Consider the following 57,671-nt stretch of genomic DNA (forward strand, 5'->3'; position numbering starts at 1 on the left):
CTGAGCTGTTGGCTCATCTCATTGACAAACCCTTAACAAGGATTGAATTAGAGGGTTCTCATCTTAGCACTGATATGGTGGGTATTATTTCTAGCTCAAAGACTATCACTCATCTAAGTGTAGCGAGTACGGGATTGACAGGTAAAGGATTAGCGCAAATCACCAAAATGTCACAATTAGAGTGGTTGGATATTTGGAATACTAAAGTTCGAGCCGATGATTTGGAAATCTTAACTAAATTACAAAATCTAAGCTACTTATCCATTGGCGGTTATCTTGGACAAAGATACTTAGATATAGAAAAAGCAATTTCAAAGCTAATAAAAATACCAAATTTAACATCTTTATGGATTGATAATATTTTACTAACGGATGAGCAGCTTTCTAGCTTAAAAAAGCATATTAAGCTTGTTTTATATAATTATGAAGATAATTACGTTGAATAGATTATACAAAATGGTAAAGACTAGCAACGGAGTTTTTGAGCAAGTTTTCCATATTTAGGTTTTTAAAAGAACCTCATAAAAAATCAGGAGAGTGAACATGTCAGAAACCAATGTAACAAACAATTTACACAAATTGCAACTTATAATCAGTGAACCAGCATTAAAGAAAATGGCTCACTGCTGACACAAATAATGAGAAAAAATAATGAGTTTAAAACAAACCTTAAAAAAGGCCAAACAGATTGAACGGCAGCTAGAACAAAAAGCTGAAACAGGTACACAGCAATCGCTAGGCACTGTCAAACCACGTAATTATTTAGCACTAGATCCACTGTTAAGAAAAGGCGGCATTCACGAAAAGGAGGATATCGATATCGTCCGAAAAAAACGTCGCCGTGAGACTAAGCAGCAGTTGCGGAAGACAGATTGGTTATCAGAATAATTATGATTAATATTCACGCATAAAAAAGCCGTTCGCTATAATAGCGAACGGCTTTTTTTTATTCTTACTCAAGCTTATAACGTAACGGTTACGCCAATATTTCGATTAGCTCACCTTTCACCATGTGCGGGCTGACAAAATCAGTAATACGCACGCTCACGAGTTTACCCAACATCTCATCCATTTTCTCAACATCATGAGGGAACATAACCGTACGGGTATTATCCGCCGTGCCGATTAAGCAATCAGGATGACGGTTGGCAACTTGCTCCACCAACACACGTGTCGTGGTGCCGACCATCTCATGCGTTTTGGCAAGCGTTGAGTCAATGATGACTTTTTGGAATTCAGCCAAGCGTTCTTTTTTAGTTTTAAAACTTACATCATCTGGCAACTCAGCGGCTGGTGTGCCCGGGCGCTTAGAGTAAATAAAGCTGTAAGAATGATCGAAATTCAGTTCTTTTGCCAAGTTCAATGTATCTTGGAAGTCTTGATCGGTCTCACCTGGGAAGCCAATGATAAAGTCACTCGACAAGTGAATATCAGGACGAATGGCTTTTAGCTTATTAATCTGATTGATATACACATCAATCGTGTGATTGCGTTTCATCGCTGCCAAGATAGCGTTTGAGCCACTTTGAACCGGTAGATGTAAGTGTGATACCAGCTCTGGCAATTGTGCATAGGCATCAATGATGTCATCAGTGAACTCTAGCGGATGGCTAGTTGTATAGCGAATACGCTCGACACCATCGACATGCGAGACATAATGCAACAGCTCAGCGAAACGGCAAATGCTGCCATCGTCTTTTTCGCCGCGATAGCCGTTGACGTTTTGACCCAAGAGATTGATTTCACGCACGCCTTGCGCTGCTAAGCTATCAATCTCAGCCAATACGTCATCGAGTGGGCGAGATAATTCTTCACCGCGAGTATAAGGCACCACGCAAAACGAGCAATATTTTGAACAACCTTCCATGATAGAGACAAACGCTTTAAAGCCTTCTACTCTTGGCTCAGGCAAAAAGTCGAACTTTTCGATACTTGGGAAGGATACGTCAACTGTGCCGATACGGTTTTTAGGCGCAATCTCACGCTGTTCATGTGATTGATCATATAGCTCTGGCAGACGGTGTAATGTCTGCGGGCCAAACACCATGTCGACGTAAGGCGCACGTTTTTGAATGTTGTCGCCTTCTTGTGAGGCCACGCAACCACCGACGCCAATGACGAGGTCAGGGCGTTTTTCTTTTAGTTTGCGCCAGCGACCCAATTCTGAAAATACTTTCTCTTGCGCTTTTTCGCGGATAGAGCAGGTATTCATTAACAATACATCGGCTTCGTCGATATCATACGTGACTTCCATACCGTGAGAATCACCGAGCACGTCGAGCATTTTGCCAGAGTCATAGACATTCATCTGGCAGCCTTGAGTGGTGACAAAGACTTTTTTGGTGGCTGGTTTGTTTACAGGAGATTGGGCTGAACTTGCTTCATTGAGTGCAGTGACAGCAGGCGCGGCAGCAGTTGCTTCAGTAACAGCAGCGTCTTTGATGCGGGGGTTGAATACAGTAACACTCATAAGGATAAGTCCATGATTGACTAAAAATATAGCGGGGTAGACGATTAACAGGTGGCGTATTTTATCACAACCCTCTAACAATGTGAAAAATTAGCGTGGGTGATCGTTGGTCATTATTATAAATTATTCATAACGGTATCAATTGTTTACTAGAGTTAGCAGCGCTTTTGATAAAAAATACGACTCGACATCATTTCTATGTTACACCGTACTGTCCTATTTATTAACAAAAGGTAAAGGCTATGGTTGAAAGTGCAGCGAGTATAGTATGATGAATAAAACCACCTTAGCGGTACATTATAAATCGCTGTTTAATTACTTGTAGAGACATAATAAAGAGAGTCAATATGACAGAGTTGCGCGTTGCTCATAGCATCAAGGATAGAGAGTTGGCCAGTCAAAAGCGTAGTTCTGAGCGATCTAGAGCAGGCAGGCTGCGGGTGAGTGCTCTGAGTTTGGCGACGGCAGCGAGTGCGTTAGGGCTATCGCAAGTTGCTTGTGCAGAGCTGACATGGGGTGATAGCGAGAGCTACCAGCAAGAAAATAACTATCAGCAAGACAGCAGTATTGACTCATTTATGTCAGCAGCAAGCGCCGCGGACCGAGGTGATGTCAGTGCCCTTTATGGTTATGAGCAAGCGATGAGTGGTGGTTTGTTTGCGATGTATCCAACGTATTGGCGAATGAATCTAGATCTCAATTCACAAAGTGCAGCTGCGGTGTCACAGTTCGTGCGTCAGTATCCTAATACTGTGATGGCTGAAAAACTGGTTGCGGATTTTGCGGAGACCAAAGCAGGGTCAAATGATTATGCATCAGTACGCCAAGTCGCGAATTTAATTACCAATGCTGATGCCAGTGAGCGCTGTGCGGTTGCGCTTGGTTTTAATAACGGTGGCGACACCATGCGTGCTATGGCAGCGAAGTCTGATGTCTGGCTGAATACCCAAAAGCAGCCAGCACTGTGTGATCAGTTAGCGATGGAAATGAACAATAACGCATTGATTAGTGATCAGGATCGTACCGCTCGTCTTAAGCGCATGCTCCGCAAAGGTAAGACAGGCGATATCATGGCGTTGTCCTCACGCTTAGGCACGCCCATTGCTTATTCAGCATTGAGTGAGATTCAGCTGAGTCCGTCTTCATTCTTTACCAGTTTTGGTAGACAGTCTGCCAGTCAGACCAATCAATATCTCTACCTGTATGCGTTAGGCCGTGTCGCTGACAAGTCTTATCGTGAGGCTGCGCTACAGTTAGATTTTGATATCAAACAAGACAATCAGCGTTCAGTGAAGTTGTTGAATGATGACACCCGTCGCTATGCCTATCGTATCCTCGGCGTACAGCGTATGAACCACAATACTGATGATGGCTTTAATGCTGAGGCCGTTGAATGGTTCCGTAACAGCTTAGATAACGACTTTAATTTTGAAGAAGCCGAAGATTATGCCATGGCAGCCATTCGCTTTAGCCAATGGGATGATGTGGTTGAAGCTATCTCTAGAATGGAGAGCGAAACTCAAAAGAGCAGCCAGTGGCAATATTGGCTAGCACGCGCATATGAGCAATCGAGCGATTCAAACAAACGTAACACTGCTAAAAAAATGTATAAGAATATCGCAAAAAGTAATGAGTATTACGGTTTGATGGCAAAAGATAAAATTGGTCAACGTTTCGATGCTAGCCAGTTCGGTGGTAATAATCTGCCCAACGTGAGTACCTCGGATCGCGCACGTGTTATGCAAGATGGTAACTTTGCTCGTGCTTTTGCCTTATATAACTCTGATGCTAGCCGTGGTTATGCCAACCGTGAGTGGAACTGGGCGGTGAAGCAGGCGCGTGACAAGCGTGATGACAATCTAATCATTGCTGCTGCCCGTCAAGCACATGATATGGGCTGGCTCGATCGTGCGATTTACGCGGTTGATAATACAGATAGAGTTGATAGTCTGGCACTGTCCCATCCAATGCCGCACCAAGATGCCGTTGTTCGCTACAGCCAATCTGCTGGCATCGATCCAGAGTGGGCTTATGGCATTATGCGTCAAGAGAGTCGCTTTGTGACTTCTGCCCGCTCAAACGTTGGGGCAAGTGGACTGATGCAAGTTATGCCTGATACGGCAAAATATATCGCTCGTAATCTAGGTGAAACCTATAGTGCTAGCCGTGCTAATAGTGGTGATACCAATATTCGTTATGGTACGTGGTATATGGGTGATATCTTGAGCAAGTTGAACCGTCAGCCAGTCGTCGCTACAGCAGGTTACAACGCTGGACCTAACAATGCCAAACGCTGGCAGCCAGTGTATGGCTCACTTGCAGCAGATCAATATGTTGAGTCTATCGCATTTCCTGAAACGCGCAATTACGTCAAGCACGTAATGGAGAACGCCACTATCTATAGCAGCTTATTGGGTCGTAGTCAGCCTATTAGCCAGCGCATGGGTACCGTGCCTTCTTCTTTTTAGAGCGCTCATTTACGATTCAAATAAGCCACTGACGAGCAATCGTTAGTGGCTTATTTTTATACATTGATTTTAGTCGTCCTAATCTCATGTTTACGTTTCTGCTATAGATTAAAAAAAACGATTTGTTACCATTGCATTAATCATTGTCTTTAATTGATGTTTATAAATCGCTGTTCATATTTTTTAGCTCTATGTTTAGTGGTATGCGTGTTTGTATGTCAAACGCCATAATCTAAGCGATAGCCTATATTTTATCACTGCTAGATGCCTCCAGCCCTTATGATCAAAAAATACTTTACTCTATGTATGTTATCGAAAGTTAGACGTCAGTCATCTATGCAGGTGTACTCGCCATCTAACCTGACGGCGACCCCGAGTCATTCGAATGTTCATTCAGCGATCAAACCAATCAAAATTTTTAATAAAAGTCACGCAAGTCTAATCAACAAGCATTTCATGAGTAAAATAAATACCACGGTGGGGATTGGTGCATTACTAATATTGCAAGGTATGGTTCTAATGCCAGCACATGCTGCCAGTACCGCGAGGAGTGGCCAACGTGTGTTGATGATCGAAATGACACCTGCCTTATGTAGTATGCAGCCAACCCGTGCCCGTATGCGTCAATGTCTAGAAGGCTATTCGCTCACTGTATCGGGTTTAGATATGGGCTATGGTGAGCGTTGCGGTCGTGGTAGTGAGCCACGTTTAACACCGCTTCAGCTAAAAGTCGTCAACCGTATCATGCCTGATACCACAGTACGCAGCCAAACATGGCAACGTTATGGTGCCTGTAGTCCGTTTAGTGCCAGTAGTTACTTTCGCCAGATTACCAATTACGCTGGCGCATTGAAATTGCCGAAGGAGCTAAATACGGGTAATAGCTATACGGTTTCTAAGTCACGATTTATCAGTCAGATGACTCGCCTTAATAAAGGTATGTCATCGGCTAGTGTCGACCTAATTTGCCAAGCGGGCAGCCGAAAGCAGTCTATCTTGACGGATATTCATGTTTGTTATGAAGGTTCTGAATTTGGCAGTTGTCCTAATGTTGTGGACAGTTGTGGTAGTCGCTTTATCATTTCAGGTGGTGAGTAACTTTCCTCAATGCTATTTGAAAGTCATCATTTAGCATCCTTTTTGATACCCTCTTTGACAGTTTTTAGTCCTAAATTATAGCCTTGTCCTTTTATAATAAGCGTTATATCAAGCGATATAGTGCTAATCCACGTTATCGTCAGCTCCTTTTAGATCTGTCTTAGTGCTTGATTCATAAGCGCTTTACTTGCTTAAAGCCCCTCTCGTATAAAATGTAACAATATAATAGGTCGTAGGCCTCTTATTGTCTCTAGACGATTCGCCGAACGAAGTGCTACACTAACCCTCGGTTTATGGCTGCTGCTATGCAGCAAACAAGTCGATATCTAAAATGATAATCATTCATTAGAGTCATCAATTAGAATCATGAATTATCTAATAATTAATTAGGGAGTATTCAATGTCAATGAAACAGCCTTTACGTGTTGCCGTCACTGGTGCCGCTGGTAATATCAGCTATGCTATGCTATTTCGTATTGCATCTGGCGAGATGTTAGGTAAAGATCAGCCAGTTATTCTACAATTGCTTGAAATCACGCCAGCACTTGACGCCCTAAAGGGTGTGGTCATGGAATTGGAAGATTGTGCATTCCCATTATTGGCTGGCATCGTCCAAACTGATGATGCTAATGTTGCATTCAAAGACATTGATTATGCTTTACTTGTTGGTGCTCGTCCTCGTGGCCCAGGTATGGAACGCAAAGATTTGCTAGAAGCCAATGCTGCGATTTTCTCAGCACAAGGTAAAGCATTGAATGACGTAGCAAGCCGTGACGTAAAAGTATTGGTAGTGGGTAACCCTGCGAACACCAATGCGCTTATCGCTCAACGCAATGCACCAGATCTTGATCCACGTAACTTCACAGCTATGACTCGTTTGGATCACAACCGTGCCATGGCTCAGTTGGCTGGTAAAACTGACAGCACTGTAAATGACGTGAAAAAAATGATCATCTGGGGTAACCACTCATCAACTCAGTATCCAGATCTAACGGCTTGTACTGTAAACGGTAAGCCAGCGCTAGATCTAGTTGATCGTACTTGGTACGAAGGCACTTATATCCCAGAAGTACAACAACGCGGCGCAGCAATTATTAAAGCTCGCGGTGCTTCATCTGCCGCTTCTGCTGCCAATGCTGCCATTGCACATATGCGCACTTGGGCACTTGGTACTGATGAGAACGACTGGGTATCAATGGGCGTTTACTCAAACGGCGAATACGGTATCGCGGAAGGTTTGATCTACTCATTCCCATGCACGTGTACCAACGGCGACTGGTCTATCGTAGACGGCGTTGATGTATCATCTGATTTCTCAAAAGAGAAAATGGCTGCGACTGAGCAAGAGCTTAGCGAAGAGCGTGATGCAGTAGCACATTTACTACCATAAGCAGATATTTTGCTTAAGTGGTAAGACTAAAAGCAGCACACAAAAAGGCCCTCTGAAATATGAGGGCTTTTTTGTGTCTTGGAAAAATAAGCAATGGTTTTAGCTAATTCAAGACACTTAGAGGTAAGTAAGGCAAGCAAAGAAAAATAAGCAAGATACCAAAAATAATAGCCTAACGTCGTATTTGATTTATATAAAATTGGACCGCTGCCATTAATACAATTGATAACGTTAGATAAACGTTGGTTAACAGCTATTAAAATAGAGCCTGCTACAATAAAGTGGTAAACATAAATAATAATCACAGCTAAACCTGCATTATCTAGGGAGAAAAATATGTTGAATGAACCTGAATATAATATAAACGAATTATTTGCGCAGCTAGGACTTGATAGCTCAGATGAGGCAATTGATAGCTTTATTGAAACACATAAACTGGCCAAAGAAGAGAAGCTGATAGAGTCGAGTGTTTGGACTGACAATCAGCGTATGTTTTTGCAAGAGGAATGGGAAAAAGATGCGGAATGGGTAGAAGTTATTGATGATTTGAACGTACGTATGCACCCAGATGCCTAGTTGTAAAAGCAAATTTATAAAAAAGCTGTCTCATAAAAAAACCCACGAACATTCATGCTGTGGGTTTTTTTATGATTTATATATCTGTTCTAACGGATTTGTTGTTTTGCTCGCCACTCAATCAACTCTTTTACATCGTTATGAATGCCAGTCTTTAATGCCTCTAAGCCATCGTAACGTCGTTCACCATGCAGATAATGCAAAAATCGAACCTGTAGAGTCAGGCCATATAAATCAGCTTGCAGCTCTGGGAAATGAACTTCTAGACGCCAATTATGCGCTTTGTCTACCGAAGGTCTAGTACCGACATTGGCTGTACCAAACAAGCTATCAGCACGTAATCCTGCTATACCAGTTTGTCCGTTGACCGCATTTACAGTTAGGCCATTAGGAATTATTTGTCCATTATCATCGAGACTGACCACATCGACACCGAAGATGCCATGCAACGCAGGCTTTAAGCGTTTTAGATCAATATTGGCAGTAGGGAAGTCTATCGTGCGGCCAATTTGATCACCACGGACGACCAGTCCTGTAATGGCATAGTCGCGACCTAGTAAGGTATTGGCGGCATCAATATCACCAGCCAACAGCATATCACGCACACGAGTAGAGCTGATACGTGCCGCATTATCACTACTGTCAGTGACAGTATGTAAGTTGGTCACATCCAGACCATAATCACGCAAAAACTGACTGTCACCAGTACGGTCATGACCAAACTTAAAGTCATCGCCTAGTACTAGAGCTTGTACATTCAAACGCTTGGCCAAAATATCTGCAAATGCTTGTGCGGATAGCGACCGGAAATCTGTATCAAATCCCGCCACAATCAAAGTTTCAACACCATACTCTGCTAGCAAGGCTTGTTTTTCAGCGAGATTGGTTAAGCGAGCAGGCGCAGTGGCTGTCGCAAAAAACTCACGAGGCTGTGGCTCAAATATCATGACAGCAGAGCCAAGATTTTGCGCCTGTGCAATTTCTCTGACTTGTGTAAGCATCGCTTGATGCCCCAAATGTACGCCGTCAAAATTGCCTATAGTGAGCACACAGGGCGCTAAATCTACATGGCTAATATTGGCAGGCAGTGTACTTGGTGACGCAATCAGTTGCTCAAGAAAATAGGTGTTCATAAATTTTCAGCTATGATAGATAAGACCAGATAAAAAAAGAAAAACACACCATACCAAAAATCGATGTGTCTAAAATCAGCCATTATAAAGTAAAATGGCTATACTAACATCCTATAGTCTACTCATTATATAAGTAGGGCGCTGTCAGTTCCGCTATTTTAAAAGAACAGAACCACTTCGCTTATCTTCCTTTGACGACTATCGTTAGCAATCAGCTGTATTTAAAAATTCCTGCGAATCATACGACCAACTAACTATGGAGCTCCTATGTCCGATGTTGCCTTGAATGCTGTGCCATCTACCTTACCCCAACACAATCTCAATGACGATTTTATCGTACAGCGCGCAAGTGAGAGAGACCTGCCAGAGATATTAGCGATTTATAACCAAAGCATTGCAGGTAAGCAAGCAACAGCCAACCTTGTTCCAGTGACCTGTGAAGAGCGTGCAGATTGGTTTGATGAGCATTTAAATAGTGCCACGCGACCTATTTATGTTGTTCGCTCAGTGACAGAAACTACCGAAAGTGGTGAGCAAGCAGAGTCATCATCGATAGTGGCATGGGGCAGTTTTAGTGATCTTTATGCGCGTATGGCATACCATATCAGCACCGAGATTAGTATTTATTTGCACGAAGGGCATCAAGGAAAAGGGCTAGGTAGCTTGCTGACACGCTGGATGCTTACTCAAGCATCAAGCTTAGGGATTCAAAACATCATCGCGCTTATCTTCGCGCACAACCAACCAAGCTTAGGGTTGTTCCGTAAACTTGATTTTGAGCAATGGGGTTATATGCCAAAGGTTTGTGATATGGAGGGTTTTATGGCCGATGTCGTCATGCTTGGAAAAGCGGTGACAGTAGACTAAGGCGTTTCTTCAATTCACGCGATAGTCATCTAAATGGGCTAAAAATGGCTAAATCTTGCCAAACATCGTCAAATAGCTGGTTAATATCCCGATATTATCTGCGCTATTTTTCTTGTTTGACGGCAATTTATCTCATTTTTATCACCATTTTTGAAATGAAGACACGCCCTAGAGCCTGTTAGATAAAAAAAGAATCAAACAGCATCATGCTTGATAGTGTGATGCTTTAGCCTAAGATTTTCCATTGACCGTCTATTTCTTGTAGCTCATAAGTCAAGGGTGCAGGCTCACTCTGTCCTTTTAACATCAGTTCACCAGTGATGGTGGCACGAGTTTTGTCATCGTTGTATTGAGTGTCAGTAATAGTGACACCCTCCACGGTTTGCTGAAAGGCAGACTGAGTTTTCGCTAGCTCTTCTTCAAAGTTTGCCATATCTACTTCATAGTATCCAGTGGCTTGTTTCACATCACCGTAGTACAGGCTATCCAATGCTTTCTTGACCGTATCTTCTGGTGTGCCAACTTCAGTAGGATTGGTGACTAGACTTTTTTGCTGAGCAGCCTCTTTATTACTATCAGCTACTTTGTCATCATCAGCTGTTTTTTCATCATCAGTTGCGCTATGAGAATCGGCCACTTCTACTTTGTGTACCGTTTCTTCTGTATCGACATCATTGCTACAACCACTCAGAAGCAATCCAGTACTCAGTAGACCAGTCGCAAATAAGATTGGCAAGCGTGGAAGTATCAGCTGTTTAGTCATCATAAGACCTCAAAATTTATTTATTAATGCATAAGCTATTATGACAAATATTCGTACCGAACACTGTCAGTTCTCAGGCCAAGCTTGTTTTGGTTTCGTAAGTTAAGGCCTTGTTTGGTATGTTTAGCCATGCTTTAGTTGGCGGGGGCGGAAGCCTGTAGCGAGTAATACCACACCATAAACCAAAGCACCCACGGCACACATAATAATAAGAGCAGCAATACGTCGCCACTGAGCATCATCGGCAGGGAAATAGGGCAACATGAAATACAGCACTGCAATCATCGCGGTTGTAGAAATGGCAAACTGGGCAAATAGTTTTTTCCAATGAGGGCCAAAACGGAAAATATCGCGCTTATGCAAGAAATAATACAATAGCCCTGCGTTTACAAATGCCGCACCTGTAGTTGCCAACGCCAAACCACCGTGTAGTGGAATCTCCAAGAAGTAGAAAATACCAATAAAAATAACACTAAAGACCATATTGGCTATGACGGAGATGATGCCGATTTTTACAGGGGTTCGAGTGTCTTGACGTGCAAAAAATGCAGGGGCAAATATCTTAATCAACATGAATCCTAAAATGCCACCAGCCATACTACGCAATGCCAGCGAGCTCATTTGTGCATCACGTAAGGTAAATTCACCACGTAAAAACAGCGCTTGCATTAATACATCTGCAAGTATAAATAGTGCTGCTGATGCCGGAACACCCACCAATATAATTAAGCGTGCCGCCCAATCAATCGTCTTTTTGAAGCTGACGTCATCTTGCTTTGCTTCACTTTTAGACAAACTTGGCAAAATAACTGTACCAATTGCGACGCCAATCAATCCTAGTGGGAGCTCGCTCATACGCTCAGCCGCATAGAGCCAAGAAACCGACCCACCAATCATTAATGATGCAAAGATGGTGTTTAATAGTAAATTAATCTGAGTGACAGAAACACCAAAAATGGCAGGGAGCATGAGTTTTAAAATACGGCGAACGCCTTCATGCTGAAAGTCAATCTTTGGAGCGACCAGCAGTTTTTGTTGCCATAGCTGTGGCAGCTGTAGCAAAAACTGTAGCAAACCTGCGATAGCGACGGCATAGCCAAGTGCCATGATAGGGGTATCGAACATTGGGGCGAAAATCAGTGCACCACCAATCATGCATAAGTTTAATAACACTGGTGCAAACGCTGGTGCAGCAAATCGTCCGTAGCTTTGCAAAATACCACTGGCAAAAGCCGTCATGGAAATGAATAGCAAATACGGAAAGGTTAGGCGTAGTAATTCAGCAGTGATGGCAAATTTATCGGGTTGATCGGCAAAGCCGGGTGCAAACAACGTCACGACCCAAGGCGCGATTAAGATAACCACGACTGTCAGCATGGATAGAACCATCAACAGAGCACCTGAAGTGCGACTGACTAAAATCTGTACTTGCTGTAGGCTGTACTTTTCTTTGTATTCGGATAGAACAGGTACGAACGCTTGGCTAAAAGCGCCTTCTGCAAATAGACGTCGCAAAAAGTTGGGTATCTTAAAGGCGACCAAAAAGGCATCCATCAGACCACCAGCGCCAAAAACACCTAACAATACGACATCGCGTACTAGGCCTAAAATACGAGACAGCATGGTCATACTGCTGACCACCATGGTTGAACGAAATAACCGACTTTTTGCCATGAGAACCTATCTTGCTAAGTTGTATTGGGTTGTGTGCTGATTTTCTGTGTTGAAAAACTGACGAATTATATCACTTTCATAATCGAGATAAATGGATTGAATGTGGAATATGACATGTGGACAAAATAGGGTGTTTTATTTTAATAGAACGGCAACGTTTTCACGCAGTTTTGTCCATTCAAAATAATCACCAGGATCTGTCTTACGTCCTGGCGCGATATCGCTATGACCTGTCAAGTGACGACGAGTTTTAGGATAAGCTTCATAGATAGCACTGACGACCTGTGCGAGCCTGTCATATTGCATGTCAGTGAAAGGCGTAAAATCTGACCCTTCGAGTTCGATACCAATGCTATAATTGTTACATTCAGGTCGTCCCAAATAGCTTGATCGACCGGCATGCCAAGCACGCTCGTTAAAGTTTACAAACTGAGTGATCGACCCATCACGCTCGATAAATAGATGCGCAGAAACTTCGGCCCCTTCTATGGTTTTAAAGTAGGAATGGGCATTCCAATCTATTTGATTGGTAAACAGCGCCTTAACATAGTGAGTGCCATCAGTGTCGCAAGCGCCGAATTCGTTGGGTGGCAAGCTGATATTATGAATGACGATAGTGTCGATATTCATATCTGCTGGTCGCATATTTTTGTTAGGCGATGCGAGCCATGTGGCTGCAGATAATAAGCCATCTTTAATAGTCATTGAGGATGATTTGGACATAATATTCTCTTTTACTAAAATTTATCAAACACGGCCCAGAGATTTAAACAATCTAGGTCGAAAACGGGTTTTGGATTGTTTTATTTAACATTACATTAGGTATTATTAGTCAGCCCCTAATCACGCTATCAGCGTATGAATAATAACGTGCGAGGTTTTATCTCATGGCTACAAAGCCTATGTCTCTATCAGTCGATAGTACCGTAACAATAACTTGCCAACGAGCCTGTTTGCCACTTGCTATCGCTGGGTTACTACTCTCTGGCCAAGCACAGGCTTTTTTGCCAACGCCAGACTCGCTAGTAACCACAGGTGAATTGGCTAGTGAGCCACAAGCGACGATAGATAGTAATACGGCACATACGGTGGCATATAATATGCCACATGATGGCGTTGCAGAAGAAACTAATAGCACGCAAAGTATGCGAGGCGTACAAGACAGTAGTGCTCAATCGTTATTAGCCACGTGGCGCACACAAGCAAAAACAGAAAATCTGGCACAGCATACAACATGGCGACGATTACTGTATTTCTTTGATGATCAAAAAAACTTAATTGGTAAGAAAAAAAACACCAGTATGGTTGATGACGCTGGCTTCTTTTTAAGTGAAAACGGTCGGAGTGATTCAGGTGCAGAGCTTGATACGCTGCTTGTTGCTCTGGCTGACGAAATAGGTGCCACTACTAACCAAGAAACTGCTAATAAAAATTCTGCCCAAACAAGCGACGGTCATTCTGTCAGTAGTCGTGCTGTCGATAGCAACTCTGTACTATGCCGTTTTCCAGCGCGAGTACAATGGCTGACTGATACGTTGAATATTGACGACACAGCGCTACAAGTCGACTGTCCAAAGCTGGATGAGTGGATGCAAACGATTGCACCTGAGCAGCTGTCTCTCATGTTTGCACAAGAGTATTTGGACAATCCTCTCTCAGCGTTTGCTCATACTCTTCTGCGTATCGACTCAAAAGTAAGTGTCGCTGATCCTAGCCAAATCCATCACGCTCATGCGCTGAATTATACGGTAGATGGCAATCCTGAGGATAGCTTTCCGGTATATTCCGTCAAGTCAATGATTGGTGCTTATGATAGCCTTATTGAGATTGATCCTTATCCTGAAAAGCTCGTTAATTACCTACAGGGAGATGAGCGCGATACCTGGACCTATCAATTGGATCTGACGCCAAGCGAAGTTCAGCAAATCATGTTGCATGTCTGGGAAACCAAGGATTTGAAGTTACCATATTACTTCACCACAGATAACTGCGCATCTGAAGTGTTGCGTCTAATTGATGTGGTGCGCCCGCAGCAGTATTTATTGAGCAGATTGCCTTATGCGGTCATTCCCTCAGATGTCGTGCAATTACTCAATAGTGAAGGTTTGCTTGCCAGCAGTATTTACACCCCAGCTGATAGCACCTTACGCCAATCTCAGTTAAATAAAGTGAAGCAGCAGCGTGAGCAACTTGGCTATCACAACAGCGCCACACAGACGATTGACGAGATTAAATCTGCTCAGCTCAATGCTGTCTCGAGCATGTCAGCTGATAAGCAAACATTATTGCCGACTAGTATCGTTGTATCAGATAACAATCCTGTTGACAGACATCCGCTGACATTGGGGAGCATTGGAATAGGGCAGCGTGGTGACAATAACTATATCGATTTGGGCTTGCGGGCAGGCTTTCATGATACGCTTGACCGCTCTTCAGGATATCCACAGTTTTTTAATTTAGAAGGCATTGCGGCGACCTTACGCTTATATGACACGGATAATGATAAAGGCAATCAGCCAAAAAATGTGGTCTTGCAAAATGCCACGTTAATTCGCGGTCGCTCTTTTAATCCTGTTAATTCTGCAAAAAAAGGTAAAACGTGGGGCGCAAGTATCGAAGCGACGCGCGTGAATGACGGCTCGCAGAAAGACGGTACAGACCATTTAGTGGGGAGCGTGGGCTACGAGACAGGATGGTCTTGGGCATTTGGAACGCCTAATACAGATACTGGCGAGATGCCGCCGCAGTTATGCTACACCTTGTTGTCCGGCACGACCCAAGCAGGTCGCGGTATCAATAAAGGCTTTCGTGTTGGTGCAGGCGTGAATGCGGGCTGTCGTTATCAGATTAACAATCAGTTACGCGCGCAGGCTGAATTGCAACTGCCATATTGGTATCATGGCAGCAGCGATGAGTCGAACATCCGTGGTCACTATTGGCAACCGATATCGACACTAGGTCTGCAATACGATATTGATAAAAAACAAGCACTACGTATCAATGCTAACTATGATTGGCAAGATCGTGTTGATAGCAATGAAGATGTACAGCTGTCATACAGACGCTATTTTTAATTTAATACCTTTTAAACTGAGCACCTTCTAAGTTGGCAGTTTGATACTAGTGTTTTTATATTAGTATTTTTATATCAGTGTCTTGATAGAGTTTTCTTAGAAATTGCTTTTGAGTACGACTGTTGAAGTTGTCTCCGGATATTGTGCTAAATGAAGGATATGTGATGAGTAAGCAAAATTTACTGATTATTGGGCAAGGTGATATTGGATTACCAGTGACCAATAAGCTTGCGCAGGATGGCTTGAATGTCACGGGTCTGGCTCGTGGTGAGCGGTATGATTATGCGTTGGATGATAAAGCCATATTCAAACAAGCCGATGCATTAACGCTGACTGCTCAAGTCTTGCAAGGTTTTACGCACATTGCCATTATCGTGACCCCTGACGAGTATTCAGCCAGCGGCTATCACAACAGTTATCTAGCGATCTGTCAGCACTTGGCAAATCTTGCAGAAAATTTGACCAACCTTGAGCGTATTGTCTTTATCTCATCCACGGGTGTATATGGCCAAGACAATGGCGAGTGGATTGACAAAGATACAACGCCGGCGACTCCCGTACGCGCTGCGTCAAAGGTTATATTGCAGGCGGAACAGTCTTTGCAGCAGGGTTTCAATGATAAAGCCGTGGTCATTCGTCCCAGCGGTATCTATGGGCGTACGCGTCTAATGCGCCTACGTAAAGCCCGCGAGCCGCATAAAGAGCCAGTGGCCGCTAGCCATTGGAGCAATCGAATTATGGATCGTGATTTGGTCAATATTATTGTCAATGTATTGACTATGGAGTCGCCAGAGCCAATATATCTGGCGACTGACTATGCACCAGTGACAACATTGGAGTTGAGTGTTTGGTTAAGTGAGCAAATAGGCGAGATGCCTCCTACTATTGATGACAAAAAAACATTAGTGACAGGAAAATGCTTGCACAGCAATATTCCATTAGCTTGGCTAGATTATCCTGATTGGCAAACAGGTTACCGTGATATTTTGCGCCATCAAAAATAGTACTAGGGCATGTCCTCAATCTGAACATTAAGCTTTAAATGGGCTAAAAATGGTTAAATATTTGCTAAACTGCGTCAAGTAGCTTGCTAATATCTCGATATTATCTGCACTACTTTCCTTATTTGGCTGCCATTTATCTCATTTTTATCACCATTTTCAAAATGAGGACACGCCCTACATCAAAAAAGTAAGTCTAGTCGTGGTTAAACTCATCCAGTGGGTAATGTATAGTACTGGCGTTCGTGTTCCTCGCTACTCTAATTTTTGTGAATGGTATAAGATGACCGTTCGACCTGATTTACCTTATTCGTTTTATATTTTATAGTCTATGGAGCTCTCATGACCCAGCCTTCTACTTCTGATAACCGCTTATCCAGTGCTGACATCACAGCAGCAGGTGGCAAGCGTACAGAAGGCAGTGCTGAGCAGTCGCCTGTTTTTGCTGATAGTACACAACCTGCCATCGTGCATCCTAACTTTGACCCAAAGCAATCTCCACTTGACCCTGCAAGGCCTTTGACTGATATTCCAGAGCCTGCTCGTCGTCTAAATACTCAACTACGTCGTTTATATGGTAACGCTGCCCGTTTTTATCAGCCTAACAAAGACAGCCTATCGAAATGGGCATTGATTGCTTCAGAAGTTTTGGGTGAGCATCTGTCGTTACTGAGTGCGGCAGAGCTTGCTGAGTTTCCAGACAGCTTTTATCATAATAATAGCGAGCAACCATTATTATCAGCATTAACGAATATGACGTTATTAGATATGTCAGACATTCAGCAAGCGCTTCAGGCTTATCCAAAATTACAGCGCTATGGTTTTACGCTTGCTGGCAGTTCGTTAAGCACTGATCTGAATGGTGCTGATGTCGGTAACCGCAATGCCAGTAACAGTAAAGTTGGAGATGCTTCAGCCTCGCTGCGTGCATTGACCAAACGTTATAATCCTGATGAGTTACTCAGCAGTATCTATGCCGATGATTGGCAAGTGATTTTGCAGCCGCAGCAGTTTGAGACGGGCGAGGGTAGTCTGGCCACTGATATCATGGCGTGTAGTGTTGCCGTCCATGCGTTGCAGCAGTGCAGTACGCGCAAAAGTATCAATCATAGCTATAGCGCGGCGCAAATTTGTCAGCATGTACGCAGTTATTTGCTCAGTCAGATCATTTGCGAGCCATCACAGCGTCATGCATACCGTCAGGTGCGTCTATTTACCGGACATATTATTGTTGCTGCTTATCACTTGGGTTGGGAGATACAAGTGAGTCATGACGGTCAGTGCTATTTCAATCTCTCATCACGCAGTGGTCTGTTGACCCGTTATCCTAATATGCAGGATTACGACATCAATGGTTGGTCAAGCTGATCAATAATGCGTACAATAATGCCAATTTTTTGCCCTCATTTTTGTTAATAGGAATGCCTTAATGTCCAATGCTCGTGTACCTAATAATTCAGTACCTAATGCTCAGCCTACTTTCTCATCGCATCAATTCATTCAATTGGCTTTAGATAATCAAGTCCTTAAGTTCGGTGAGTTTGTCCTTAAGTCTGGTCGTATTAGTCCATACTTTTTTAATGCAGGTTTGCTGGCGACAGGTGAGATGTTATCGTTGTTAGCACGTGGTTATGCCGACGCCTTAGCTGAACAGATGGCAGCGACCAATAACGGTACAGATGAGCAAGAGCTGGTCATTTTTGGTGCCGCTTATAAAGGCATTCCATTCGTTGCTGCCACCGCACAAGCATTATGGAACCATCATGGTATCAATGCTAAATGGGGTTACAATCGCAAAGAAGCCAAAACCCATGGTGAAGGTGGTAACTTGGTGGGTGCTGATGTCAATGGCAAAGCGGTTTGGGTATTAGATGATGTCATTACAGCTGGTACAGCCATGCGTGAAGTGGTCGAGATTTTAGAGCAAGCGGGCGCAAGCGTTGCCGGTATTATTGTCGCTCTTGATCGTAAAGAAAAAGGTCAAGCTGAGCATTCTGCTATTCAAGAACTGGCTTCGACCTTAGAGGTCCCTGTGCGCGCACTCATCGATATTGATGATTTAATCAGCTATCTAGCAGATGACAATAGCCAATACAAAGATGCGACTCAGCTTGCAAAAATGCAGCATTATCGCACGCAGTACGGCGTATAATTTGTCGTAGATGGTTTTATGAGCGAGCATCTTTTATGCTGAATAGATGGTATTTACCTATTTAACCGCTCATATCTGCCTATTAACAATATAGTCGAACCACTCTTAAAGTGTTATGGCGTTAGACTCGCTTAGCCTACTACTGTAGTACTTGCGCTCGTCTGCCTTACACCATTTTTAAGATTGATTGACTATACAACGTAAGTGAGTTTTGTTATGAGTCTAGAAAATCAAAAAAAATCGTTAAACATACTCGTTATTATGGATCCTATCGAGCAGGTTAATTATAAAAAAGACACTACCTTAGCCATGATGTGGTCCGCTCAAGACCGTGGGCATCGTCTAGGCTACTGTCAGATTCATGACCTTTGGTTGGATCGTGGGCAATTGATGGTCGATACGCAGCCAGTAACGGTAAAGCGTGATCCTAAAGACTTCTATACATTGGGTGATAAAAGCACTGCGCCGGTTAGTGATTATGACGTGATTTTGATGCGTAAAGATCCACCGTTTGATATGCGTTTTATCTATACGACCTATATGCTCGATCATGCAAAAGCGGCAGGCGTACTCGTGGTCAACGATCCGCAAGCCATCCGTGATTGTAATGAGAAATTGTTTGCCACTTGGTTTAGTGATTATATGAGCCCAACGATTGTGACCAGTAAACAGGCGCACATTCGCAAGTTCATTACTGAGCAGCAAGATGTTATTGTCAAACCCCTAGATGGTATGGGTGGTACAGGTATCTTCCGTCTGACTGCTGATAGCCCAAACATTGGTGTCACACTAGAAGTATTGACAGAGCTAGAGACGCTGCCAATTATGGCACAGCGTTATTTACCAGAGATTGTCGAGGGCGATAAACGCGTATTAATCGTCGATGGTGTGGTGGTAGGTTATAGCTTGGCTCGTATTCCAACCAAAGGCGAGACCCGTGGTAATCTTGCCGCAGGTGGTAGTGGTGTTGCTATGCCGTTGACTGATATCGAACGTCAAGTGGCAGAAGTAGTGGCACCTATTGTGAAAGAAAAAGGTCTCATGTTCGTTGGCTTAGATCTCATCGGCGGTCGTATTACTGAGATTAACGTTACCAGTCCGACTTGTGTACGCGAGATTGACGATCAGTGTGGTACAGACATTGCGACGGACTTTATTATCGCCATTGAAAATAAATTCACGATTTGAGCATCGTAGTAATGATAGAGTGATTTATCATTAAGGTATGTGCACAATGATAAAAAAATAGTTGTGCTAAGCTATAGTCATTCCACTATAAAAGTATGACAGCGTTAACCTTGCTTGAAGTATCACATATACATCTACACTCGGTTGCCTTGTACTACCTTTAAATTGAATCGACTATACCTTGTCGAAACGTGATTGAAAATGTCGATTTTATCGATGTTACAGCGTATTTATTAAAGCCAAGCCGAGGTTGTTCACGGCTTGGATTTTTATTATTAACGACGCATAAAATGCTATATATAAGTCAACGATTTACACTATACTATGCGAGATTTTATAGGGTCGTTATTTGTCGATAACTAAAATCCTGATAGGATGATAGGTCCTTCATATAAATAAAAAGATAGGCAGGCGTTCATGAAAAAACCGCATATATTAATGATGGCTGCTGGTACTGGCGGGCATGTGTTTCCAGCATTGGCAGTGGCTGAGGAATTGACTCAGCGCGGTGCGGTTATTCATTGGTTAGGAACGCCAAATGGCATGGAAAACGGTTTGGTTAAACCAACTGGTTATAGTTTTCATGCCATTGATATGCAAGGGCTGCGTGGTAAAGGAGTAGGGCGCTTGTTAAAGCTACCTGTAACTTTGCTATCAGCGACGATGGCTGCTATAAAAGTCATTCGCAACAATCAGATTGATATTGTCGTAGGCTTCGGTGGTTATGTGACCGCACCGGGCGGCATTGCAGCACGTATGACTAGTACGCCGCTTATTATTCATGAGCAAAATGCAATTGCTGGTATGAGTAATCGCTATCTGTCTAAAATTGCGACCAAGGTATTACAGGCCTTTGAGCACACTTTTGCAAATAGTGAGCTTGATGCAAAGCTAGAGACGGTCGGTAATCCGGTACGTAACGCCATCACTGGTGTCGTGGAGCCGACTGTACGTTACGATTTGAATGATACGTCACCACTTAAGTTACTGGTGGTTGGTGGCTCGCTTGGTGCACAAGTATTAAATGATACCGTGCCAAAAGCGCTGGCGTTGATAGACCGTCCTTTTGAAGTGCGTCATCAATGTGGACGAAACGATGAGGCTGCCACGCAAACTGCTTATGATGGGCAAGATTTGAGCATTCATAAATTTGTGGTACAGCCATTTATTGATGATATGGCCGCTGCTTATAATTGGGCAGACATCATTGTTTGCCGAGCAGGCGCATTGACTGTTACCGAAATTCAAAACGTCGGTATTGCTGCTATTTTTGTACCGCTGCCACATGCAGTTGATGATCATCAAACTGCCAATGCTCGTACGTTAACCTCATATGATGCAGCAATTTTATTACCTCAATCTGAGCTGACGCCGCAGCATTTGAGCAATGAGCTGGCAGCGCTTGATCGAAGTGCTTGCTTAACCATGGCCAAGAAAGGCCATGCACTTGCCAACCGTAGTGCTAGCAAGCAGGTCGCTGATATTATTTGGCAAACCCTGTAGCTTATATTTCTATCAGCTGCTATTTTTATAACTGATTATTCTGATTCACCACATTTTATTCGCCTTTAACCAAGAGAATTGATTATGCCTACCTCTGCGAAAGCGCTACCTAAACGTTTGATTGAAATACCAGAAATGCGTCGTATCCAGCATTTGCATTTTGTGGGTATTGGCGGCTCAGGGATGTGTGGTATCGCTGAGGTGATGAGCAATCAAGGTTATGAGGTAAGTGGTTCTGATATCGCTGAAAGCTTGGTCACTCGACGTTTACAGCAGATTGGTATTGAGATATCGATTGGTCATGACTCTAAAAACATTGCCAATGCAGATGTTATCGTCGTATCGTCAGCGATTGATCGTAGTAATCCTGAGATTAAAGCAGCACTCGAAGCGCGCTTGCCAGTGGTACGCCGTGCAGATATGCTAGGTGAGTTGATGCGTTATCGTCATAGTATCGCTGTTGCGGGTGCTCATGGTAAGACCACAACGACTAGCTTGCTCACTACGATGATGGCAGAAGGTCAGCTCGACCCTACATATGTGATTGGCGGTAAGCTTAATGCCTCTGGGAAAAATGCCGCGCTTGGTAGTAGTCGCTTTTTAGTCGCTGAAGCTGATGAGTCTGATGCATCGTTTTTATCCTTGCATCCGATGGCTGCAATTGTGACGAATATCGATCAAGACCATATGGAAACTTATGAGAACAGCTTCGATAAATTAAAAGCAGCTTATATCCAGTTCTTGCAAAACATGCCATTTTATGGCTTGGCCGTGGTATGCGGTGATGATCCAGAATTGTATGCGATGATTGATGATATTGGTCGCCCTGTACTGACTTTTGGTCTTGAGCCTTTTAATGATGTGCAAGGTGTTGACTTGGTGACTGAAGGCACTAAAACCCACTTTACTGTATTGCGCCGTGACCGTGAACCTTTACGTTTGACGCTCAATATTCCTGGTACTCATAACGTTTATAATGCGCTTGCTGCTATCACGATGGCGACCGATGAAGGCGTGGATGACGAAGCCATTAAGCGTGCCCTGCAAAAATTCGAAGGTGTTGGCCGTCGTTTTGAGCAGCATGCCTCTGTAGATATCGATGATGGCAACGTCCTATTGATTGATGATTATGGTCATCATCCAAAGGAAGTTGATGCAACTATTAAAGCTGCTCGTCAAAGTTTTCCTGATCGCCGTTTAGTCATGCTGTTTCAGCCGCATCGTTATAGCCGTACGCGTGACTGCTATGACGATTTTGTTGAAGTACTGTCAAGCGTAGATGAGCTATTATTATTAGACGTATATTCAGCGGGTGAAACCCCAATTACAGGTGCGGATACCAAGTCATTAGCGCGTAGTATTCGTTTGCGTGGTGAAGTTGAACCTACGATTGTTGATAAAGACAATCTAGCGCCTGTGATGCAGCGTCTATTGAAAGCCAATGACATGCTGATTACTCAAGGCGCTGGTAATGTGGGGCAAATATCCGTTGATTTGGCTGCAAACAACCTTTACATCAAGTAAGCTAAAAGAACTCTAGGAGTTATCCTCATGACGACGAAGAATGATCAAAAACATGCAAAAAATACAGCCATGGATGCCGCTGAGGATAAGACAGCTATTATTAATCCAGAGCCAGCCCTAGCAGCAGTTGCACAAGCAGAGAAAAACAGTATGGAAAATAACCAGTCAGGCCAAGAAGTATCATCAAATGTGGTGCCTAGCAAAGTAAAAGATGCGAGTGAGTTCGGCAAAGTTGCAGTCGTTTATGGCGGTAGTAGCAATGAGCGCAGCGTATCTTTAGACAGTGGCGCGGCTGTATTGCAAGCACTCCAAAACCAAGGCGTTGATGCCACTCATTTCGATCCTAAGCATCAAGACATCACTGAGCTACGCGCGTATGATCGCGTGTTCAATGTGTTGCATGGTCGCGGCGGCGAAGATGGCTTGCTACAAGGCGTATTGCAATGGTTTGATATTCCTCAGACAGGCTCAGGGATTTTGGCATCGGCACTGGGCATGGACAAAGTGCGCACCAAGCAATTATGGCAAGGCTGCGGTGTGGCGACAGCCCCGTTTTCATTGTTGACAGCAGATACCGACTGGCAGCAAGTGGTCAACATGTTAGGTTTGCCACTTATCATCAAACCTGTTCATGAAGGTTCAAGTATTGGCATGACGAAAGTCAACAATCTTGATGAGCTTCCATCTGCCTATGCGACAGCGGTACAGTGTGGCGATGTAGTGATGGCAGAGCGCTGGATTACTGGTCGCGAGTTTACGATTGTTATTATCGATGACGAGGCTTATCCGGTCATTCGTCTTGAGCCTGCAGATATCACCAACTTCTATGATTTTGAAGCCAAGTACAATCGTAATGATACTAGCTACTATATTCCGTGTGGCTTGAGCGATGCTGATGAAAAGCACTTGCAAGATTTAAGTCTGGCAGCATTCCGTGCTGTTGATGCAAAAGGTTGGGGGCGTATCGATGCCATGCAAGATGAAGCAGGCAATTTCTGGTTGCTTGAAATCAATACTGTACCTGGTATGACCAGTCATAGTTTGGTTCCGATGGCTGCCAAGGCTCGAGGCATGGATTTTGATACCTTATGTTGGCATATTTTAGCGCAGACAGTATAGTTAGCTTTAAGTATTGTTATACCTATCCATTCACGCAGCGTCATTCAGAGAACGAGCTGCGTAAGTGAATTGAAAATGTTATCAATGATACTGGTTGCTTCTCATTCATAATGAATAGTTTTTCTTGAAAATAATCGAGTTAATGTATCACTAGAGATGCTATATCACAACTTCATGTAAACTTGTGTAAATTCGCTGTTGCCAGTAAGGGTTAGGCTATTGTTTAACTATGAAATACGTTAATATTACATATTGTGGTTATATCTTGATGATGTTTAAGTTTTTATAAGAAAAAACCATAAGTTATCTATGAATTAAGAAAAATGTTACGTTTGAATAAGCGTAATAGCATCATATAAATTGTTTTAGCCAAAGACTTTGATAATATATCGACTTAATAGACCTCTGCATAATATATGTAGACTGACATCAATGAATAGCATAAGCCGTTTTATGCAAATATAGGGACACAGGTCGTTATGGCTCAAACTGTCAACGAGGTAACTGACTTGATGAGTGATACAGCCCGTCGCCCAAAATCTAAGCTACAAGTACCAAATTCAGTCAAATACTTGTTTATGGCAATGGTATTGGGATTGCTAGTACTGATATTGATTATGGGTGGCAAGGCTCTGCGTGATGCGCCGCCAGCTGCCATCCATGTCAATCATCAAGGTTTGACAGGCGTTCAATATCAGTCATTACAACAAGTCATGGATCAGCAGAAGGTAAGCAGTTTTTTTACCTCTGATTTGCAAGCGTTAAGAGACATTACGATAGGTCTGGCTTGGGTGGATCAAGTAAGTGTTTCTCGTGATTGGCAGCGTGGCATTGTGGTGACTGCACTACCTAAACAGGCCGTTGCCAATTTTGGGACAGAACGTTTGGTTGATGCAAAAGGGACGGTTTTTGTTCCTGCTGATACTAAAGATCTGACGCAAGAAAAATTTGCTACTTTGCAAGGTGAGATAACCCAAGCGCCAGTCATCATGCAACAGATGCAGCAAGTCAACGATTGGTACGCACCATTAGGTATACAGGTTGAAGATATTATCTTGTCACCCAGAATGACATGGTTGATTCGCTTTAATAATGGATTACGCGTCATCGTTGATAACGAAAATACTGCGCAAAAGCTACTGAATCTGAGTCAACTGCTTGGTAATCAACTAAGTGATCGTCGAGACCAGATACAATCGGTAGATTTGCGTTATAAAAATGGCTTTACCATTTCTGGAGATATGGTACAGCCAAAGAATGATGAAGCACCATCATCATAGATAGACAGAAGCAAAAACTGGTTAACATTTTGGCTTTTAGTATGAGCTGTTTTGTTCGAACGGTTTTAATAGTATTTAGCATTGAATACACAATTTTGTAGTGTATTGATAGCGATTTTTTTAATGATCTAATGGAGACGTCATTTGGTCTCCTGTTTAGCGATAATTTGTCTGGTACCATGAAAAATACTGAAAATCTGGTTGTTGTCCATTTAAGTGCCACGGCAGTTTATGTCGTCATTGGCAATGTTGTCTCTGCAAAAGACATTCGCATTTTGGGCGTTGGGCAAGTTAAAAATAGCGATTTTTATCAAGGTCAAATAAAGCATCGTGAGCGTCTGCAAGGTGCTATCAAGCAAGCCATTCAAGAAGCAGAAGATACTGCCAATTGCCGTGTGCATAGTGTGTGGTTGACGTTGGCAACGCCTGAACTGTCTAGCAAAAACAGTACAGGTGATGTGCAAGTGGAAGAGGAGGCTGTACGTGCCAAAGATATGGTACAAGCACTATCTAATGCCAAGTCACGCGATTTGCCACCGGACTATTATTTGATGCATTGCTGTCAGCAAGGTATTTACGTCAACGACCAAGACTTTATGGTTGATGATGCTATCGAAACAATGGCGCATAATATCTCTGTGATGTACCACATGATGATGATGCCAGTGTCTAGCCGCCAAAATATCCAAAAATTACTGCAAAGCTGTGACGTTGGTATTGACCATATTGTCTTCGATGCAGTGACAAGCGCTGAATATAGCTTGATGAGTGATGAGCGTCAACAAGGAGTGTGCTTGGTAGATATTGGTGCGAGTACCACCAGTATTTGTGTTTATAAAGAAAACAAATTGATATTTACCCATTGTATCGCAACGGGAAGCCATGAAGTCACGATGGATATCTCAGCTGACTTTGGCATATCAATGATTGAAGCTGAAAAGCTCAAAAAGACTCACGGTACTGTTGATGTTAATAGTGTCGATCCTAGCTCTTTCTTTATCTTTAAGCCGCAAGGGACAGGCGATGAGATCAATATTGGCATTTATAATCTAGCCCGTATTATTGAAGCTCGCTATGTCCAGATATTTACGGAAGTGGCTCGTCAATTACATGACGCAGACTTGATTGGTTATATAGACAAAGGTATTGTTCTCACTGGTGGTGGCAGCTCGGTTAAAGGTATGATACCTTTTGCAAAAAAATTGCTCAAAATGCCGGTGGTGCTGACCAATATACATCCTGCTATCAGTGCTTATAATCATTTTGATAATGATGAATCGTTCAAGCAACTAAATATCCAGGTAAATGACCGTGCTTATCAAACGGCATTTGGTACATTACTCTACAGTCAGAGTGAACAGTTCCGTCGTAGTGAAAAGAGTGAGCCTGAAGCGATTCAAAAGAATCGAGTCACTGGTGTTTTTCAAAGTGCAGGGCAACGTTTTGCTAGTGTACTGAAAAAGATATTGTAGATTTTTTGGTAAAATATTGAGAATGCTAATATTCTTGTAGAGTTTACCTAAATTATTCAAGCAGAAAACGAAGTAATATAAAAAGTAATACCCTTTGCGATGATGACCTATTGTTATCTATGCTGAAAGATTTAAGCCATAACCCTATTTTATTTAAATACATTTATATATAGTATGTCGATAGTGCGCCATATGAGTGCGTTACCACGTATCAATCATCACGCTATCTGCAACTGGAGAATCCTTTTTATGTCAAAATACACCATGCCAGATGATAACCAGCTTCAAAACAACGGCCAAGCGAGCTTCACTGTATTCGGTGTGGGCGGCGGTGGCGGTAATGCAGTTGAACATATGGTACAACAAGGGATTAGAGGTGTGACATTTGTTTGTGCTAATACAGATAAACAAGCACTTGATCGTCTAACAGCGCCGCATAAACTACAACTGGGTGCAAAGACGAACCGTGGTCTAGGTGCTGGTGCCAATCCAGAAGTCGGACGTGAAGCAGCAGAAAGCGAAGAAGAAGCTATCCGTGCGTTACTTGAACATGCAGATATGGTATTTATTACTGCGGGTATGGGTGGCGGTACAGGTACTGGCGCAGCACCTGTAGTTGCTCGTATTGCTAAAGAAATGGAAGTGTTGACAGTTGCCGTAGTGACCACACCATTTAAGTTTGAAGGTGGCAAACGTATCAAAGCAGCTAAAGCCGGTATTGAGCAGCTAACCAATTTCGTTGACTCTATCATCACTATTCCAAACGACAAGCTGATGAGTGTTTACGGCAATATCTCTATGCAAGATGCTTTCAAAAAAGCAGATGATGTATTGTTACATGCTGTTCAAGGTATTGCTGAAACCATCGCTAGCGAAGGTATGATCAACATCGATTTCAACGATATCCGTACTGCTATGACTGCTAAAGGTCATGCGATGATGGGTATTGGCCGTGCAAGTGGTGATGATCGTGCACGTCAAGCGACTGAAAAAGCCATTAGATCGCCATTACTTGATGATCTACGTTTAGAAAATGCTAAAGGTCTACTGGTCAATGTGATTTCTTCTGAATCACTGTCATTAGATGAGATGAGCAAGATTAGTGTCATCGTTGAAGAAATCACTGATATTGATGATGCTCATATTTTCTATGGTTCAGTTATCGATGAAAAAATGGGTGATGATTTGCATGTGACAGTCATTGCAACGGGTTTGACTCTAGATGAAAATGCTGGCCAAGAACCTGAAGTAGTGGAGCAGCCAGTACCTTCTGTGAACAGCACTCAGCCTGTTGATCCTAATGTACATACCAGTGCTTTGAACAGCCAAAAGCAGTCACAAGCTCAAATGTATCAAGATACCTCTGCCACTGTACGTTCTAATGCGCCTCAAGAACAAGCAAAGACCAAAACCAACAGTATTCAAGACTATCTAAAACGCCAACAAAACAAATAGTGTTTTGAGATATTTTTAAATAGAGTGAAAAAGCCAGCGTTAAATCGCTGGCTTTTTTGTGGCCGTAGATAAAATATATCTGTTTGCAAAGAGGTGATTCTATAATTTTTGATCGATATAAGTAGCACATTAAGAAGAGCTAATCATTAATAAATAGTAGTGTGAGACATTTTTTGATAATAAATATAGACTTCAATATATAGTTGATTCAGTTTAAAAGAGATACAAGGCAACTGAGTGCAGATGTATATGTGATACTTCAAGCGAGGTTAACGCTGTAACTCTTTTATAGAGGATTGACTATAGCTATTTATACAGAGATAGTTATGTCAATAGAGCATAGAAATAGTTTCGGTTTGGTGCGATAAGTGTTATCAATCAAGGAGATAAGGAAAATAGCGAGTTTTAACTGTGGCGAACTAGGGGCCTGTAATGGTACACTATGGCAATTGTAACAAAATATGTGAGAAGACAGTCATGAACCAAAGAACCATAAAAACTGCGATAGCTATTACAGGTACTGGTCTTCATAGTGGTCAGCCTGTTGACTTAGAATTTCATCCGCAACCTGTAAATACAGGTATTGTTTTCGAGCGCTCTGATATCGAAGGCAGTCAGCCAATTCCAGCCAGTGCCTTTTTAGTACAAGACACCATGATGTCATCAAACCTAGTATTCGGTGGTACACGAGTGGGTACAGTTGAGCATCTATTGAGTGCAATTGCTGGACTTGGTGTAGATAACCTTTTAATCCGTGTCTCTGCTTCAGAGATTCCGATTATGGATGGTAGTGCTGCACCTTTTGTTGCATTGCTACTTGATGCAGGGTTTTGTGAACAAGACGCTTTGAAAAAGTTTATTAAGATAATAAGACCTGTACGTGTAAAGGTCGACGATAAATGGGCAGAGCTACGCCCGTATGAAGGATTTGAGTTAAATTTCGAAATTGATTTTGATCACCCTGCTATTGATAAGAATTTTCAGCATGCACAACTGCAGTTTTCAACTCAAAATTTCATTGAGCAATTAAGCTCAGCACGTACTTTCGGATTTTTACGTGATATTGAGGCATTACGCCAGAATAATTTGGCGTTAGGTGGCAGTATGGACAATGCTATCGTCATAGATGAAGCCAATATTCTTAACGAAGAAGGCTTACGTTTCAATGATGAGTTTGTTCGTCATAAAATTTTAGATGCGCTAGGTGATCTATATCTGATTGGTTATCCAATTTTAGGTCGTTTTAACGCTTATAAGTCTGGTCATGCATTAAATAACTTGTTAGTGCGTGAAATACTATCTGATCATGATAACTTTGAAATTGTAACTTTTGATGACAATGTAACCTGTCCTATCGAGTATCTTCCTCTGAAAGGGATGGCTGTTGAAGGGTGAAGAGAGGGATATACACGAAGTATCGAAACATTGACGCAATATTACATAGCTCTACGATAATTACATTCCTATAATATTCTATAATTTAAATATAGGGTCACGATTATTTTGATAATTTCTCTTTAGAGTAGAGAATACAAAAGCTGTAGGTAGTTTTCCAATCATCTGTCGGTGATATTCATATTATGAATAGCGCTGGTAGGTGATTTTTTTTGTTGGCTTCATTACAAAATCTCAGCGTTGTTGGCCAGTTTTTACGTTTTCATTTACATAACTTTACATGTAAGGGTCGGGTTTTTTAAGAATTTATCAAGCGCAAAAGTGCTTTTTTGAGTTTTTCATCAGTGGTGACATGCTCTGCAGCCTGTGATATAGTCCGCTTTATGTTTTGGCTAAGGGCCTGATTTTCATTGGCTTTCTGAGTCTTTGACAAGACTGCAGATGATGTTGACGATTGTTTAGATGAATAATTATCAGCCGATTTGCTAGCTACTACGACGCGGATTTGCTTGAGTTGTCTAAATGTAATGGACTGCTCTGTCAGTACCTGCAAATAAGAACTTTGTAAATACCGTATGTGATTAGCAGCAGTCATCGAGCCAACGCTAAGAATTAGTTGCTCAGAAGTAAAGCCTACGACCCAACAGGTATTGAGGATTTCCTCAGGTAGACAGTCTACCAATAGCTCTTTTACCTCATTGGTCGTTTCTATATATAGTCTCATGTTGTCAGCAAGTGTTTGGGGTAGTGCGCTACCAGCAAAAGCTTGATGATCAATAAGTTGGGCAAGCCGGTTAGGCTGTTTTTTTGACATCGTAATGACTCATCTAATAGGTGACAAAATCGATATTCATAACAGACATGCTAAAGCGATATATGGCAAACGATTTACATGAGAGTTGACTAAATGAATGCTGATAGCAGCATTAGTCACTACAGAAGAAAGAGCAGGCTGTTGTCATAAGGATTTTATCATGTTTGTTTAATGATAATGTCCACTAAATTAATTGATGCTTCGTCAAGGATGACGAGCTGTCTTGCATTAACAATAGGTAGTAAATTTATGAAACAAGCTTTATTAATTTTGTCAGTATTGGGAATGGGTATAGCACAGGCAAGTGGTGCTGTCGAAACAACCTTTCAACCAAATAATACCTTGAGTCATACCACCACAAATATCTCTACTTCTGCAACCTATGGTTCTAGTCGTAATATCTATAGCACGAACAGTGGTGCTCATGTATATAGTAACGATGAGATCAGCCAAGCCATTGATAATCTAAGCGCACATGCTAAGCAAAAAGAATATCAGCTTGCTTCGCTAACCAGTCGCCTATCTTATGAGCAGCGTCAGCAACAAGCAAAATCAATTCCAGATCGTTTTTCTGCCCCTGCTATTGCAGCAGCAAACGCATCACGTGTTGCTTTGTCTAGAAGCTCTGGCTACTGTGCTCGTTATGTACGTAAAGCACTACAATCAGCTGGTTACGAATTCACGCCGAACCCTTCAGCTTATCAATATGCCTCTCGTGGCACGCTAGCCAAAGCAGGCTTTACCAAAATCAGTAATGATATGCAGCCACAAGTTGGTGATGTCGTGGTTTATAACCGTACTTCAAGTCGTCCACATGGTCACATTCAGATCTTTGATGGCAATGACTGGGTATCTGATTTCCGTCAAAACAGCATCAGCCCATATAGTGGTAACTATAGCTACACCACATGGCGCGATTCGCAGTATGTTGATGATGCATCAGACCGTGGCATCTATCTTGCGATGGCTGATAAGTAATCAGTTAAGTACACGCAATCATCTGCTAAGCAAACTGTTTTCTCTAGACTCAGTAATGTTCTTTATGACATTACTGGGTTTTTTTATATTTTAAACATCAAGTTTAAGTGAGAGTAACTTTTAGAAGTTCTTCTATTTGCAGTGTTATTCAAGTAATGCTCTGCATGTGATATGGCTAAAGCTCAAATCTAGACCAGTACTGGCGATTATGAAAATCAGGTGGCGAGGCATGGCTGGTTGCGAAGTATAAAGGCGTCTGGTCCAACCGCAAGATAACGCATGGATGTATGTGATCAATGGTAGTGTTATTGATAGCATATTTCAGATGCGAGTCAGACAGCTGAGCCAATGGTACGTTGAAGCTTCGCTTGTAACTATTAGGTTTGAGTTCAGGTTTAAGTAGAGTGTCTTGCTCTCTAAGTAAATGCATGTTTGCGGACGTACTTTGATGCTTGGGCTTGTTAGTCCAATCAATAGAGGCACGCGTGTGTCCATCGTCTTGGTACAAAGGTGTCGGTGGTAATGTCGCAGGATTGCGGTAACTCTCAAATTGATAGAGTGCGTAACGACCATCTGGGTTGGCATTAACCTCAATATAAGAGGTTGTATAGTCGGCAAAAGCATTAGAGTCGATAGTGCGACCAGTGATAAAACACTCAAGGCAGGTCTCTTCCCATAAGTAATCAGAAAACCTAACCTGTTCAGGTTGCCACATCGGCCAGTCTACTTTATCTGCTAGCATTTGGTTAGGCAAAGTAATGTAGTAAGTCAGCTGTAAACATACCTCAGGATATTGAACAATATTAGCACTTACCTGCACACAGATACGCTTGAGATCATCTATAGTTACGCCAAGTTGTTGTGCATCACTTGCTATCGTTTCGTTTGCGATGTAAAGGTCAAAGGTTTGATTCATAATTTGATAAGACTCAAAAATGATAATGAGAGAAATTAGGGCGTGTTCAACAGGCACTATATTTATAATGTGATTTGATATTATAAAACAGGCAAATTGATGAGAGTAGACAATATAAAAGCCGCGAGCAAGTTGCATCGCGGCTTTTATATTTTACCGTAAGGGTCCGGCTATGATATGAGATTTTACGGTATGATATTTCTTAAACTAAATGTGCCATCACACATTACTGTGCGTGACGTGCTAAGTTAGACAGTTTTGGGTTGGCGTTTGGGTTTTTGCGTAGTAACAGTGCCATACGACCAATTGAATGTACCAAAGATGCTTTAGCAGCAGTTGCAAGCTCAGCGCCAATGACATCACGTTCTTGCTTAGTGCCTGAAGGCAGTTTTACTTTAATAAGTTCATGATCTGTTAGAGCACGATTAATTTCTTCAATGATGGTTGGGGTAATACCTTTGTTGCCAATCATGACGATCGGTTTCAGTTCGTGACCAATGCCTCTTAGGCGTTTGATGGTAGCGTTATCGAGTTGCATAGAATTCCTAAGTGTTGATAAAAATAAATGACAGTGCTATTGAGAGCAGTTGATGACCATTATAAATAATCTGTGGTCAACTTGCATGAGATCAGCAGGATTTTGCACGATTTTACGTGATGAAAATGTTAAACTGAATGTTTAGCCACATTATAAACGCTACTGTCTTATAAAACAGTGTTTTAACCAATAGAATTTGTTCAGTTTAAGACAAGAGAACAAATCAACGGTCTCATTGAGTCCATCTTTACAGCATTTTATAAATGTAGTGGCTATTTCATTAGTATGTATTAGTGTTTTGCAAAGCAATAGGAGCAGGTATTTTGGCCACGCGTATCGAAAATAAAAAATTGTCAAAGAGTAGTAGCGCTTGGATGAAAGAGCACATTGACGATCATTATGTGCAAAAGGCTCATAAAGATGGCTATCGTGCCCGTGCTGCCTATAAATTATTAGAAATAAATGAAAAAACCAGCCTGATTAAGAAAGGCATGACGGTCGTAGATTTGGGTAGTGCTCCTGGTAGTTGGTCACAAGTGGCTGGTCAATTGGTAGGCGAACAAGGCATTTTGATTGCCTCTGATATTTTGGCTATGGATACTTTGCCTGATGTTACCTTTATCCAAGGTGACTTTCGTGAAGCAGAAGTGTTTGATAGTATCATGGCAGAAGTTGGTGACAGGCAAGTCGATGTGGTGTTGTCTGATATGGCACCCAATACGGCAGGTAATAGCGCGATTGATCAGCCGCGTATGATGTACTTATGTGAACTGGCCGTGGATTTTGCTTTGGCAACCTTACCAGAAGGTGGCGCGCTCATTATGAAAGTGTTTCAGGGCGAGGGTACACAGGAATTACGCAAGCAGATGCAGCAGGATTTTAGTAAAATCCGTAGTATCAAACCAGGCGCTTCTAGGCCGCGTTCAAAAGAGATGTTTTGGATAGCGATTAAATAGTTTTAACTTTGATGAGTTATTGCCATTGTAAGCGGGATATTGTGTCACCATTAAGTATATCTATTAAAATATTAAAAACGTTACAATCGTTGATTGAATAATAGCGATACCTGCTTGAATTATGCAGGTTAGTACCACATATCATGGTATATTAACTTTGTTTTAGGCAAAGTCGTCTGACAATAAGCGCTTGATAAGCTCATCTGCGATAGATTCATATATCATTGATATTTATAACTTGTTAAACCTGTTTTATAAGACATTTGACATGTATAAGCCCCAATCAGAAAATTCTGACATTGATAGGTTTATGAAAAATGAGCGATACGTTTATAGACGTCACGTGTTTAATAGACACACCAATAAGTAAGGGATGGGAATAACTAGTGAGCGACATGGTAAAAAATACCTTATTGTGGCTGGTGGTAATCGGCGTTTTAGTGCTGGTGTTTAGCGGCTTCGATCAATCATCTGAGCCGGATAGCCTTAACTACTCTGAGTTTGTGACCGCTGTGTCAGAAAACCAAGTAGCCAGTGTTGAAATTGACGGCGAAGAAATCACCGGCGAGAAGAAAAATGGCTCAGCTTTTGAGACCATTAGACCTGCTGTATCAGATGACGAGCTGATGCCACTGCTACGTGAAAACCAAGTCGAAGTTCAAGGAACTGCACCAAAGCGCCAAAGCGTATTGATGCAATTATTGATCGCCAGCTTCCCAATTCTATTGATTATTGGTCTGTTCTTATTCTTCATGCGTAATATGCAAGGTGGCGCAGGCGGAAAAGGCGGCGGCCCTATGAGCTTTGGTAAATCAAAAGCTAAAATGCTGACCGAAGATCAAATCAACGTCAACTTTGAAGACGTGGCTGGTTGTGAAGAAGCCAAAGAAGAAGTCGTGGAAGTGGTTGAGTTTTTACGTGCTCCAGATAAATTCACGAAGCTAGGCGCGACCATTCCACGTGGTATCTTGATGGTAGGCCCTCCGGGTACTGGTAAGACGCTACTAGCAAGAGCCATTGCTGGTGAAGCTAAAGTACCGTTCTTCTCTATCTCAGGTTCTGATTTCGTTGAGATGTTCGTCGGTGTCGGTGCATCACGTGTACGTGATATGTTCGAACAAGCAAAGAAAAGTGCACCATGTATCATCTTTATTGATGAAATTGATGCAGTCGGTCGTCATCGTGGCTCCGGTATGGGCGGTGGTAATGATGAGCGTGAGCAAACGCTTAACCAATTATTGGTTGAGATGGATGGCTTCGAAGGCAATGAAGGCGTCATTGTTATTGCTGCGACCAACCGTGCTGACGTGCTTGATAAAGCATTATTGCGTCCAGGTCGTTTTGACCGTCAAGTACAAGTAGGCTTGCCAGATATCAAAGGCCGTGAGCAAATCTTAAAAGTTCATTTGAAGAAATTGCCAAACACGATTAGTGTGGATGCAAGTTCTCTCGCTCGTGGTACGCCTGGATTCAGTGGTGCACAGCTTGCCAACCTTGTAAACGAAGCCGCACTATTTGCAGCACGTCGTAACAAGACCAGCGTCGATATGAATGACTTTGAAGATGCAAAAGACAAGCTATATATGGGTCCTGAACGCAAGTCTATGGTGATACGCGAAGAAGAGCGCCGTGCGACTGCATATCATGAAGCAGGTCATGCGTTAGTAGCTGAACTGCTACCGGGTACAGACCCTGTGCATAAAGTGACTATTATGCCGCGTGGTTTTGCCCTTGGTGTGACTTGGCAGTTGCCTGAGCACGATCAGACCAGTATGTATAAATCAAAAATGTTGAGCGACATTGCTATTTTGTTCGGTGGTCGTATTGCCGAAGAAGTCTTTATCAATCAAATGTCGACGGGTGCTTCGAACGACTTTGAACGCGCCACCAAAATGGCACGTGCGATGGTGACGAAGTATGGTATGTCTGATGCACTTGGTATTATGGTGTACGAAGATGATGACAACTCACAAGGATACTTCGGCGGTGGTGGTCGTACGATCTCTGAAGCTACTCAGCAAAAGGTTGATGAAGAAGTACGTCGTATGCTAGAAGAGCAGTACGATATCGCTCGTGAATTGATTGAAGCCAATCAAGACAAAATGCATGCGATGGTTGAGGCTCTCATGAATTGGGAAACCATCGATCGTGACCAACTGCAAGATATCCTAGCAGGTGAAGCACCGCGTCCACCGAGAGTCTATCAGCATAACGAAGTCAATCTGTCAAAGAATGACATCAAAACAACGGGCACAACACCGCCACCATTACCAGCGATGTAGCGTTTGGTTTATAAACTCTCAATAAGAAAGCCCTTTATATAAAGGGCTTTTTTATTGTCATTGTTTTATGAAGGATTTAGGGCCGAGTAAGATTTACTGGTATCATGAGCATAGGCAGTAATAATTAAAATTGTTCTGATGAGAGATAAATGGGTTATGTCATTATTCCAAGCCTTACCTGACTACAATATATCTAGTCGTGATAAAACTTTAGATTTATCAATACCTCATGTTATGGGTATACTTAATGTCACGCCAGATTCATTCTCGGATGGTGGGCAGTTCAATGCAGTGGATAAGGCTATTCAGCATTGTCAGAAAATGATCAATGAAGGCGCGACTATTATTGATATTGGCGGAGAGTCTACTCGCCCAAATGCGGATGCTGTCGTTACGAGTGATGAGATGCATCGCGTCGTACCTGTTGTCCAAGCCATTAGACAATCTTTTGGCGATGATATTTGGCTGTCTATCGATACCAGTAATCCAGCAGTTATGGAAGCCGCATTTGAAGCCGGTGCTGACATATGGAATGACGTACGAGCACTAAAACGTACTGGCGCTGCAGAGCTAGCGGCTAAGCTTGATATACCCGTCATGCTCATGCACATGCGCGGTGAGCCGACGACGATGAATGACTTGGCACAGTATGATAATGTAATAGATGATGTGAGTACCGAGCTAGGAGCCCGTATTGACGAGGTAATTAGTATCGGCGTCAAACGTGAAAAAATTATTATTGATCCAGGCTTTGGATTTGCAAAAAACTACGAGCACCACTGCGCACTATTAAGCCAGCTTCAGCGCTTACAGACACTAGGTTTGCCGATGATGTTTGGCATTTCACGTAAGCGGTTTTTAGCGGAAGTATTGACCAAAAGTGGGGTTCAAGCCGTGAATACGACGCAAGCGGTAGAGCGTGATTCGGCAGGGGCTGCTGCTGGGTTGTTTGCCTTACAGCAAGGAGCAAGTATTATTCGTACACATAATGTGGCGATGATGCAGCAAGCAGTAGCGCTATGGAGTCAGTTGTCTGAGTATGACCGTCACCAATAGACTTTTATACTCGTTTACGCTGTTGTCCAATACTATAAGTGTTTTATGCTTTATTTAAAGAAATAAAAAACGATTTTAGAAAAATCTAAATATACCATTAAAAACTATTTAAATTGACGAAGGTAGCTTTATGACCACCACACAACCAGAACCAACCAATGAGCAGCGCCGTATTATTTATCAAGCCCGCCGTGGACTTAAAGAGTTGGATTTTTATATTGATCCTTATGTAAAAGAACTATATTTGACCGCGTCACCTGAAGAGCAAAATACATTTGCAGAAATGTTGACTCACGAAGACCCTGATTTATTAGATTATTTCACCAATCAAAATCGTCCAGAAAATGAAGACATATGGGCGCTAGTGAATAAAATTAAAACATGGCGTCATACCAAAGATTTGGCTTAATGCTTCATATTGATTGTGGCACTCAAATATGACTATGGCAACTTCATTACGTATTGATACTGCTATTCAGCCTACTAGCTATTTGCGCGTATTGTTTTATATGGGTTTGACGAGTGCTATGGTTATACTCGCATGGCTAGCTTCTCTAAACGTATGGCAGTATGTCATTATCTTAATAGTGGCAGCAGCGGTTACTGGGTATTTGATATTATCACAGCCTGTACTATTGCATATGAGCCAACCGCCCCTGAGTCAGCGTGTTGATAGAGGTTGGCAGCTAATGATTAGGACGAGTCGCGGTGATGAGCTGTGGCAGGCACAAATGGTCAAGGTCCATAATTATCGGTGGGCTATGATCTTTGAGTTCGATATTGTAGAACCCTATCAACGTTCTCTATCAATGACAGTATTCCGTGATCAAGTGAACGCTGAGCAGTGGCGAGAATTGAATATTTTAGCCAATGTGAGCTCTGCTAAAAGCAAGTAGATGGTTGTTATTTCAGTCCTTGAATGGCAGTTTTGGTATTTTAGCTCTTTCAATTTTAGCTTTTTTATAAGGTTGATGAATGACCACAGGTGATAACAAAACAGCTCTCTTGATAATGAAAGCAATTTGTTATTTTGTAAGCATAAAGTACGTAGTTTAAGATATCTGTATAGTCGTCAGATACTGATTAAATTTTAGTATATTAAAAAACATAGTGATTCTTTTAAAATAAATAATATGACAAAAAAGGAGTAGAGTATGAGCTTATTAGGGAATTTAGTGAGCCAAGTTGCCCGTAGTGCGATGAGTCCAGAAAGTACACAGCGTAATCCTACCGACCAAAGCACGAATTCTGGTGGTTTGGGTGGTGTATTGGGCAGTGTATTAGGTGGAAGCAATCAGACCAGTACTAATAATTCACAAAATAATCGTCAGGCCGATAATGGATTTGGTTTGGATGATATTCTGGGTGGTCTGACTGGAAGCACTCAAAGCAGTGGTATGAGCTCAGGTGCTGGTGGCTTAGGAGATATCTTAGGTAGTGTATTGGGTGGCGGTCAAAAACAAAGTGGCGGCTTTGATGGGAAAAGCATGCTAATAGCTGCATTGATGCCAATGGTACTCAGCTGGATCAAGCGTAATGGTGGCTTAAGTGGTGCACTATCGAAAATTACTGCTATGGGTCATGAAAGCAAAGCGCGATCTTGGATGAGTAGTCAAGAAACTAACGATAACCTTGACCCTAATGATATCAATCGCTTGTTTGATGAAAATGAAATTAAACAAGTAGCCGCGCATACTGGTGCCAATGATGCAGAAGTACGTCAGGGTCTCGCTGAACTACTGCCTGAAGTGATGAATCAATTAACACCAAATGGTAACTTAGATACTGAAAATGAAGCCAATGAAGAGATTGAGCAAATCATTAACCAATTATCTAACCGTCTTGGTAATTTCAAATAGTCTCTTATAAAATAAATTTCTATTTGCGAGACTAGTTGGTTCGATAAAAATATAACAAAAAACAGCCCGTCACTAGACGGGCTGTTTTTTTATAGCTTATACATGAATACCATATTTAGCAGAACAGTTGTCACTAACTTGTTTTTTAATCTAAATATATATGTTAAAAACAGTAAACAATAACGTAAGAATTCTATAAATCTTATAAAATAGCTAAGATGACCACTTAAGTGATGACGGTAATACCTGTCACACTAAGAGTATTGAATGAAAGGTATATCCATTTGTTCGTTCAATGATTTTATAAGGATTATTATTTATGCCATTTAAGCCTGTTCAAGCGGCTATCGCTATTTTAGTTGGTTTGGTAATTTGGTTTGTTATCCCAGTGCCGACGGGTGTCACACCAGAAGCGTGGCATATGCTGGCACTATTCATCGCTACCATTGTTGCCATCATAGGAAAGGCATTACCTATTGGTGCTATTGCTATTATTGCCGTGACTTTAGTGGCATTGACAGGCGTCACAAGTGATAGTCCAAAGCAAGCCATTAGCGATGCCTTATCAAGCTATTCAAGCCCTTTGATTTGGCTAATTGGTATTGCAGTCATGATATCGCGTGGGTTGATAAAGACAGGATTGGGTCGCCGTATCGCTTATTATTTCATCTCTATCTTTGGTAAAAAAACCATTGGCGTGGCTTATTCCTTGGCCGCTGCTGAGCTGATGGTCGCACCCATCACACCGTCTAATACGGCACGTGGTGGTGGTATTATTCACCCTATCATGAAGTCCATTGCACAAAGCTTTCATTCGACGCCAGAAGAAGGCACTCAAAATAAAATTGGTCGCTATTTGGCGATGGTGAATTATCACGCCAATCCTATTACTTCTGGTATGTTTATTACTGCGACGGCCCCCAATCCTTTAGTTGTAGAGCTGGTGAATAAAGCGACGGGTGGCGATATTCAGCTGTCATGGACGACATGGGCAGTGGCGATGTTTATCCCTGGTATGCTTTGTCTGATCGTCATGCCATTAGTTATTTACCTGATTTATCCTCCTGATGTCAAAGCAACACCTGATGCCAAAAACTTCGCAAAAGATAATCTAACAGAAATGGGTCAAGTCAGCACCCACGAAAAAATAATGCTCGGTGTATTTGGTCTTATGTTGGTATTGTGGGCTAATATTCCTGCGTTAATTTTGGGTGAGCAGTATAGCGTTGATGCCACGACGACTGCCTTTATTGGCTTGACGACATTGATATTGACTGGTGTATTGACGTGGGATGACATTTTAAAAGAGAAGTCTGCATGGGACACCATTGTTTGGTTCGGTGCACTGATTATGATGGCCGCTTATCTGAACAAGCTTGGTTTGATTAGCTGGTTCGCGGGTAATATTGAGTCTCTTATTGGGACGACTGGGGTAGGTTGGATAGGTGCAGTGACAATTCTGACCTTAGTCTATTTATACATACACTACTTTTTCGCTAGTACCACAGCTCATATTACCGCGCTATTTGCAGCATTCTATGCGGTAGGCCTGACACTAGGCGCACCGCCAATGTTATATGCCTTAATCTTAGCTGCAGCGGGTAATATCATGATGACGTTGACCCATTATGCGACTGGTACGGCACCGGTGATTTTTAACTCTGGCTATGTGACGTTGAAAGAGTGGTGGAGCATTGGTGCGATTATGAGTGTAGTTAACTTAGTCATTTGGATAGGTGCTGGTTTAATTTGGTGGAAAGTACTTGGCTATTATTAATAAGCCATCTAAATCTATAGTCATTCCACTATAAAATTATTGCAGCATTAACTTCGCTTGAAGTATTTAATATACATCTACACTCGGTTGACTTGTACTGCTTTTAAATTGAATCGACTGCATTGTTTTACCTAGGGCGTGTCTTCATTTTAAAAATGGTGATAAAAGTGAGATAAACTGTCGTCAAACAGGAAAAATAGTGTAGATAATATTGGGATATTAACTAGCTATTTGACGCAGTTTGGCAAGATTTAGCTATTTTTAGCCCATTTAGATGAATATCGAGTGAGTTGAAGACACGCCCTAGTCAATATATAGGTGAGTGTTGGCTAAAAACGCTCATCTAACGTGTCTAGCGTATAGTTGAGCGCGGCAAAACATATATCAGTATTGAATCCTCTATATTGTAGAAACCGTAGCTGCTTGGCTTTGTCTTTTTGCTCAACAGGTATATCATCACCGTATTTCTTAGTACGTGCTGTGACAGCTAATTTCAGCCAATCTACACCATCGACCAAGTTGTCATCATTGTCATCTACAAACTCGCTAAATTCCTCTGACTCAGTATTGGCCATATCAATCAGCTCATCGATATTACCAGGCATAGCAATTTTCTTACGATAAAATTCTTGCTTAATACGTCCACGTCCACGGCCTTTACGAATATTTTCACGTATTAGCATCAAAGTAGTGCGGTAATCGCTTTGATAGCCTTTCTCCTCGAATTCATCAAGGAGCGCATCAACTTTCTCTGGATCTTGTTCCTTATCGATAAGTTTCTGCTTCAGCTCAGCTTTGCCATATTCACGGCGCGATAAATAATAAAATGCGAGCCAACGTAAACGGCTTTCGGCTTTAATCGCATCGATCTCTGCTTGTTTCTGTTCAGGTGTACGCAAATAAGCTTTGAGAGCAGCTGGTATATTATCGTTTTGATTGTCTATGTCGTTTTCATCAATAGTCGAAAGCTCAGCTTCATTTTTTGATTTTATCAAAGACGGATCAGTGCTATGACCAGTATCTGCTGCTAAGCTATTATCTATCTCATCTCCATGAATGCTGTGTTTGACCTCAGCCAACATCTCTTTAATACTTTGCGCTTCAGGTGGCAGGTAAGTAGGTACATCACTAGGCTCAGGGCTAAAGTTAGCCGCTGGATGGAAGCGTTTTTCACGTTTCTTACGATTTTTAGGTTTTAATGTTTTTTGATTGATAGAGGAAGAGAAGAGTGGGTCGCTCGAGTCTATGTCAGCAGTAGAATCACTAATTAACGAGTCATTGGCTATAGCGTTATTTTTATTTGAATAGGTAGGTCGCTTGCCATTTTTACGAGGTTTGTGCGGCTCATCTTTGTATGTGTGCTTAGTATATTTTTTTGGTTGGGCATTAGGAGAACTCGCTGAATCGGTGTCCGATTCAGCGAGTATTTCAGCTAAGGTTTTAATTTTCATAATAAATCATGATAATCGATAACAGTTATTGATCGTTCCGTTATTGTACAGGTTCAGCGGCTAGTTTTTCTTTGGCTTCGTCACTCTCTTTATCCTTGGCACTCTTTTTTGACCCAAGTTTTTCGTCGCGAATCTTATCTTCGATTTCTTGAGCAATCACAGGATTCTCTTTTAAGAAAAGCACAGAGTTGGCTTTGCCTTGACCGATTTTTTCGTCGCCATAGCTGTACCAAGAACCTGCTTTACCAACGGCTCCAATCTCAACGCCCAAATCAATGACTTCGGCTAAGTGATTGGTACCTTCGCCGTAAGTGATTTCAAATTCGGCTTGGCGGAATGGTGGTGCCATTTTATTTTTGATGACTTTCACACGGGTCTGGTTACCAATGATTTCATCACCATTTTTGACCGCACCAATACGGCGAATGTCCATACGTACAGAGGCGTAGAACTTCAACGCGTTACCACCAGTTGTGGTCTCAGGGCTACCAAACATAACGCCGATTTTCATACGAATCTGGTTAATAAAGACCACCATACAGTTAGAGCGTTTGGCATTACCTGTAATCTTACGTAGTGCTTGGCTCATGAGACGTGCTTGTAGGCCCATATGAGAGTCACCCATCTCGCCTTCAATTTCAGCACGCGGCGTCAAGGCGGCAACTGAGTCAATAACGATCATGTCGATGGCCCCTGAACGTACCAACATATCGGTGATTTCAAGCGCTTGCTCACCATTATCAGGCTGAGATAGCAATAGCTCATCAGTGTTTACACCCAGTTTGCGAGCATAGACAGGGTCAAGCGCGTGCTCAGCATCGATAAAGGCACAAGTACCACCTTGCTTTTGGCACTCTGCAATGGCTTGCAGAGTCATGGTCGTCTTACCTGAGCTCTCTGGGCCGTAAATCTCAACGATACGGCCTTTTGGTAGGCCACCAATCCCAAGGGCAATATCTAGGCCTAATGAGCCTGTTGAGACCACATCGACATCCATGATGGCTGCGTCATCGCCTAAATGCATGATGGTGTTTTTACCAAATTGCTTTTCAATTTGACCTAACGCCGCTTTGAGGGCTTTGGCTTTATTGTCGTCCATACTAGATTCCTTATTTTCAATCATTAATGTAAAACTATCAATTTCGGTGTTATACGTAATATATTTGTACGATAGAAAGTAGTGGCTCAATAGGGCGGGTTGCCACTTAAATAGGAAGAAGCGTTCAGCATCTACCTAGGATAAATAGGTTGTCATATCGATGATACAGACAGTAATAGTTAATATGTCACCTTACTATACAGTAAAATCAAATCGTGAGATAAGCAAAAATAAGTTCATAATTAGCATCTGTTAGCATCGCTATGAAGCTATGCTGTACCTGAATATCGCGAAATTTTTCTCTTAAGTACTATTGATTGTGTAGAGTGATTATAACAAATTGCAAAGATCATTTAGTGGGTCGAGTGACGGTAGACGACATTAACTGTCGCATGATATATAGATGATAGTTCGTCTAAAATAATGAAAATAGAAACTATTATTTTGGATAATATAATGGTACTGTTTGTCAATAGGCTTAAAGGTTGTCCACAGCAGATAAAGCCTAAAAATTCACGAATTGTGAAACATCGCTAGTGATGAGATTTTATTTTTAAAATATTAAAAATAATTTTAAGTGGTTGTCATATTGGTATAAGTGTATGATTTATAAGTATTTTTTAATTGTACAAAAAATGAACGATTTTACCTTACCCTTTACGTTACCTAGGGAATTTCTTGTCAAGTGGCGACTTATACACAGGGTTATCCACAGCTTATGGGGAGAACTCACCAAACCCTTATAGCATCGATGTTTGCGTAGTTTATTGATATAGAATAATGAAGAATTAATACTATTGTCACAATTGTCAAAATATATATTTAGCCATAAACCACATGCTAATGGCTATGTTTCACGTATTAATATTTTATAAGTTTTTTTTATAAAAATAGTGAAAGCTCCTAAAATAAGGCTTACAGCTGATAATTTATCAAGAATAAACCTGAAAAACAGTAAATGGTCAGTTGTAAAGCAAAAAAAGCGGCTAAATATATTAGCCGCTTTTTTAGATCTATCACAAATATGTTATCAGTATTAATCTTTGATATAGATTAAATCCCATACGCCATGCCCGCGTTCTAGGCCGCGACGCTCAAACTTGGTCATTGGACGAAAGTCAGGACGATCCGTAAAGTTACCCGCACCCGCTTGATTGGTTAACCCTGCAAAACCATCTAATACCTCAACCATCCAAAATGCATAATGCTCCCAGTCAGTCGCCGTATGGAACCAGCCACCTTGTTTTAAGCTGCGAGTGACGATGGTCATACGTTCCGCACTGACAAAGCGACGCTTGTGATGACGCTTCTTTTGCCATGGATCAGGGAAGTAAAGTTGGATACGGTCGACATGATTTTCTGGTAATTGCTTGAGCAACTGAATAGCATCGCCGTTGATGATTTTGACGTTTTTTAAGCCTTCTGTGCCTGCCATATAAGCACATTTACCAATACCAGGCTCATGCACTTCAACGCCAACAAAGTTGCGGCTAGGCTCTGCTGCTGCCATTTCAATAAATGAAACACCCAGTCCAAAACCAATCTCTAACGTAAGTGGCGCTTCACTACCATTAGGGCTATCAGCGAATAATGTGCGCAGATTGTCGATACCCTCTAAATCGCCATCACCAAAACTGTTATTGATCAAATAATCAGCAAATTCTGGAGCGGTCAGTGCCAGTTCGGCATTTTTATTCATGTGCGTACGTCGTTTCATAAACGTATTGACGATACGAATGTGTTTGCTTTCTTCAGGCGCTATCTCATTACCGATACTGTCATCGATGTCAGTATCAATATTGCTCTCAGTGCTGGTGCTAAGGTTTTTTTGTTCATCAGTAGTACTCGTACTATCGATGTTATCGTTAATATCAGGATGTTGACTCATAGGATTGACAAGACTTAATAAAATGGGTGATGTACGCTTATTATAAGTTAAATCTATACAGCTGTGAACGGACAATGCTTTTTTAATACGCTTATGCTCAATCTACCATGAAAGAGTCAAAGCGTTAATCTCGTTTGACGTATTGTAGATATATTCGTAATTGGCTGCCTTGTACTTCCTTTACATTGAATCAACTATATTTATCGGTCGTTTACTATTCTGTACAGCGGTTTTGGCGTTATCATATAACATGCATGGGGTCTGTTGAACATTCAAATATGGTGCTGGCAGCCACTATTTTTTAGACAATACGCAGTGAAATTTTTGATGCCTAGTCGTTCTAGGTTAAATAATTTCGCCATGTATTGGCAGAAAATACTACTGCCCTCCACTCGAGCACAGCTCTTGCCTTGCGAACGGGCAAAGCAGTGCTTTGCTCGATCCGTTCTCAAGGCTGATGCTAAAATCACCCCAAACGTTGTTGCAAACCTAGCTAAGGTCTCGACATTATCGTCGGCTTACGCCTAGTCTGGTGCAATTTTAGCGATCAGCAGCCCTAATATTTGAATGCTCAACAGATCCTAATGAATTTAAATTTTTCTTTATAGTAAATAGGGCACCTCACTATGCTATTTATCGAGACAGATTCGCCGCCTCCGTTTTATCAGGATAAGCTGACTGCTGCGAAGCGTAAACAGCTGGATAAGTGGTTTATCGGTCATCGTAGCCAGCACTATTATCTCAAGCGCTTTGAGCAGTTTGATGAGCAAGGTTATTTGTCACCCAAATGGCACTGGGCGGCATTTTTTGTGACTTTCCCTTGGCTACTTTATCGCAAGCGCTATATGGATGCCATTGTATACAGTGTGGCAGGATGGTCTTTTATTCAGCTAAATGTAGCATTGGTGTTGGTTGCCTTTGAGTTTGTAGCAATGTCATATATTCCTGATGCTTATCAGATGGCTACGCGTATAGGTATTGCTGTAATAATCTGGCTGTTTTGGTCATCTATGGTTGCACGTTGGACGGACGCGTACTATTACCGTATGGCGCGCCGTGAAATTGCCGATGTTGTGGAGGACTATCAGCGCGATGAGAACGCGCAGAAGGCTCACTTGCAGAGGGAAGGTGGGGTGAGTCTATTTGGACTAGGCTTGGGGTTTGGATTGTTTGCGTTTGCTCTAATGGTGATTAAGGTGCAGTTTTTACCGATTATTGCCAAGCCAAAAGCAAATGAAGTGGTGTTTGATGCCTATGATACGGTCAAAACGACACAAAATCGTGTGGCATTACTTTATCAGCAAACAGGACAGTGCCCAACTAATTCGCTTCTAAATACGGCAACAGAGCAAGTAAATATTGATATTAATGACACTGCCGCTGGGGTAGCAGAAACGGACTGTGCGGTGATTGCAACGATTCAGAACATCAAGTTTCCGATACGCTATCTGAATGATCAGACACTGGTTTTTTATCATGTGCCAGACAGCGATAGTTGGAACTGTATGACGTCGCTAAATAAACGGCAAGCGCCACAAAGTTGCTTGCCTGAATAGGGCGTTACGCTATTATTTTTTAGTGTCTGTGACGATATCGTCTTTTTCATCGACTGGCGTCGCTTGGCTCTTTAGCGCTTCATAAAAATCGGTCAAATCCATTTTGCGTGCTTTACCAATGTCTTCATCAAATAAGCTCTCAAGCTCAGCCATTGCTGATTGTGCAGATTCGATCATACTGGCTTCATCATCATAAATAGCTTGCTGACGTTCAATCAAATCATCATCATAATCACGGAAAGTTTGTACCGTCTCACGCGCTTTTTCTGGTGAGATACCGAGAAGCTGTAGCGACTCACGCGACATATCCAAAGACGACAAATAAGTCTCACGCCAGATATGACGGACACCAACCTCACGTAGGCGGTAGTAATGCTGACGATCGCGTGCTCGTGCTAGGACAATCACATCTGGATAGTTTTTGCGCAAATATTGAGCGGTCGTGATGGAGCGCTCTAAGTCATCAATAGCGAGAATAAAGACGCGTGCTTTTTTGATACCGGCGGCGCGTAAGATTTCGGGGTTTTTGGGATCACCATAGTAGACTTGGTTACCGAATTTTCGGACAAAATCTACGCGATTTGCGGAGCGTTCGATGGCGGTAAATTCAATATTGTGCATGCGCAACACACGACCGATAATCTGACCAACACGGCCAAATCCGGCAATGATTACCTGATGCTCATGGTCTGGAATGGAATCGTATTCACGGCTTGGTTTGCTCTTAGCAAATAAAGGCTCACCTATCTTTTCTAATAGTAAAAATGCCAATGGCGTGAGTGCCATAGAGATAGTCACAACAAGGTTCAGTGTATTGGCAAGCTCAGGACGCAGGACGTTCTGTGCGGTAGCGACACTAAATAGTACGAAGGCAAATTCACCACCTTGAGCGAGAGTCACACCAAGTCTGAGACTGGTCGGCCAGCGATTTCCTAGTATTTTTGCAATTGCTGTAATGACACCAAATTTGATAAACATCAAGCCCATTGCACAACCGATGATAAAGATAGGCTCAGCTAATATAAGTTTGACGTCGGTCAGCATCCCAACAGACATAAAGAACAAGCCTAACAGGAGTCCTTTAAAGGGCTCGATACTGGCTTCTAGCTCATGGCGATACTCTGAATCTGCTAGCAATACGCCAGTTAGGAAGGCACCTAGTGCCATCGATAGACCGATTTGCCCCATCAAAATAGACACGCCCATCACGATAAATAGGGCGACTGCAGTCAGTAACTCTGACGCGCCACTTGATGCCACAAATTTAAAAAATGGTCGAACCACATAGCGGCTGGCAAAAATTAGACCTGCAAATACGGCAAACACCTTACCAAAATAAATCAAATCATAGCTTTGCTCGCGCACCCCTGACAAAAACGGAATGACGGCTAGTAAAGGAATAACGGCAATATCTTGGAATAACAAGATAGTGAACGCTTCTCGACCATGGGTACTCGCAAGCTGCTGCTTTTCAGTCAATATCTGTAATACAAACGCAGTAGAAGAGAGAGCAAGGCCAAAGCCTACGATGAAAGCAGTATCCAGTTGCAAGGAGAAAAAATGATGTAAAAGTAACATCAGTAGCGTGCCGGTCAGGCCGACTTGCAAGCCACCAAGTACAAATATGGAGCGCCGTAATGCCCATAGTCGTGAAGGCTGAAGCTCAAGACCGATGATGAATAGCAGCATCACCACGCCAAACTCAGAAAAGTGTAATAAGCTCTCAGCGTCGCCCGCTACATCTAAGCCACTGGGGCCTAATATCAGACCTGTGATGAGATAACCTAAGACCGTCGCAATACCAAATCGTTTACCAAGGGGTACAAAGAGCAGTGCTGCTCCTAAGAAGATTGTAGCTTGTAACATTAAATTTGGTGAGCCGGCGGCGGCAGCAAGCATCTGATATCCTTAAGATATGGTAATAAGACAAACAATATAAAGTGGCTATAGTAAAAATAATATAGCGTCAACGTAGGTTATTTTTTACGGTAAATCTTCCAAATGCCATTATCGGCAAGCGGATTGTTATAAGCGTCATTACGGCGCTTACGTGGGGTCTGTCTGCTATCAACTATTTTGAAGTCGGGTAAAGCATGGACGATGAGTCCAGTACGATAAAATCGTACCCGTTCAGGCTCTAGCATTTCACCTTTATTATCACGGCAAAACACATAAGCGCGCAGATCAATAAACTCACGGTGCGCAACCAAACGAGCTTCATCATCGTTATCGAACACTGTTGACATACGCGCAATTTCATCAGCACTATAATCACCACATTTATCCGTCAGCGCACCCACTGAACCAAAGCTTTTGGATTCTTTAGCACGAGTCTTGGTTAAATGTAGACGCTGAACGTGATAGATAAACTGCGGAATCTCAAGGCTGGCTGGTAGCGGTAGATAGTCGGGCGGTAGATTGGCTGCAGGGTAAAATGCCATCGCGCGCTCAAGTATCGTTTGCCAGTGTTGTTGGTAGGCTTGGACTTCTGCCAAGTTACCTTCATAAATAGGCATGTCACGAATTTGGCGCAAAATATCAGGTGGAAATTGCTCATCACGAAAGCTCGCAATATCTTCTTGCAGCGTTGATAGCAAAACTTTGGCGTGTTTTTTGCCATCTTTTGAAGTGGGATCGTCGATATAGTCAGGGGCGACAAAGGGCGCTGAGCGTCTAGACATAATGGTATATCTTCAATAGATCGTGAATAAGTTTTTTAAGTCTTAAGTATACAGAATTTCTATTAAAAATATGGCAACGAGATTCAATTTTTCATTATTTGTGACATGCCATTACATTGATAGAAACTAGTGTGACATGAATTTGAGGCTTTTTATTTGTTAATATTTACTTATTTTATATTCATTTGCTTGTTATAAATGGATCATAGTCAATGGTTATGTCCAATGTGACTGTTATTATCAGTTGCTTGTTCGGAAATATTGCAGACTAACGCATAGCTATGTGACTTAGTCTGCGGGTGCGATGAGCTTTCGACTTGGATGGTAGCGTGATGTATGCCAAGCGTGAGCAAGCGTTGTTCTAAATTGGCAATCAATAGGCTTGATTCGTGAATATTCATCTCACCATCGACGACAACATGACAAGATAAGGCATTGAGACCACTGGTAATACTCCAAACATGTAGGTCATGGACTTTTTGTACCTGTGGATGGGCAATCAACGTTTGCTCAACGGTTATTAGTAATATCCCTGTTGGCGTACCTTCCATCAAGATATGTACAGAGTCACGAACAACGCGGTAACCACTAAAGAGAATCAGAACGGCAACGATTACTGATGCCACTGCGTCTGCCCATACCCAACCAAAACCCATCATGAGTAGCGCTGCAATAATTGCAGCAACTGAACCCATCAAGTCACTCAATACGTGTAAATAAGCACTTTGCATATTGAGGTTAACGGGTGCTTTATTATCAGATTTTCCCTCTGTTATTTTGGGATTATCTGTTTCATGACTATGACCATGTGGCTCGTCACCTTGACTGCCTCGGTGCATCAGCCATGCTACCAAAATATTCACAAGCATACCGATAGTTGCGATGATGAGCATGCCCTGAGTAGCGATTTCAGGAGGGGCGTTAAAGCGTTTAATCGCTTCATAAAAAATCATTAACGCAATAATAATGAGCGTAGCACCATTGACGGTCGCGACCAATATCTCAAAACGTTTATAGCCAAAAGTCTTTTGATGAGTGGCTGCTCTTTCGCCAATTTTGAATGCCATTAAGGTGGCGCCAAGTGCGATTGCATCACTGAGCATGTGACCCGCATCTGATAATAGTGCCAAACTGCCAGTTAGCCATCCGCCAATGGCCTCAACGAACATGTAGCCAGTGATGATAACGAAGCTAAATAGTAATGTGCGCTGATAGCCTTTGGTATCTTGCGGTGAAGTTGACTGCTCTAAGTGTGAATCATGATCATGAGAGTTTTGCTCAGCATGCTGATGCAGCTCGTGGGGTTTACTAGTCTTTGAATCTTTTATAGTCATAACAACACTCAAATTCTCTGACATTGAATTCGATCGTCAATGTTTGCTCTACATAGTGTAACGATAGGTACTTAAGGTATTTAGGTTACCAACCAACTGGGTCAATGTCTAAGGTAAGCTTGAGATACTTCGCATTTGGCAAGGCAAGTACTGGCTCCCACCATTGATTCAGTACATGGTGTAATTGCCGTCTATCTTTGGCTAAGAGCAGGAGTTGCGCATGGTAACGACTGTTCTTTTTACTCATCGGTGCATCGATAGGACCAAGCACAGCAAGGTTATGTGCGTTCGGTAGAATACTAATGGCATCTTTGAGCGCTTGAGTGGTGGCGGCAAGTGTCTTACCTTCACAGCGTATCAATGCAGCATGAGTATGAGGCGGCAACCCCATCATTTTACGCTCTTGTAGTAGTTCGCGCGCAAATGATAAATATCCATCCTTCACGAGCTTTAATAATAGCTCATTATCTGGTTGCAGTGTTTGAATCAATACCTGTCCAGATTTATCACCGCGTCCAGCGCGCCCAGCCACTTGAATCATGAGCTGTGCAGTGTGCTCAGGTGAGCGAAAATCTGCTGATAAAAAGCCACGATCAGCGTTAGGCAAACAGACCAGTGTGACGTTGGGGAAGTGATGACCTTTTGCGACCATTTGCGTGCCGACTAATATAGCAGGAGTGCCTTCGTTGATACGCTGGTAGATATTTTCCCAGCTGTCTTTACGTCTTGTGGTATCACGGTCTATCTGAATAATGGGGTACAGCTCTTTACTGGTTTGCGGATTGGCAAAAATAGCATGCAGGTTTTCGCTGAGCCTCGTAGTTCCCATACCTTTGGCATCCAAATTTTGACTACCACAATCAGGACATATATTAGGAATATAGGATTGCCAGTCGCAATGGTGACATTTTAAATAAGAGCTGCTGACGTAAGTGTTATGTTGAGACCGGCTATTATAATGAACAGTTAAATGAGCATCACAGCGCGGACAGTCGGCCTGCCAACCACAAGCCTCGCATAATAAAACAGGCGCATAGCCGCGACGGTTTAGGAATATTAATACCTGATTACCCGCTTCTAGTGTTTTTCGTATCGCCCCAATTAATGCATCGGTCAAACCTGTATCGTAGCGCGCACCATCGTCCTGTGCTTGCTGATGGGTGCTTTGCAGGCGTGCATCGATGAGTTGCATGGTGGCAGGCTTGGCATTGCCAGGGCGAGTGAGCAGTTGACACTCTACGAGTTTGCCGTCATCGACCAATTTTAGATGTTCAAGAGAAGGGGTGGCTGTACCTAGCACAACTGGGATGTTGGCTTGTAGCCCGCGGTATAGTGCAACGTCAGCGGCATGATAACGCAGTGTGTCTTGCTGTTTGTAGGAACCATCATGTGCCTCATCGACGACAATCAACCCTAAATTAGCAAAGGGGTATAGTACTGATGAGCGTGTACCAATGATGATTTGTGCATGCCCCGTGCGACAGTCTTGCCACCCTTGTAAACGATGGGTATTGTTCATCCCTGAGTGTAGCAAGACAATATGTGCTGCAAATCGACTGGCGAATCGTGCACGTGTCTGCGGCGTCAATCCAATCTCGGGCACCAAAATCAAGACTTGCTTGCCAGCTTCTAGTACTGCCTGCATCGCTTGTAGATAAACTTCAGTCTTACCGCTACCAGTAATACCGTTTAATAAAAATCCTGTATAGCGCTCAGATTCATGTACAGCGATAATGGCTTCAACAGCAAGCTTTTGCTCATCGTTGAGATCAAGTGGCATTTTTGCAAATTTGACAGGCGCAGGTGCTTGTTTTGGCTCAATATAGCGCTCGATTAGTCCTTTTTCTTCCAATGTTTTTAAGAACGCTCTTTGCATGCCCTCTAACAAAAGTACGTCTTCACTCGCACCGCGCTCGCCATGCAGCTTGAGCATATCAAATTGCTGCTTCTGCTTTTTTGCATTGGTATGAAAGTCATCGTCAGTGATATGGGGCAGAATTCGCCAGTGCGTAATCAGCAGGTCTAACGGCTTACCCTGACGAACGAGGGTTGGTAAGATGACTGCTAGAACGTCCCCGAGAGGATAGTGATAATAACGCGATAGCCAAGAAGCGAGCTTTAGCATTCGCTCATCTAAAATAGGCTCAGCATCTAAGCATTTATTGATAGGCTTGAGCTTATTGAGTGGCACCCTACTATCGGCTTCGGAGATATGAGCAACGACGATACCGATTAGAGTCTGGCGACCGAAAGACACTTCGACGCGGCTACCAATAGACGGTATGGATGTGGGAATTGTATTTGGCAAAGCATGCACATTCGCTGGTAGGCTATAGTCAAATACCCGATAAAGGGGCACGGGCAGAGCAACTTGTACCAACATAAAAGGCTTCGCAATTTGATGAGATTGATGTAAAAAAAAGAGCCAGAGACTAATAAGCTTAGCATGATGCTAAGCTTATGATGGTTCAATATACAATATTTTATTTAAGCAGAGTCACCATTAAAGTTAGTCACTGTCAAAATTAGTCAATATATAGAATAGACTCAATCTCAACCACGCCACCTTTAGGTAATGCTGCTACTTGAACTGCTGCACGGGCAGGGTATGGTTCGCTTAAATTGGCAACGAATACTTCGTTTAGAACAGCAAAATCACTCAAATCAGTTAACGACACGTTGAATTTAACCACGTCATTCAAACTGCCGCCAGCAGCTTCACAGATGGCTTTGATATTTTCGAATACTTGCTCTGCTTGCGCTTTAAAACCTTCTCTTAACTCCATCGTATCAGGATCGAAACCTAACTGACCTGAAATATAGACAGTGTTGCCGACTTTTACGGCTTGTGAGTAAGTACCAACAGCGGCAGGGGCTTTATCAGTTTGGATAGTTTGACGAGTCATATTATGTCCTTTTTATGCTTTTTTGGTTTGGTTAGTAGTGGCGTATCGTCATTTCGTAGATTTCAGTATAAATGACGATAAGCTTTAATTGTAGGTGCTAAAAATCAAGTAAAACAGTTTATCACTATTTGAGATTTTTCTAAAATTGATGAAGAGAATATTCAACACTTTCTTAAGCAAGTTTTAACGATAAGTCATCGCTCTGATGACCAATTCAAGATGACCTATATACGACTTAAAAACAACTCAGACACTATTCTTATAAATAACAAACCCTATATTATAGTTGATATAGGCGTATGATATTAGGAAAGCCAAGTAATGAGCGCAGCTCTCGAATACCCTGTGCTAAATGATTGCGACTACGTACAATAATATGAATGATGGTATCACTGTTACGGACATCGACAGTTTCGATACCCATGTTTAATTGACGTAAATGATAAATGACTTCAGTGATTTGTTCGTCGCTGAGAGCAACGGAGAGCTTCAAATAAGCAGGGAAGCGAATTTTGCCAGTGTTTTTAATATTGTATTCATCTGGATCGCCTTGTTTGACCGCTTTATCATTGCGCCAACGTAGCTGAATTACTTGATAAGGGTTGTCCTTACGGATGTCGTCCAAAGAGAAGCATTTGTGTCGATGTACTACCAGACCATGGCGCGATAAATGGCCAACGATAGGATCGCCATAGATAGGATGACAACAGTTGGCAAAATCAAGCTCAACTCCAGAGGCATTTACTATCAGCTGTTGTGGCTGAGTCATGTCATCGCTATGCTCTCGAGCTTGCAAATCATGAACTTCATCGCTGAATAAGCGGGTCACCACGAGTTGCGGTAGTAGTGTGCCAGAGCTTATCTGTTCAAATAGTGCGTCTTTTTCTGTCAGTCCACGCCATTCAGTGAGGTTTTTCCAATCACTTTCGGTCAAATCATCCAGACTTTTTTGGTAGGTTCTAAGTGCTCTATCTAGTGCTTGCTGACCATGATGCTGCTTGTCTGCGGCGGATAAGTCTTTAAACCAACGCAAAATTTCTTCACGGGCTTTGTTGGTGACCACAAACCCAAGCCATTCTGCTTTCGGCTCTGAGTGACTGTTGACTTCAATTTCAACCAGCTGTCCATTTTTTACCACGGTGCCAAGTTTGGCAGCTTTGCCCTCGATATTGGCACCAACGGCCACATTACCTACCATGGGTCCGACAGCATAAGCAAAGTCTAGCGCCGTTGCCCCTTGTGGGAGCTCATAAGCACGACCTTTCGGGCTATAGCAGATGATTTTACTGGAGTGCAGATAATCCATCAGCTCATTAATCGTAGCGACTGCTGCTGCAAAATCAGGACTGTGTGCATTTAAATTGTCTTCATCGACCAAGTCTTTCATATTGCGCAGTGATGCTTGAATGACCGATTGACTGACATCGGAGGCATGTTCTGCACCGATGACCCCGAGTCTGGCGGCACTTTGCATTTGCTTGGTCAAAATAGTGACTTTGACCACATCGTTATCGCGCTCATAGATAAGCGTGAGCGATTGATTGCCGCCCGGTAGAGGCCGACGAATGTTATCCGCGATATGAGTATCGTCAATTTGATATTTTTTAATCAGATAATAAGCGAGTTTGTCACAGGCTTCGATATTATCGAGAATAATCTCAAACGCATAATGACGTAGTAGCGCATTAATCTCGCCGCGGTTTCGGAAAAATTGTCGGTATATCACCACGCGATTGTCTAGGACAGTGACCAGTCCATTCAGATCCAAGTTGTTGAGTACGATACTCAAATAGCGATGAATGGCTTCTCTCTGAAAGTTACGTCCTAGGCCATGTTGTAGTAACTTATCAGATATCTTGTTATACATATCAGAGTCAAGATTGCGATAACACAGCACCTCGATATAATCAGCAATATCATTGAGACCCATCAGTCGTGCAAATGGTACATAAAAATCTAGGGTTTCTTGTGCCGTCGTGCGTTGCTTTTCAGGACGTACCGCATCAAGCGTAGACATATTGTGCAAGCGGTCGGCAAGCTTAATAATCAACACGCGTGGATCAGCAAGTGTGGCGGTCAAAATCTTATGAAAGGTCGCAGCTTTATTTTGTTGCTTATTATGCGAAGAGGATTTTAGCTTGGTCACACCATCAACCAGTCTTGCCACCACGATGCCATAGCGCTGTTCAACTTGCTCATAGTTCACATCAGTATCTTCGACCGTATCATGCAAAATGGCGGCGATAACGGTATCTCGGTCCAATCGAAAACCTGCCAGTATCTCAGCAACCGCAATCGGGTGGGTGATATAAGGTTCCCCTGATTTGCGCTTGTCTTTGATGTGCGCAATATCACCGAACTCACAGGCATCAACAATATCACGGCGTTCAGCGGCAGTGAGATAACCTACTGAGCGCAGCAAATTATATTGAGCGTCATCGACTAGGTGATGACTGAGTTTGGGTAAGGTTTGACTCATAAAGTAACGATCCTATTTTCCATTACCTATTTGCCTGATTGTCTGTCGAGGTAAATGGTGACTGAGTGAATACTATAAAAATCTTGAGAAAAAGATAAAAATGGGTAGCCCATCCTCTAATTAATCGCAAATCACATTCAATGTCAACTGCTAAGCGAGTCGGCGCTATAAAAAATTAAAAATTATAACCCAATGGTAGGTGTTGACGGATAAATAGGGGTTAAAACAGTCCAGTGGCTATCGTTATAATTTATAATCAAAAAACCACAGCATAAGCTGTGGTTTCTATTATAAGCATGTAGTAGCTACATGCTTATTTTAGCAATCAGTTTACTAAAAACTGTGATCGCCTGATAGTGCTAAATCTAGCGAGCTGGTCGCAAAATTATGCTCTGGTTGATTCAGAATATCGCGAGTGATTTTACCAGCGGCAATTTCACGTAATGCCAATACAGTAGGCTTGTCGTTATCGACATCAACCATAGGCTCAGCGAGACCTTTGGCCAATTGACGTGCGCGCTTACTTGCTACTAAAATTAGTTCAAAGCGATTATCAACATTATCCAAACAATCTTCAATCGTCACTCGTGCCATAAATAGCTACCTCGGTTGTTTTTATTAGTCTCGGACTTTACCGCTACTCAATAAAAATAATATCAAAAATATAAAAGGGGAATAGCTAGACATTATAGCATTTTTTGCCCAGTCGCGTAGTTGCTTTTTGCGTATCTGTTTGTCGCTACTTAATTTATGTGCTACTAGGCAGTTATGGGTGCTTGGTTTATACGTCTACGTTGCTGTTGAGCAAGTTACTAATCGTGCGGTGATAACGCTGCTGCTGGCGAGCGAGAGTCTGTCTGTCTGCCACGATAATCGCCTTTAGTTCAGTCAAGGCGACTTCAAAGTTGTCATTAATGATAACAAAGTCGGCGTTCACATACTGCGACATCTCATTCACCGAACCTGCCAAACGCTGCTCGATGACTTCTATGCTGTCTTGTGCACGAGTCGATAAACGCTGACGTAAGGTGGCAAGGCTGGGCGGCAAGATAAAAACCATCGTCGCTTCAGTGAATATTTTTTTCACTTGCAACGCGCCTTGCCAATCAATCTCTAAGATGACATCAACGCCTGCCTCTAGCTGCGTACGCACGCTTTGCTCTGACGTCCCATAATAGTTACCAAACACTTCTGCGTGTTCTAAAAACTTATTTTCATTGATATCTGCCAAGAAACTATCCACGTCGGTAAAATGATAATGATGACCATCGAGCTCACCAGGACGCGGTGTGCGAGTTGTGTGTGACACACTGACCGTTAAGTCGTTGGTGGTGGCAAGTAACTGCTTAACCAGTGAAGTTTTGCCAGTACCAGAGGCGGCGGTAATAATAAATAATGAACCTGTCATACAATTTGTCCTAATGGAGTGTGTTCTGATAAACAATTAAAGACTGGTAAAAATAAAAATCGCCATCATACAAGGCAATAGAAGCTATGTG

General features: G+C 42.4%; 47 protein-coding genes (1 of these 47 cut by a window edge). 28 read left to right on the forward strand and 19 right to left on the reverse strand.

The genetic code is table 11. The annotated features are described in order from the left end of the window. Positions 1–446, forward strand: the 3' portion of a protein-coding gene (locus JMW61_RS06805) for a leucine-rich repeat domain-containing protein (RefSeq protein ID WP_201550040.1). It extends 391 nt beyond the left edge of the window; 446 of the gene's 837 nt are visible here — the last part of the coding sequence; the start codon falls outside the window, past its left edge; the stop codon is at positions 444–446. Positions 447–651: 205 nt separating this feature from the next. Next, the gene (locus tag JMW61_RS06810; RefSeq protein WP_227687376.1) at positions 652–888 is read left to right on the forward strand and encodes a hypothetical protein; all 237 of its coding nucleotides are present in this window, start codon (positions 652–654) and stop codon (positions 886–888) included. 88 nt (positions 889–976) lie between these two features. Here JMW61_RS06810 and miaB read toward each other — a convergent pair whose 3' ends face one another. Continuing rightward, positions 977–2,470, reverse strand: a complete 1,494-nt coding sequence (gene miaB / locus JMW61_RS06815) for a tRNA (N6-isopentenyl adenosine(37)-C2)-methylthiotransferase MiaB (RefSeq protein WP_201550041.1) — start codon at positions 2,468–2,470, stop codon at positions 977–979. A gap of 347 nt (positions 2,471–2,817) precedes the next feature. On the opposite strand from miaB, the gene JMW61_RS06820 reads away from it, so the two are divergent. From JMW61_RS06820 to JMW61_RS06835, 4 genes are all read left to right on the forward strand, one after another. After that, the gene (locus tag JMW61_RS06820; RefSeq protein ID WP_201550042.1) at positions 2,818–4,938 is read left to right on the forward strand and encodes a lytic transglycosylase domain-containing protein; all 2,121 of its coding nucleotides are present in this window, start codon (positions 2,818–2,820) and stop codon (positions 4,936–4,938) included. A 456-nt stretch (positions 4,939–5,394) separates the two neighbouring features. Next, on the forward strand, positions 5,395–6,036 hold the full coding sequence (locus JMW61_RS06825; RefSeq protein WP_194197641.1) for a T2 family ribonuclease: 642 nt from the start codon (positions 5,395–5,397) through the stop codon (positions 6,034–6,036). 400 nt (positions 6,037–6,436) lie between these two features. Next, positions 6,437–7,426 carry a malate dehydrogenase gene (locus JMW61_RS06830; RefSeq protein ID WP_189585494.1) on the forward strand — a complete coding sequence of 330 codons (990 nt, stop codon included), beginning with the start codon at positions 6,437–6,439 and terminating at the stop codon, positions 7,424–7,426. Between the two features lie 336 nt (positions 7,427–7,762). Then, positions 7,763–8,002 (forward strand): DUF2789 domain-containing protein, encoded by a 240-nt coding sequence (locus tag JMW61_RS06835; protein ID WP_194197642.1) that lies wholly within the window; start codon positions 7,763–7,765, stop codon positions 8,000–8,002. 89 nt (positions 8,003–8,091) lie between these two features. On the opposite strand, the gene ribF is transcribed toward JMW61_RS06835, so the two are convergent. After that, the gene (gene ribF, locus JMW61_RS06840) at positions 8,092–9,135 is read right to left on the reverse strand and encodes a bifunctional riboflavin kinase/FAD synthetase (protein ID WP_194197643.1); all 1,044 of its coding nucleotides are present in this window, start codon (positions 9,133–9,135) and stop codon (positions 8,092–8,094) included. 267 nt (positions 9,136–9,402) lie between these two features. Between ribF and JMW61_RS06845 the strand changes: the two genes are divergently transcribed. After that, positions 9,403–10,002 carry a GNAT family N-acetyltransferase gene (locus JMW61_RS06845; RefSeq protein ID WP_201550043.1) on the forward strand — a complete coding sequence of 200 codons (600 nt, stop codon included), beginning with the start codon at positions 9,403–9,405 and terminating at the stop codon, positions 10,000–10,002. Between the two features lie 226 nt (positions 10,003–10,228). Here JMW61_RS06845 and JMW61_RS06850 read toward each other — a convergent pair whose 3' ends face one another. From JMW61_RS06850 to ampD, 3 genes are all read right to left on the reverse strand, one after another. Continuing rightward, positions 10,229–10,768, reverse strand: a complete 540-nt coding sequence (locus JMW61_RS06850; protein ID WP_201550044.1) for a hypothetical protein — start codon at positions 10,766–10,768, stop codon at positions 10,229–10,231. A 120-nt stretch (positions 10,769–10,888) separates the two neighbouring features. After that, positions 10,889–12,439 (reverse strand): murein biosynthesis integral membrane protein MurJ, encoded by a 1,551-nt coding sequence (murJ, locus tag JMW61_RS06855; protein ID WP_194197646.1) that lies wholly within the window; start codon positions 12,437–12,439, stop codon positions 10,889–10,891. Positions 12,440–12,574: 135 nt separating this feature from the next. After that, entirely contained in the window at positions 12,575–13,162 is a 588-nt protein-coding gene (ampD, locus tag JMW61_RS06860) for a 1,6-anhydro-N-acetylmuramyl-L-alanine amidase AmpD (RefSeq protein ID WP_194197647.1), read from the reverse strand. A 164-nt stretch (positions 13,163–13,326) separates the two neighbouring features. Between ampD and JMW61_RS06865 the strand changes: the two genes are divergently transcribed. From JMW61_RS06865 to lpxC, 12 genes are all read left to right on the forward strand, one after another. After that, the gene (locus JMW61_RS06865) at positions 13,327–15,513 is read left to right on the forward strand and encodes an Lnb N-terminal periplasmic domain-containing protein (protein WP_201550045.1); all 2,187 of its coding nucleotides are present in this window, start codon (positions 13,327–13,329) and stop codon (positions 15,511–15,513) included. Positions 15,514–15,677: 164 nt separating this feature from the next. Beyond that, positions 15,678–16,517, forward strand: a complete 840-nt coding sequence (locus JMW61_RS06870) for an SDR family oxidoreductase (RefSeq protein ID WP_201550046.1) — start codon at positions 15,678–15,680, stop codon at positions 16,515–16,517. Between the two features lie 339 nt (positions 16,518–16,856). After that, positions 16,857–17,882 (forward strand): hypothetical protein, encoded by a 1,026-nt coding sequence (locus JMW61_RS06875; RefSeq protein WP_201550047.1) that lies wholly within the window; start codon positions 16,857–16,859, stop codon positions 17,880–17,882. 61 nt (positions 17,883–17,943) lie between these two features. Then, positions 17,944–18,666, forward strand: a complete 723-nt coding sequence (gene pyrE / locus JMW61_RS06880) for an orotate phosphoribosyltransferase (RefSeq protein WP_197216532.1) — start codon at positions 17,944–17,946, stop codon at positions 18,664–18,666. A 216-nt stretch (positions 18,667–18,882) separates the two neighbouring features. Beyond that, on the forward strand, positions 18,883–19,854 hold the full coding sequence (gene gshB, locus JMW61_RS06885) for a glutathione synthase (RefSeq protein WP_201550048.1): 972 nt from the start codon (positions 18,883–18,885) through the stop codon (positions 19,852–19,854). Positions 19,855–20,271: 417 nt separating this feature from the next. Further along, a complete protein-coding gene (gene murG, locus JMW61_RS06890; RefSeq protein WP_201550049.1) occupies positions 20,272–21,357 on the forward strand; it encodes an undecaprenyldiphospho-muramoylpentapeptide beta-N-acetylglucosaminyltransferase in 1,086 nt (361 codons plus the stop codon). Positions 21,358–21,441: 84 nt separating this feature from the next. Further along, positions 21,442–22,881 carry a UDP-N-acetylmuramate--L-alanine ligase gene (gene murC, locus JMW61_RS06895; RefSeq protein ID WP_110923300.1) on the forward strand — a complete coding sequence of 480 codons (1,440 nt, stop codon included), beginning with the start codon at positions 21,442–21,444 and terminating at the stop codon, positions 22,879–22,881. A gap of 150 nt (positions 22,882–23,031) precedes the next feature. Further along, the gene (locus JMW61_RS06900) at positions 23,032–24,000 is read left to right on the forward strand and encodes a D-alanine--D-alanine ligase (protein WP_201550407.1); all 969 of its coding nucleotides are present in this window, start codon (positions 23,032–23,034) and stop codon (positions 23,998–24,000) included. Between the two features lie 479 nt (positions 24,001–24,479). Continuing rightward, complete coding sequence (locus JMW61_RS06905) at positions 24,480–25,280, forward strand: cell division protein FtsQ/DivIB (RefSeq protein WP_110923299.1); 801 nt, start codon at positions 24,480–24,482, stop codon at positions 25,278–25,280. A 131-nt stretch (positions 25,281–25,411) separates the two neighbouring features. Next, positions 25,412–26,752, forward strand: a complete 1,341-nt coding sequence (ftsA, locus tag JMW61_RS06910) for a cell division protein FtsA (protein ID WP_227687377.1) — start codon at positions 25,412–25,414, stop codon at positions 26,750–26,752. Between the two features lie 249 nt (positions 26,753–27,001). Further along, on the forward strand, positions 27,002–28,207 hold the full coding sequence (gene ftsZ / locus JMW61_RS06915) for a cell division protein FtsZ (protein WP_110923297.1): 1,206 nt from the start codon (positions 27,002–27,004) through the stop codon (positions 28,205–28,207). 477 nt (positions 28,208–28,684) lie between these two features. Then, a complete protein-coding gene (gene lpxC, locus JMW61_RS06920; protein ID WP_197101562.1) occupies positions 28,685–29,602 on the forward strand; it encodes a UDP-3-O-acyl-N-acetylglucosamine deacetylase in 918 nt (305 codons plus the stop codon). Between the two features lie 298 nt (positions 29,603–29,900). Here lpxC and JMW61_RS06925 read toward each other — a convergent pair whose 3' ends face one another. Beyond that, positions 29,901–30,416, reverse strand: a complete 516-nt coding sequence (locus JMW61_RS06925) for a hypothetical protein (RefSeq protein ID WP_201550050.1) — start codon at positions 30,414–30,416, stop codon at positions 29,901–29,903. A 249-nt stretch (positions 30,417–30,665) separates the two neighbouring features. On the opposite strand from JMW61_RS06925, the gene JMW61_RS06930 reads away from it, so the two are divergent. Continuing rightward, positions 30,666–31,394, forward strand: a complete 729-nt coding sequence (locus JMW61_RS06930; RefSeq protein WP_194197659.1) for a CHAP domain-containing protein — start codon at positions 30,666–30,668, stop codon at positions 31,392–31,394. A gap of 175 nt (positions 31,395–31,569) precedes the next feature. Here the strand turns inward: JMW61_RS06930 and JMW61_RS06935 are convergent, their stop codons facing one another. Together JMW61_RS06935 and JMW61_RS06940 are read right to left on the reverse strand one after the other, a co-directional pair. Continuing rightward, complete coding sequence (locus JMW61_RS06935) at positions 31,570–32,310, reverse strand: DOMON domain-containing protein (protein WP_201550051.1); 741 nt, start codon at positions 32,308–32,310, stop codon at positions 31,570–31,572. Between the two features lie 226 nt (positions 32,311–32,536). Continuing rightward, positions 32,537–32,848, reverse strand: a complete 312-nt coding sequence (locus tag JMW61_RS06940) for a YhbY family RNA-binding protein (RefSeq protein WP_201550052.1) — start codon at positions 32,846–32,848, stop codon at positions 32,537–32,539. Positions 32,849–33,171: 323 nt separating this feature from the next. Between JMW61_RS06940 and JMW61_RS06945 the strand changes: the two genes are divergently transcribed. The 7 genes from JMW61_RS06945 to JMW61_RS06975 all read left to right on the forward strand — a co-directional run bounded on the left by JMW61_RS06945 (position 33,172) and on the right by JMW61_RS06975 (position 40,778). Next, positions 33,172–33,804, forward strand: coding sequence for an RlmE family RNA methyltransferase (locus JMW61_RS06945; RefSeq protein ID WP_110923292.1), 633 nt, complete (start codon positions 33,172–33,174; stop codon positions 33,802–33,804). A gap of 386 nt (positions 33,805–34,190) precedes the next feature. Continuing rightward, positions 34,191–36,086, forward strand: a complete 1,896-nt coding sequence (ftsH, locus tag JMW61_RS06950; protein WP_197101570.1) for an ATP-dependent zinc metalloprotease FtsH — start codon at positions 34,191–34,193, stop codon at positions 36,084–36,086. A 156-nt stretch (positions 36,087–36,242) separates the two neighbouring features. Further along, positions 36,243–37,142: a dihydropteroate synthase gene (gene folP, locus JMW61_RS06955; protein WP_201550053.1), complete on the forward strand. Its 900-nt coding sequence runs from the start codon at positions 36,243–36,245 to the stop codon at positions 37,140–37,142. Positions 37,143–37,272: 130 nt separating this feature from the next. After that, positions 37,273–37,551, forward strand: a complete 279-nt coding sequence (locus JMW61_RS06960; protein WP_201550054.1) for an FAD assembly factor SdhE — start codon at positions 37,273–37,275, stop codon at positions 37,549–37,551. Between the two features lie 28 nt (positions 37,552–37,579). Beyond that, positions 37,580–38,038 carry a hypothetical protein gene (locus JMW61_RS06965; protein WP_201550055.1) on the forward strand — a complete coding sequence of 153 codons (459 nt, stop codon included), beginning with the start codon at positions 37,580–37,582 and terminating at the stop codon, positions 38,036–38,038. Between the two features lie 258 nt (positions 38,039–38,296). Next, positions 38,297–39,001 carry a YidB family protein gene (locus JMW61_RS06970; RefSeq protein ID WP_201550056.1) on the forward strand — a complete coding sequence of 235 codons (705 nt, stop codon included), beginning with the start codon at positions 38,297–38,299 and terminating at the stop codon, positions 38,999–39,001. A gap of 319 nt (positions 39,002–39,320) precedes the next feature. Next, positions 39,321–40,778, forward strand: a complete 1,458-nt coding sequence (locus JMW61_RS06975) for an anion permease (protein ID WP_201550057.1) — start codon at positions 39,321–39,323, stop codon at positions 40,776–40,778. Positions 40,779–41,107: 329 nt separating this feature from the next. Here the strand turns inward: JMW61_RS06975 and JMW61_RS06980 are convergent, their stop codons facing one another. The 3 genes from JMW61_RS06980 to trmB form a co-directional block, all read right to left on the reverse strand. Next, positions 41,108–42,229, reverse strand: coding sequence for a regulatory protein RecX (locus tag JMW61_RS06980; protein ID WP_201550058.1), 1,122 nt, complete (start codon positions 42,227–42,229; stop codon positions 41,108–41,110). 40 nt (positions 42,230–42,269) lie between these two features. Next, positions 42,270–43,328, reverse strand: coding sequence for a recombinase RecA (gene recA, locus JMW61_RS06985; protein ID WP_201550059.1), 1,059 nt, complete (start codon positions 43,326–43,328; stop codon positions 42,270–42,272). Between the two features lie 1,036 nt (positions 43,329–44,364). Continuing rightward, the gene (gene trmB / locus JMW61_RS06990) at positions 44,365–45,216 is read right to left on the reverse strand and encodes a tRNA (guanosine(46)-N7)-methyltransferase TrmB (protein WP_201550060.1); all 852 of its coding nucleotides are present in this window, start codon (positions 45,214–45,216) and stop codon (positions 44,365–44,367) included. A 626-nt stretch (positions 45,217–45,842) separates the two neighbouring features. Between trmB and JMW61_RS06995 the strand changes: the two genes are divergently transcribed. Next, the gene (locus tag JMW61_RS06995; RefSeq protein WP_201550061.1) at positions 45,843–46,772 is read left to right on the forward strand and encodes a DUF2628 domain-containing protein; all 930 of its coding nucleotides are present in this window, start codon (positions 45,843–45,845) and stop codon (positions 46,770–46,772) included. A 12-nt stretch (positions 46,773–46,784) separates the two neighbouring features. Here the strand turns inward: JMW61_RS06995 and JMW61_RS07000 are convergent, their stop codons facing one another. The 8 genes from JMW61_RS07000 to gmk form a co-directional block, all read right to left on the reverse strand. After that, entirely contained in the window at positions 46,785–48,671 is a 1,887-nt protein-coding gene (locus tag JMW61_RS07000) for a monovalent cation:proton antiporter-2 (CPA2) family protein (protein ID WP_201550062.1), read from the reverse strand. A 77-nt stretch (positions 48,672–48,748) separates the two neighbouring features. Then, positions 48,749–49,453 (reverse strand): hypothetical protein, encoded by a 705-nt coding sequence (locus JMW61_RS07005; RefSeq protein WP_201550063.1) that lies wholly within the window; start codon positions 49,451–49,453, stop codon positions 48,749–48,751. Between the two features lie 209 nt (positions 49,454–49,662). Further along, a complete protein-coding gene (locus JMW61_RS07010) occupies positions 49,663–50,787 on the reverse strand; it encodes a cation diffusion facilitator family transporter (RefSeq protein ID WP_201550064.1) in 1,125 nt (374 codons plus the stop codon). Positions 50,788–50,872: 85 nt separating this feature from the next. Continuing rightward, positions 50,873–53,170 carry a primosomal protein N' gene (locus JMW61_RS07015; RefSeq protein WP_201550065.1) on the reverse strand — a complete coding sequence of 766 codons (2,298 nt, stop codon included), beginning with the start codon at positions 53,168–53,170 and terminating at the stop codon, positions 50,873–50,875. Positions 53,171–53,312: 142 nt separating this feature from the next. Continuing rightward, a complete protein-coding gene (locus JMW61_RS07020; RefSeq protein WP_110923276.1) occupies positions 53,313–53,693 on the reverse strand; it encodes a RidA family protein in 381 nt (126 codons plus the stop codon). 280 nt (positions 53,694–53,973) lie between these two features. Continuing rightward, positions 53,974–56,172 carry a RelA/SpoT family protein gene (locus JMW61_RS07025; protein ID WP_201550066.1) on the reverse strand — a complete coding sequence of 733 codons (2,199 nt, stop codon included), beginning with the start codon at positions 56,170–56,172 and terminating at the stop codon, positions 53,974–53,976. 333 nt (positions 56,173–56,505) lie between these two features. Further along, positions 56,506–56,766: a DNA-directed RNA polymerase subunit omega gene (rpoZ, locus tag JMW61_RS07030; RefSeq protein ID WP_110923274.1), complete on the reverse strand. Its 261-nt coding sequence runs from the start codon at positions 56,764–56,766 to the stop codon at positions 56,506–56,508. Between the two features lie 187 nt (positions 56,767–56,953). Next, a complete protein-coding gene (gene gmk / locus JMW61_RS07035) occupies positions 56,954–57,580 on the reverse strand; it encodes a guanylate kinase (protein ID WP_201550067.1) in 627 nt (208 codons plus the stop codon). Between the last annotated feature and the right edge of the window lie 91 nt (positions 57,581–57,671).

It is taken from the genome of Psychrobacter fjordensis (assembly GCF_904845995.1).
Lineage (GTDB): Bacteria > Pseudomonadota > Gammaproteobacteria > Pseudomonadales > Moraxellaceae > Psychrobacter > Psychrobacter fjordensis.

Excerpts from the sequence above, each read along its gene's own strand:
- JMW61_RS06810 (WP_227687376.1), top strand. The coding sequence starts at position 652 with ATGAGTTTAAAACAAACCTTAAAAAAGGCCAAACAGATTGAACGGCAG.
- miaB (WP_201550041.1), bottom strand. The coding sequence starts at position 2,470 with ATGAGTGTTACTGTATTCAACCCCCGCATCAAAGACGCTGCTGTTACT.
- JMW61_RS06820 (WP_201550042.1), top strand. The coding sequence starts at position 2,818 with ATGACAGAGTTGCGCGTTGCTCATAGCATCAAGGATAGAGAGTTGGCC.
- JMW61_RS06825 (WP_194197641.1), top strand. The coding sequence starts at position 5,395 with ATGAGTAAAATAAATACCACGGTGGGGATTGGTGCATTACTAATATTG.
- JMW61_RS06830 (WP_189585494.1), top strand. The coding sequence starts at position 6,437 with ATGTCAATGAAACAGCCTTTACGTGTTGCCGTCACTGGTGCCGCTGGT.
- JMW61_RS06835 (WP_194197642.1), top strand. The coding sequence starts at position 7,763 with ATGTTGAATGAACCTGAATATAATATAAACGAATTATTTGCGCAGCTA.
- ribF (WP_194197643.1), bottom strand. The coding sequence starts at position 9,135 with ATGAACACCTATTTTCTTGAGCAACTGATTGCGTCACCAAGTACACTG.
- JMW61_RS06845 (WP_201550043.1), top strand. The coding sequence starts at position 9,403 with ATGTCCGATGTTGCCTTGAATGCTGTGCCATCTACCTTACCCCAACAC.
- JMW61_RS06850 (WP_201550044.1), bottom strand. The coding sequence starts at position 10,768 with ATGATGACTAAACAGCTGATACTTCCACGCTTGCCAATCTTATTTGCG.
- murJ (WP_194197646.1), bottom strand. The coding sequence starts at position 12,439 with ATGGCAAAAAGTCGGTTATTTCGTTCAACCATGGTGGTCAGCAGTATG.
- ampD (WP_194197647.1), bottom strand. The coding sequence starts at position 13,162 with ATGTCCAAATCATCCTCAATGACTATTAAAGATGGCTTATTATCTGCA.
- JMW61_RS06865 (WP_201550045.1), top strand. The coding sequence starts at position 13,327 with ATGGCTACAAAGCCTATGTCTCTATCAGTCGATAGTACCGTAACAATA.
- JMW61_RS06870 (WP_201550046.1), top strand. The coding sequence starts at position 15,678 with ATGAGTAAGCAAAATTTACTGATTATTGGGCAAGGTGATATTGGATTA.
- JMW61_RS06875 (WP_201550047.1), top strand. The coding sequence starts at position 16,857 with ATGACCCAGCCTTCTACTTCTGATAACCGCTTATCCAGTGCTGACATC.
- pyrE (WP_197216532.1), top strand. The coding sequence starts at position 17,944 with ATGTCCAATGCTCGTGTACCTAATAATTCAGTACCTAATGCTCAGCCT.
- gshB (WP_201550048.1), top strand. The coding sequence starts at position 18,883 with ATGAGTCTAGAAAATCAAAAAAAATCGTTAAACATACTCGTTATTATG.
- murG (WP_201550049.1), top strand. The coding sequence starts at position 20,272 with ATGAAAAAACCGCATATATTAATGATGGCTGCTGGTACTGGCGGGCAT.
- murC (WP_110923300.1), top strand. The coding sequence starts at position 21,442 with ATGCCTACCTCTGCGAAAGCGCTACCTAAACGTTTGATTGAAATACCA.
- JMW61_RS06900 (WP_201550407.1), top strand. The coding sequence starts at position 23,032 with ATGGAAAATAACCAGTCAGGCCAAGAAGTATCATCAAATGTGGTGCCT.
- JMW61_RS06905 (WP_110923299.1), top strand. The coding sequence starts at position 24,480 with ATGGCTCAAACTGTCAACGAGGTAACTGACTTGATGAGTGATACAGCC.
- ftsA (WP_227687377.1), top strand. The coding sequence starts at position 25,412 with ATGGAGACGTCATTTGGTCTCCTGTTTAGCGATAATTTGTCTGGTACC.
- ftsZ (WP_110923297.1), top strand. The coding sequence starts at position 27,002 with ATGTCAAAATACACCATGCCAGATGATAACCAGCTTCAAAACAACGGC.
- lpxC (WP_197101562.1), top strand. The coding sequence starts at position 28,685 with ATGAACCAAAGAACCATAAAAACTGCGATAGCTATTACAGGTACTGGT.
- JMW61_RS06925 (WP_201550050.1), bottom strand. The coding sequence starts at position 30,416 with ATGTCAAAAAAACAGCCTAACCGGCTTGCCCAACTTATTGATCATCAA.
- JMW61_RS06930 (WP_194197659.1), top strand. The coding sequence starts at position 30,666 with ATGAAACAAGCTTTATTAATTTTGTCAGTATTGGGAATGGGTATAGCA.
- JMW61_RS06935 (WP_201550051.1), bottom strand. The coding sequence starts at position 32,310 with ATGAATCAAACCTTTGACCTTTACATCGCAAACGAAACGATAGCAAGT.
- JMW61_RS06940 (WP_201550052.1), bottom strand. The coding sequence starts at position 32,848 with ATGCAACTCGATAACGCTACCATCAAACGCCTAAGAGGCATTGGTCAC.
- folP (WP_201550053.1), top strand. The coding sequence starts at position 36,243 with ATGTCATTATTCCAAGCCTTACCTGACTACAATATATCTAGTCGTGAT.
- JMW61_RS06960 (WP_201550054.1), top strand. The coding sequence starts at position 37,273 with ATGACCACCACACAACCAGAACCAACCAATGAGCAGCGCCGTATTATT.
- JMW61_RS06965 (WP_201550055.1), top strand. The coding sequence starts at position 37,580 with ATGACTATGGCAACTTCATTACGTATTGATACTGCTATTCAGCCTACT.
- JMW61_RS06970 (WP_201550056.1), top strand. The coding sequence starts at position 38,297 with ATGAGCTTATTAGGGAATTTAGTGAGCCAAGTTGCCCGTAGTGCGATG.
- JMW61_RS06975 (WP_201550057.1), top strand. The coding sequence starts at position 39,321 with ATGCCATTTAAGCCTGTTCAAGCGGCTATCGCTATTTTAGTTGGTTTG.
- JMW61_RS06980 (WP_201550058.1), bottom strand. The coding sequence starts at position 42,229 with ATGAAAATTAAAACCTTAGCTGAAATACTCGCTGAATCGGACACCGAT.
- recA (WP_201550059.1), bottom strand. The coding sequence starts at position 43,328 with ATGGACGACAATAAAGCCAAAGCCCTCAAAGCGGCGTTAGGTCAAATT.
- trmB (WP_201550060.1), bottom strand. The coding sequence starts at position 45,216 with ATGAGTCAACATCCTGATATTAACGATAACATCGATAGTACGAGTACT.
- JMW61_RS06995 (WP_201550061.1), top strand. The coding sequence starts at position 45,843 with ATGCTATTTATCGAGACAGATTCGCCGCCTCCGTTTTATCAGGATAAG.
- JMW61_RS07000 (WP_201550062.1), bottom strand. The coding sequence starts at position 48,671 with ATGCTTGCTGCCGCCGCCGGCTCACCAAATTTAATGTTACAAGCTACA.
- JMW61_RS07005 (WP_201550063.1), bottom strand. The coding sequence starts at position 49,453 with ATGTCTAGACGCTCAGCGCCCTTTGTCGCCCCTGACTATATCGACGAT.
- JMW61_RS07010 (WP_201550064.1), bottom strand. The coding sequence starts at position 50,787 with ATGACTATAAAAGATTCAAAGACTAGTAAACCCCACGAGCTGCATCAG.
- JMW61_RS07015 (WP_201550065.1), bottom strand. The coding sequence starts at position 53,170 with ATGTTGGTACAAGTTGCTCTGCCCGTGCCCCTTTATCGGGTATTTGAC.
- JMW61_RS07020 (WP_110923276.1), bottom strand. The coding sequence starts at position 53,693 with ATGACTCGTCAAACTATCCAAACTGATAAAGCCCCTGCCGCTGTTGGT.
- JMW61_RS07025 (WP_201550066.1), bottom strand. The coding sequence starts at position 56,172 with ATGAGTCAAACCTTACCCAAACTCAGTCATCACCTAGTCGATGACGCT.
- rpoZ (WP_110923274.1), bottom strand. The coding sequence starts at position 56,766 with ATGGCACGAGTGACGATTGAAGATTGTTTGGATAATGTTGATAATCGC.
- gmk (WP_201550067.1), bottom strand. The coding sequence starts at position 57,580 with ATGACAGGTTCATTATTTATTATTACCGCCGCCTCTGGTACTGGCAAA.